This is a genomic window from Telluria sp. ZB4P36, assembly GCF_059685865.1.
This window is the reverse complement of record NZ_JCASIE010000003.1, coordinates 112,264-169,934: the sequence shown is the minus strand read 5'-3', so window position 1 is coordinate 169,934 and position 57,671 is coordinate 112,264. Positions and strand designations below refer to the sequence as shown.

Below are 57,671 nucleotides of genomic sequence, written 5' to 3'. Positions count from 1 at the left end.
CCATGCCAGCCGCGAAGAACGGCTCGAATTGATGCGGCGCCACCGCGGCGCGCTGCTGGCGATCGGCTTCGCCTCGGGCCTGGCCGGCGCGCTGCCGGGTATCGCCTGGATGGGCGGGGCGCTGCTGTCGATCGTGCTGTTCCCGGTCCTGGCCATGCTGTCGCTCTGGCTGTACATCATGATCTTCCTGTTCGCCGGGCTGTGGTTCCAGTATTTCTGCCTGGGGGCGCTGGAAGAACTGCGCGGCGGCGCATGACCGGACGGGTGCCCGGCACCCGGCATGCCGATTTATTTCACAGCACTGTCCACCCAGGGCGCCCGCGGATCGTTTATGAACAGGACACTCGCCACCACGTCGCGGGCCGCATTCCGGCCGTTGTAGGACTGCATGCCGTCCTGCTAACTCAGCCGTTGTTTTTTTGCGAAAATACTTCGCGCGCATCAAAATTGTTAAACCGTGTCTCGCGCGTGTCGTATTGATGTGGTGGAATGATACCTGTGGAGGTGCAATCCTGAGTGAGTTTGCACCGCGCATTTTTGCAGACTGACGAGGACCCAATCACTCGAACAAACCAGCAGCAAGGATGGCGGGCAGGTTGGCGGGGATTGAGCGCATATTGATTCAAACCGGTTGAGCCATCATGGAAAGTATTCGCCGCATCAAGCGGCCAAGTAAGGTAATGCAAGCAGTTGGCAAATGGCTCGGGCGCTTCGCCCAGCCCATGGCCGGCGGCGCCCCTGTGCTCGCGTCCGCGGGCGGCAACGACGTTCCCCTGTATGAAGCCTATCCGCACCTGGCGGCGGGTGGCGGCGGTGCACCGTCGGGCACTCCCGTGCCGCCGCCCGGAGTGCCGGACGGCGCTCCGGAGCGTGCGCCCGAACCGGCGCCGCGCAAGCGCCGCTTCAAGCCGTATTTCTACCTCACCCTCCTGATCCTGCTGGTGCTGCTGGGCGGCTGGGGCGCGCTCGAGGTCCGCAGCTCGCGCCTGCAAGCAAAGATCTTCGCCGACATGGCCGACGATCTCAGCTTCCGCATGGAGAAGGGCCCGAGCCCCGCGATCCGCTTCCCGGCCGCGAGCCCCTACGACACCCGCCTCGGCTATGCCAACCTGCCCGACTACCTGCAGAAGCTGCAGACGCGCGGCTACCAGATCGACGCCCAGGCCCGCATCTCGCCCGCGATGGTGGAGATGGCCGACCGTGGCCTGTATGCCACCTACCACGAGAAGACCAAGGTCGGCCTCGAGATCCTCGACTGCCGCGCGCAGCCGCTGTTCGCGTCGCGCTTCCCCGAGCGCTTCTATCACAAGTTCGACGACGCGCCGCCGCTGCTGGTGCAAAGCCTGCTGTTCATCGAGAACCGCGAGTTGCTCGACCCGGCCTACCCGCACCGCAACCCGGCGGTCGAATGGGACCGCTTCTCGAAGGCGGTGTTCGACAAGACCCTGAGCAGCGTCGGCCTGGGCGGCGAAGGCCGCGTCGCCGGCGGCAGCACGCTGGCGACCCAGATCGAGAAGTACCGCCATTCGGCAGAAGGGCGCACCGGTTCGCTGCAGGACAAGATGATCCAGATGGCGTCGGCCACGCTGCGCGCCTACCAGGACGGCGAAGACACCACGAAGGCGCGGCGCCAGATCGTGCTCGACTACCTGAACACCGTGCCGCTGTCGGCCAAGCCGGGCTACGGCGAGGTCAACGGCATCGGCGACGGCATGTGGGTCTGGTACGGACGCGATTTCAACAAGCTCAGCGGCATGCTGCGCGGCCCGATGAACGACACCGAAGCCGTCACCGCCTACAAGGAAGCGCTGTCCCTGATGATCGCGCAGCGCCGCCCGGCCTACTACCTGGGCGCCGGCGAGCAAGACCTCGAAACGCTGACCAACAGCCACCTGCGCGTGCTGGCCCAGGCCGGCGTGATCTCGCCGCAGCTGCGCGACGCCGCCTTGCGGGTCAAGCTGCATCCGGCCCAGAGCTCGGGCGTGGCCGCGCCGGGCGCCGATGCCTTCGTGTCGCGCAAGGCCGCCAACGCGGTGCGCAACCACCTCGGCTACCTGGTGGGCGATTCGCGCCTGTACAACCTCGACCGCCTCGACCTGTCGGTGGTGTCGACCCTCGACGCCGGGGTGCAGCAGGCCGTCACCGACGCGCTGCGCAAGCTGACCGACGCCGAGCACGCGAAAGAGGCCGGCCTGACCGGCAAGGGCCTGCTCGGCAACGGCGACCCGTCCCAGGTGGTGTACAGCTTCACCCTGATGGAACGCGGCGAGCACGTGAACTACCTGCGGGTCCAGACCGACAACTACGACCAGCCGCTCGACATCAACGAAGGCGCGAAGCTCGACCTCGGCTCGACCGCCAAGCTGCGCACCCTGGTGACCTACCTCGATATCGTCGACCAGCTGCACAAGCGCTTCGCGCCGATGGACGAAATCGGCCTGATGGGCGTGGAAGTCGATGCGAAAGACCGCATGTCGCAATGGGCGCTCGAGTATTTCCGCACGCTGCCGAAGGGCGCCGACCGCGGCCTCAAGCCGATGCTGGCGGCCGCGATGGAGCGCAAGTACTCGGCCAACCCGGGCGAAGCCTTCTTCACCGGCGGCGGCCTGCACACCTTCGGCAACTTCAGCAAGCTGGACAACAGCAAGATCATGACGGTCACCGAGGCGCTGCGCCAGTCGACCAACCTGGTGTTCGTGCGCATGATGCGCGACGTGGTGCGCTACTACATGTTCCAGCTGCCGGGCTCCTCGGCCCAGCTGCTGGCCGATGCCGACGACCCGCGCCGCGCCATGTACCTGGCCCGCTTCGCCGACAACGAGGGCAAGGTCTTCATGGCCAAGTTCTGGAACAAGTACAAGGGCAAGACCCCGGCCGAGATCGAGGCGCTGCTGTTCTCGGGCGTGCGTCCCTTCGCTTCCAAGCTGGCCGCGGCGCACCGTACCGTGTTCCCGAACGCCACCCCGGCGCAGTTCGGCGAATTCATCACCAAGGCGCTGCCGGCGTCCAACGACATGGACCCGGAGCGCATCCCGAAGATGTACGAGATGTACGACCCGCGCAATATGTCGCTGGCCGACCGCGGCTACGTGGCCTCGGTGCACCCGCTCGAGCTGTGGCTGGTGAGCTACCTGCGCAGCCATCCGAAGGCCGGCTGGACCGAGGTGACCAATGCCAGCGTCAAGGAGCGCCAGGAAGTGTATTCGTGGCTGTTCAAGACCCACCGCAAGCATGCGCAGGACAACCGCATCGCCGGCCTGCTCGAAGTGGAAGCCTTCCTCAAGATCCACGCCCAGTGGAAGAAGATGGGCTACCCCTTCGACTCGCTGGTGCCGTCCTATGCGACCACGCTGGGCGCCTCGGCCGACCGGCCGGCCGCGCTGGCCGAGCTGATGGGCATCATCGTCAACGGCGGCGTGCGCAAGCCGGTCGAGCGCATCGATTCGCTGCACTTCGCCAAGGACACTCCCTACGAAACCCTGGTCAAGCGCAGCAAGGGCGGCGGCAAGGAGCAGGTCCTCGCACCGGAAGTGGCACGTGCGGTCGCGGATGCGATCCAGGGCGTGGTCACCGACGGCACCGCCAAGCGCGTCAAGACCGCCTTCATGCAGTCCGACGGCAGCGTGATCGCCGTGGGCGGCAAGACCGGTACCGGCGACCAGCGCTTCGAAGTGTATGCGCGCGGCGGCCGCGTGATCGAGTCGCGCTTCGTGAACCGCTCGGCTACTTTTGTGTTCAACATCGGCGAGCGCTACTTCGGCAGCATGACCGCCTACGTGCATGGCCCGCAATCCGGCAACTACGACTTCACCAGCGCGCTGCCGGTGCAGCTGCTGACCAACCTGGCGCCGAGCCTGATGCCGATGATCGAACCGCCCGCGGACAGCGTGGCCGCTCAGCGCCAGTGCGTCCGTTGACGGAGCGAACCGGCGCCGTCAAACGCGCAATGACGCGGGTGCGCCAGTTCAGCTTCGTGTCCCTGCGCGACCTGCTGGTAGCAAGCGGGCCGACGCTGCTGGCGGCCATCGCAGTGGCGGTACTGGCCTATCTCTGGGTCGACCCGGCGCCGCCGCGCCAGCTCAGCATGGCCACCGGCCAGTTCAACAGCGCCTACGAGGAATTCGGCCGCCAGTACGCCGCACGGCTGGCGCGCGACGAGATCAAGCTCACGCTGCAGCCTTCGCTCGGCTCCCATGACAACCTGCAGCGCCTCATCGACGGCAAGGTCGACATCGCCTTCGTGCAGAGCGGCTCGACCGCGGAAGGGCAGGCCGAGCAGGCTGGCCTGGTGTCGCTGGGCAGCCTGTTCACCGAGCCGGTCTGGCTGTTCCTGCGCGAGAAGGCCGGGGTGACCCACCTTACCGACCTCAAGGCCAAGCGCATCAACCTCGGCCCGGAAGGCACCGGCGTGCCGCGCCTGTTCCGCCAGGTGCTGGACGCGAACGGCATCGAACCGGATGAGCTGAAGATCGGCGCGCTCGAGAACACGCCGGCCACGATGGAATTGCTGGCCGGCCGCATCGACGGCCTGGTGTTCAGCTCCGCGCCCGAAGCACCGCTGATCCAGATGCTGCTGCAGACCCCCGGCATCAAGCTGTTCAACTTCAGCCAGGCCGACGCCTACACGCGCCGCCTGCCTTTCCTGACCCACGTGGTGCTGCCGCGCGGGATCGTCGACCTCGGGCGCGACATCCCGGCCCAGGACTACCACCTGATCGCGCCGACCGCGACCCTGGTGGCGCGCGAGGACCTGCATCCGGCCCTGGTGGGCCTGCTGGTGAAATCGGCGGGGGAGATCCATGGCAAGGCGGGCTGGTTCCAGCAGCAGGGCCAGTTCCCGTCGCCGAAATACACCGAGATCCCGGTGGCGCGTGAAGCGGCGCGCTACTACCGCGACGGTCCGCCCTTCATGCAGCGCTACATGCGCTTCTGGCTGGCCAATTTGTTCGAGCGGCTGTGGGTGGTGGCGGTGGCGCTGGCGGCGCTCCTGATCCCGCTGTCGAAGATCGTCCCGCCGATCTACGTGTGGCGGGTGCGCTCGCGCGTCTACCGCTGGTACGGAGAACTGCGCAAAGTGGAGCAGGCGCTTGAAGCCATCGAACCGGAAGGGCGAGAAGCGGCGCGCGACGGTTTGCTGAAGCGCCTCGACGACATCGAGGAGCGCGTCAACCACATCTCGATCCCGCTGGCGTATGCGGAAGAGTTGTACCGCCTGCGCAGCCACATCAACTTCGTGCGCGAACGGGTACGCGGGACCATCGACCTGCATGGCGTCGCCGTGCCCTTGGCGAAATAGCAAGACCGGGGCGAATTCGGATTACACTGGCGGTCTTTGTTCCGCATTTCCGAAAGAAGCCATGATCCGTCGTCCGTTTTCCGCCCTTGCATTGGGCGTGATGCTGGCTTGCAGCGCAGGCGTGCAGACCGCAGCAGCCCAAGCCGATGCTCCTGTCCAGAAGCGCAGCCCGCGCGAGTCCTACACCAAGTACGAATACCGCATCCCGATGCGCGACGGCGTGAAGCTGTTCACCACGGTGTACGTGCCGAAGGACAGCGCGAAGCCTTATCCCTTCCTGGTACAGCGCACCCCCTACAGCGCCGGCGTGTATGCGCAGGGCGAGCAGCGCTACGGCGTGGACTGGATGCCCGAATCGCTCGGCCCTTCGCGCGAGCTGGAGGACGCCGGCTACATCTTCGTGACCCAGGACGTGCGCGGCCGCTACATGTCCGAAGGCGTGTGGCAGGAGATGACGCCGCACCAGAAAACCAAGCGCGCGAAGGGGGAGGGCCAGGAAAGCGAAGACATGCACGACACCGTCGAATGGCTGCTCAAGCACGTCCCGAACAACAACGGCCGGGTCGGCATCTGGGGCATCAGCTATCCGGGCTTCTACACGGCCGCGAGCATCATCGATTCGCACCCGGCAATCAAGGCCGCTTCGCCGCAGGCCCCGATCGCCGACCTCTACATGGGTGACGACTCCTACCACGGCGGCGCCTTCATGCTGTCGGCGAACTTCGACTTCTACTCGGCCTTCCTGCCGCAGAAGAACCCGACCGCCGGCAACAAGGAGCGTTCCCGTTTCGAATACGGCGAAGCCGACGCCTACGATTTCTTCCTGAAGCGCCTGACGCTGCCGAACATCCTTGCGAGCATGAGCGACGAGCAGCGCGAACTGCTGGTGCCGACCATCGAGCACGATACCTACGACGAGTTCTGGCGCTCGCGCGCCATCACGCCGCACATGAAGAACGTCAAGGCGGCGGTGCTGACGGTGGGCGGCTGGTTCGATGCCGAAGACCCGGCCGGGCCCTTCGCGATTCATAAGGCGGTCGGCAAGTACAACCCGGCCACGCCGAACGCGCTGGTGATGGGACCCTGGGTACACGGCGGCTGGGCGCGCGGCGACGGCGCACGCCTGGGCCACGTGAGCTTCGATGCGAAAACCAGCGAGTACTTCCGCCGCGAGATCCAGTTCCCCTTCTTCGAGCAGCACCTGAAGGGCGTGAAGCCGGCGCGCGCACTGCCAGCGGTGACGGCCTTCGAGACCGGCACCAATGTCTGGCGCAGCTATGCGGCCTGGCCGCCGGCCCCGGCAAAGGCGCGCACGCTGTACTTCGGCCCGAACGGCACGCTGGCCTGGCAACAGCCGGCCAGTGGCGGCAACAGCGGCGCCGGCTACGACGAGTACGTGGCCGACCCGCGCAAGCCGGTGCCCTTCATCGGCTATCCGGCCACCGGGGTGCCGCGCGAGTACATGGTGTCGGACCAGCGCTTCGCCGCGACCCGCCCCGACGTGCTGGTCTACCAGAGCGAGGTGCTGGAAGAAGACGTGACGATCGCCGGGAAGGTAGAGTCGAGGCTGTTCGTGTCGACCACCGGCACCGACGCCGACTGGGTGGTCAAGCTGATCGACGTCTATCCGGCCGAGTACCCGACGCCGCCCGCCGAGCGCAAGGGCAACGATACCGGCCCGCCGGCGCTGAAGCTGGGCGGCTACCAGCAGCTGGTGCGCGGCAATCCGCTGCGCGGCAAGTTCCGCAACAGCTACGAAAAGCCGGAAGCTTTCACGCCGGGCAAGCAGGAAGCGCTCAGCTTCGACATCGGCGACGTCAACCACACCTTCCGCCGCGGCCACCGCATCATGGTGCAGGTGCAGAGCTCCTGGTTCCCGCTGATCGACCTGAACCCGCAGACCTTCACGCATATTCCGAAGGCCAGGCCGGAAGATTTTAAAAAGGCGACCCAGCGCGTGTACCGCGTGCCTGGTGCGGCATCGGGCCTGCAGCTGATGGTGATGCCGGCCCACTGATGTGATTGGCATGGCCGGCATCGCCGGCCATGCAAGTTCACGCCCCGATCCAGGGCAGTCCCGCCTTGCACCAGCCCCCGACCGTCTTGCGATGCCCCTCCGCATCGCGGTCGCCCTCGAAACCTTCCAGGATGTCGTAGGACTCGGCAAAGCCCCGCTCGGTCGCCACGCGCGCGCTGTGGCGCGAGCGCACGCCGGAGCGGCACAGGAACAGCAGCACCTCGTCCTTGCGCGCCACTTGCTGAAGCTGCGCACCGAATGCGGGATTCGGCGCACCACCCGGGTAGGTGGCCCACTCCACCGCGACGTGCTGGGCGTCGGGAATCGCCACCCGGCCGACCCAGTCGCGCTCGGCGTTGGTGCGCACGTCGACCAGCTTCACACGGGGATCGCTGCGCAGCAGCGCGAAGGCTTCGTCGGGCGTGACCGCGCCGGCATAGGGCTGGCCGGCGGCGCGCTGGCGGGCTTGGGCAAGGATGGTCTCAAGGCTAGTCATGGTTGATCCGTTCTGAACAAAAAAGTCAATGCACCAACTTGGTTCGGTGTATCCTGCGCTGCGATGGTGCACGCGCCCAAGCTTGCACCAATGTAGTGCGCCCCTGCACCGGTGTGCGGGAGGCTGATGGACAGATTCTAGGACGGATACCAACGAATTCCAACGAAGCATTGTGCATTTGTTCATAACGCGGGCTTGGCACGGTTCATGCTTTGACATAAAGCAAGTTGCCGCGTTGCGAGTGTTCCATCGCGGCACCCCCTTTTCAATCAGGAGATACGAATGGCAAAGACGGTTGCAGACGTAATTCAACTCATCAAAGACAACGAAGTGAAATTCGTTGACCTGCGTTTCGCGGACACCCGCGGCAAAGAGCAGCACGTGACCGTCCCCGTGTCGCACTTCGACGAAGACAAGTTCGAATCGGGCCACGCCTTCGACGGTTCGTCGATCGCCGGCTGGAAGGGTATCGAAGCATCGGACATGCTGCTGCTGCCGGACCCGAACACCGCCAACATCGACCCGTTCATGGAAGAGACCACGCTGTTCATGCAGTGCGACGTGATCGAACCGTCGGACGGCAAGGGCTATGACCGTGACCCGCGCTCGATCGCCAAGCGCGCCGAAGCCTACCTGAAGTCGACCGGCATCGGCGACACCGCCTACTTCGGCCCGGAGCCGGAATTCTTCATCTTTGATTCGGTCCGCTGGAGGATCGACATGTCGGGCTGCTTCGTCAAGATCGACTCGGATGAAGCTTCCTGGTCGACCGACAAGGAAATCGAAGGCGGCAACAGCGGCCACCGTCCGACCGTCAAGGGCGGCTACTTCCCGGTCCCGCCGGTCGACAGCTTCCAGGACATGCGCTCGGAAATGTCGCTGATCCTCGAATCGATGGGCATCCCGGTCGAAGTGCACCACCACGAAGTGGCTGGCGCCGGCCAGAACGAACTCGGCACCAAGTTCTCGACCCTGGTCGAGCGCGCCGACTGGACCCAGAACCTGAAGTACGTGATCTGGAACGTGGCCCACAGCTACGGCAAGACCGCGACCTTCATGCCGAAGCCGATCAACGGCGACAACGGCTCGGGCATGCACGTGCACCAGTCGATCTGGAAGGACGGCAAGAACCTGTTCGCAGGCGACGGCTATGCCGGCCTGTCGGAAACCGCGCTGTTCTACATCGGCGGCATCATCAAGCATGCCCGCGCGCTGAACGCGATCACCAACCCGGGCACCAACTCGTACAAGCGCCTGGTGCCTGGCTATGAAGCCCCGGTCAAGCTGGCCTACTCGGCCAAGAACCGCTCGGCCTCGATCCGCATCCCGCACGTGGCGAACCCGAAAGGCCGCCGCATCGAGACCCGCTTCCCGGACCCGCTGGCCAACGTCTACCTGTGCTTCGCCGCACTGATGATGGCAGGCCTGGACGGCATCCAGAACAAGATCCACCCGGGCGAAGCCGCGACCAAGGACCTGTACCACCTGCCGCCGGAAGAAGACAAGCTGATCCCGACCGTGTGCTCCTCGCTGGAAGAAGCGCTGGAAGCCCTGAACAATGACCGCGAGTTCCTGACCCGCGGCGGCGTGTTCAGCGACAGCATGATCGACGCCTACATCGACCTGAAGATGACGGAAGTGCAGCGCATGCGCATGACCCCGCACCCGGCCGAATTCGACATGTACTACTCGTCGTAATCAAGAGGTCAACGAATCCGTTGCGCTCATGCATCACAGGGCGTAAGGCTTCGTAACAAAGGCGGGGAAAGCGAGGGCTTTCCCCGCCTTTTTTCATGCTTGCTGTACACTCGGGCCGTTCTACAATAGCTGCACTTTAATTGTGCAAATCGATTCTGATGGGAACGACAATCAGCTTCTTCCGACGCTTCGCAATCGTGCTGGCCGCCGGCCTGGCGCTCCACACCGGGGCCCACGCCCAGGCCGCCGTCTACAAATGCGTGGACGAGCAGGGCCGGGTCGAATTCACCGACACCGCGCGCCGTGGCTGCAAGGCCCTCGACCTGCCGGGCTATGCGCCGCCTCCGCCGCCGCGCGCCTCGGCGCCGATTCCGGCCGTCCGTCCGATGAGTCAGGGGCCTGCGGCTGCCGTCACCCCGGCCAGCTTCCCGCGCGTCGACACTGCCCAGCAGCGCGCGCGTGACGACGACCGCCGCGAGATCCTCAACGACGAACTGCGCACCGAGCAGAAGAAGCTGCTTGAGCTGCGCCGCGACTTCAACAAGGGCGAGCCCGAGCGCCAGGGCAACGAGCGCAATTACGCCAAGTACCAGGAGCGCGTGGCCTCGATGCGCGACGAGATCGGCCGCACCGAGCGCAACATCGAGGCGCTGCAGCGCGAGATCGGCAACATCCGATGAGCGAGCCGGCCGGTCCCTCGCATTTCGCAGGCCTCGACCTGCTGGCCTCGAGCGTGCTGCTGCTCGGGCCCGCGGGCGAGGTGCGCTACGCCAACCCGGCCGCCGAGAACCTGCTCGAGCTCTCGCTCAAGTCGCTGCAGCGCGCGCCGTTGCCCGAACTGTTCGCCAACGGCGCCGAGCTGGCGGCGCTGTGCGCCCAGGCGCTGGCCCACCAGTACGCCGACCTGCGCCAGGACCTGGTCCTGCAACGCAGCGGGCGCGAGCCGCTGCACGTCAACAGCATCGTCAGCGCACTCGGCGAAAGCGAGCTCCTGATCGAGCTGCGCGAGAACGTCCAGCAGCTCAAGCTCGACCGCGAGGAACGCATCCTCGACCAGAGCCAGGCCAACAAGGAACTGATCCGCAACCTGGCGCACGAGATCAAGAACCCGCTGGGCGGCATCCGCGGCGCCGCCCAGCTCCTCGAGCTCGAACTCCCTCCCCATCACCTGACCGACCTGTCGGAATACACCCAGGTGATCATCAAGGAGGCCGACCGTCTCCAGACCCTGGTCGACCGCCTGCTGGCGCCGCACCGCAAGCCGCATATCGTCGGTGACGTCAACATCCACGAAGTGTGCGAACGCGTGCGCAGCCTGATCCTGGCCGAGTTCCCGTCCGGCCTCGGCATCCGGCGCGACTACGACGCCTCGATTCCCGAGTTCAGGGGCGACATGGAGCAGCTGATCCAGGTGGTCCTGAACATCGCCCACAATGCCGCCCAGGCCCTGAAACAGCGGATCGCGGCGGGCGATGCCGAGATCGTGCTGCGCACCCGGGTGGCGCGCCAGGTCACCCTGGCCAAGGTCCGTTATGGGCTGGCATTAGATTTGCATATCATCGACAATGGACCGGGCATCGCACCCGAGATCCGCGACCGCATCTTCTATCCGCTCGTCTCCGGGCGCGAAGGCGGCAGCGGCCTCGGACTGACGCTGGCGCAGACCTTCGTGCAGCAGCACCTGGGTGTGATCGAGTGCGAAAGCCGGCCTGGACTGACGGATTTCCGGATCCTGCTGCCTTTGCCATAAGCCGGGGAGTGCAGGTTTCGCCGTGGGTCCCCATTGAATCGTAGAGCGCGAACGACGGGAAGCACGAACACATGAAACCAATCTGGATTGTCGACGACGACGCATCGATCCGCTGGGTACTGGAAAAGGCGCTGGCGCGCGAAAGCCTGGAGACCCGCAGCTTCGCCAACGCGCAGGATGCGCTGGCCGCCTTCGAGACGGACACACCGCAGGTGCTGGTGTCGGACATCCGCATGCCGGGCGAATCCGGCATCGAGCTGCTGGGCGCGGTCAAGGCGCGCCATCCCGGCCTGCCGGTCATCATCATCACCGCATTCTCCGACCTCGATTCGGCGGTCGCCTCGTTCCAGGGCGGCGCCTTCGATTATCTGGCCAAGCCCTTCGACATCGACAAGGCCGTGGCGCTGATCCGGCGCGCCCTCGAAGAAAGCCTGCGCGAAGCCAGCGTCGAGGCGGCGCCCGCCGAGACGCCCGAGATCCTCGGCCATGCGCCGGCGATGCAGGAAGTGTTCCGCGCCATCGGCCGCCTGTCGCAGTCGAACGTGACGGTCCTGATCACGGGCGAATCGGGCAGCGGCAAGGAGCTGGTGGCGCGCGCCCTGCACAAGCACAGCCCGCGCGCCCAGCAACCATTTATCGCGCTGAACACGGCGGCGATCCCGAAGGACCTGCTGGAATCGGAACTGTTCGGCCACGAACGCGGCGCCTTCACCGGCGCCCAGGCCATGCGGCGCGGCCGCTTCGAGCAGGCCGAGAACGGCACCCTGTTCCTCGACGAGATCGGCGACATGCCCTTCGACCTGCAGACCCGGCTTCTGCGGGTGCTGTCGGACGGCCACTTCTACCGCGTCGGCGGGCACCAGCCGGTGAAGGCCAATGTGCGCGTGATCGCCGCCACCCACCAGAACCTGGAACAGCGCGTGCGCGATGGCCTGTTCCGCGAAGACTTGTATCACCGCCTCAACGTGATCCGCCTGCGCCTGCCTTCCCTGCGTGAACGCAGCGAGGACATTCCGATCCTGGCGCGCCACTTCCTGGTGCAGAGCGCACGCCAATTGGGCGTCGAACCGAAGCGCCTGAGCGAGCCGGCGATGCGTTTCCTGTCCAGCCTCGAGCTGCCCGGCAACGTGCGCCAGCTGGAAAACCTGTGCAACTGGATCACCGTGATGGCGCCCGGCCAGACGGTCGAGGTCAAGGACCTGCCGCGCGACCTGACGCAGGGCGAGCCGGCGCCGTCGACGCTGCAGGACCCGGGCCTGGCCGGCATACCGCAGGCAGCGCAGCCGGCGGCCCCCGGCGTGTCGCCCGTGGCGCCACCGGCCACGCCCGAAGGCTGGATCGCGCTGCTCGAACTGCAGGCCGCGGGCATGCTCAGCGCCGGCCAGACCGACGTGATGGACACGCTCGGCCGCCAGTTCGAGTCGGCCCTGATCAAGACCGCCCTGAAGCACACCCACGGGCGCAAGAACGATGCCGCGATGCGGCTCGGGATCGGCCGCAACACCATCACGCGCAAGATCGTCGAGCTTGGGATAGATGGCGCACGTGACGAGTGATTCCGATGGTGTAAGCTGGCGCATCATGTGCCGATTCTTCGCTTACACCATCCATGCTGATTAACTGCGTCGCCTACCAGGAAGGCAAGAAGCTGTCCGACATTCCCGTCGAGGACATCAGTGAATACCTGAAACTGCCCGATACCTTCGTCTGGGTCGCCCTGCGCGACCCGGACCAGGCCGAGATCGCCACCATGCAGGAAGAATTCGCCCTGCACGAACTGGCGGTGGAAGACGCCGTGCGCGGCCACCAGCGTCCCAAGATGGAGGAGTACGGCGACTGCGTGTTCGTCACGCTCCAGATCCTCGAATACGCCGGCGACGAGCTGGTTTCCGGCGAACTGGCCGTGTTCGCCGGACCCAACTACGTGCTGTCGGTGCGGCGCGACGCCAACCAGGGCTTCCTGGGCGTGCGCGCCCGCGCCGAACGCGAGCCGCACCAGCTGAAGAAGGGCTCGGGATTCGTGCTGTATGCGCTGGCGGACGCGGTGGTGGACCGCTACTTCCCGGTAGTCGACAGGCTCGAGGCCGAGCTCGAATCGATCGAGGACCACATCTTCGGCAAGGTGGGCGAGCAGCGCGCCAACATCGAGCGCCTGTATGCGCTCAAGCGCAAGTCCCAGACCATGCGCCATGCCGTGATCCCGCTGCTGGACGCGGTCGGCCGCCTGTATGGCGGACGGGTGCCGCCGGTAGTGTCCGAAACCCAGGATTACTTCCGCGACGTCCACGACCACCTGCTGCGCATCAGCGGGCGTCTCGATGCCGTGCGCGACACCATCAACACCGCCATCCAGGTGTCGCTGTCGATGGTGGCGATCGAAGAGAACGACATCAGCAAGAAGCTGGCCTCGTACGCGGCGATCTTTGCCGTGTTCACGGCCTTTGCGGGCGTCTGGGGCATGAACTTCGAGTTCATGCCCGAGCTGAAGTGGAAGTACGGCTATCCGGCGGCCTTGTGCACCATGGCCAGCGTGTGCGGCTACATGTACTGGCGCTTCAAAAAAGCAGGCTGGATTTAAACGCTCTTGGGTTTGTCGGCCGTGGCCGCAGCGCCGCCGCAGGCCAGGACCACCAGCAGAATCGCCAGCCACTGCATCCCCGTCAGGCGCTCGCCCAGCACCACCCAGCCGGCCAGCGCCGCGAAGGCCGGCCCTGCGCTGACCAGGATGCCGAACACGCGCTGCGGCAGGCGCGCCAGCGCCGCCATTTCCAGCGTATAGGGCAGGGCGCTCGACAGCACCGCGACCGCCAGGCCGCCGGCCAGCACCGTCGGCAGCAGCAGGTCCGCGCCCGCGTGAACCACGCCGACCGGCACCGTGAACAACGCCGCCGCCAGCATGCCCCAGGCCACCGCCTGGCCGCCGTTCAGGGTCGAGACACGCTTGCCGAACACGATGTACATCGCCCAGCAGAAGGCCGCGCCGAGCGCGTAGGCCACGCCGCCCGGATCGAGCGGCGCGACGCCATCATGCACCGGCGCCAGCAGCCACAGGCCGAAGGCGGCCAGCAGCACCCAGGCAAAGTCGCGCGCGCGGCGCGAGGACAGCACCACCACCGCGAGCGGGCCGACCACTTCGATGGCCACCGCGATGCCGATCGGGATGCGCGCGAAGGCGCCGTAGATCAGGAGGTTCATGCAGCCCAGCATCAGGCCGTATACGAGCAGGTTGACGGCGTCGCGCCGCGCCGGCAGGTGGCGCCAGGGACGCACGACGGCGAGCATGATGACGGCGGCCAGGCCGACCCGTACCGCGGTCACGCCCTGGCTGCCGACCAGGGGAAACAGGTGCTTGGCCCAGGCGGCGCCGGCGTTCACCGACACCATCGAGGCCAGGATCGCCAGGCCGGGCCCGAGAGCCCCGCGTTGGCTCACGCGGCAGCCATCGCCAGCGCCACGGCTTCCGCCACGCGGATGCCGTCCACCGCCGCCGACATGATGCCGCCGGCGTAGCCCGCGCCTTCGCCGGCCGGGAACAGGCCGCGCGTGTTCAGGCTCTGCAGGTCGCCATCGTTGCGCTTGATGCGGATCGGCGACGAAGTGCGGGTCTCGACCCCGGTCAGCACCGCGTCATCCTTGTAGTAACCCTTGATCTGCTTGTCGAAGGCCACGAAAGCTTCGCGCATGGCGGTGATCGCGTACTCGGGCAGCGCAGGGGCGAGGTCGGTCAGGTGCACCGCCGGCTTGAACGAGGGGATCACCGAACCGAATTCCTTCGACGGCCTGCCTTTCACGAAGTCGCCCATCAGCTGGCCCGGCGCGTCGTAATTGCTGCCGCCGAGGACGAAGGCGCGCGATTCCAGCTCGCGCTGGAAGGCGATGCCGGCCAGCGGGTGGCCCGGATAATCCTCGGGCGTGATGCCGACCACGATGGCGCTGTTGGCGTTGCGCTCGTTGCGCGAATACTGGCTCATGCCGTTGGTGACGACCCGGCCTTCCTCGCTCGACGCCGCCACCACCGTGCCGCCCGGGCACATGCAGAAGCTGTACACCGAGCGGCCGTTGGAGGCGTGGTGGACGATCTTGTAGTCGGCCGCGCCGAGCAGCTTGTTGCCGGCGTTCGGGCCGAAGCGGCAGACGTCGATCAGCGACTGCGGGTGCTCGACCCGGAAGCCGATCGAGAAAGGCTTGGCCTCGACGTAGACGCCGCGCTCGTACAGCAGCTCGAAGGTGTCGCGGGCGCTGTGGCCGATCGCCATCACCAGGTGGCGGGTGGCGATCTCCTCGCCGCTGGACAGGCGGATGCCCTGGACCTCGCGCACGCCGTTCTCTTCGCTCACGTAGATGTCGTCGAGCCGGGTTTCAAACCGGATCTCGCCGCCCAGGGCAATGATCTCGGCGCGGATCTGCTCGACCATCTTCACCAGCCTGAAGGTGCCGATGTGCGGCTTGCTGACGTACAGGATTTCTTCCGGCGCGCCGGCCTTGACGAATTCGGTCAGGACCTTGCGGCCGTAGTGCTTCGGATCCTTGATCTGGCTGTACAGCTTGCCGTCCGAGAAGGTGCCGGCGCCGCCTTCGCCGAACTGCACGTTCGACTCGGTATTCAGCTTGCGCTTGCGCCAGAAGCCGAAGGTGTCGACGGTCCGTTCGCGCACGATCTTGCCGCGCTCGAGCACCAGCGGGTTCAGGCCCATCTGGGCCAGGATCAGGGCCACGAACATGCCGCAGGGACCCATGCCGACCACCACCGGGCGCGGGGTTCCCGGCGCCGGTTTGGCGGCGACGAACTTGTAGCCGGTGTCGGGCGAGGGAAAGACGGCGGGGTCTTTTGCCAGGCGCGCCAGCACGGCCGCTTCGTCACGCACGTCGGCGTCGATCGAATAGATCAGCACGATGGCGGACTTCTTGCGCGCGTCGTAGCTGCGCTTGAAGACGGTGAAATCGAGCAGGTCGCCGCTGTCGATGCCGAGGCGGGCCAGGATGGCGTCGCGCAGTGCGGGTTCCGGGTGGTCGAGGGGAAGTTTGAGTTCGCTGATTCGGAGCATGGTGTCGTGACGGGCAGGTTGCTGGTGATGCAACAGAGAATGAGGGGCCGGGGCCAAGCCGCTATTTTACCCAAGAGCCCATGCCACAGGGCAGAAATGATGCATCCAGCAAAACCTTATGGTGCGCTGCAATATTTCCGATCAGTACTGTCAGAATAAGCATATTTGTACCAATGTGCTTACATTTAGTTCGGAAATTTCGCTGCGGCGCACGATGGCCAAGAAAGAAAACTCAATGAAATCAATGCGTTGTTAAATTCTGTATTGATGCATTGGAATATTTAACATGTAAATATATGCATGTTTCTATCGTGAAAGTTCGTTGCCTAAGGCATAAGAACATGCGGCATGCCTGAATGGAGCAAGCAGGTTTGCTGCAAAACAGCGATTTGTAATAACAACCAGAGCACCAAGGTCTTCGCCAACCTGGGCCGCTACTACATTCCGGTGATGTCGAACACCAACGTCGGTCTGTCGGGCGTCGAAACCGACTACACCGACTACTTCGTCTACGATCGATCCGAACATCAAGCCGATGGATGGGGGAAGCGTTGGCATGGGCGTGATGTCAAGATCAGGGTAGACGGGTCTGCGCACCATATCGGTGCGTCATGGTTTTCATTCTTTCCTGCACCTTGACGGGGCGTGGCACAGAAAAAGAAATGTTCTTAAATTGGGCAGGTATAAGAATATTCAGTTTCTGAAAAGGCAGGCGTCGCGCTTTGAGTAATAGAAATATTGCTGCACAGCATATTTGCTGCGCCGCATATCCATAAAATTCGGCCAGAAATCACTGCTTCACAGAAAAGTCCGTAAAGATGCGGATTTCCACGTATTTGTTCAGATCCGGGCACTTTGGGCGCAGAAAGTATGCTGCGCTGCAGAAAAAAGGTGTTTTTATGCCATACGCCTAATAGTATTTTGGAAAGTGTTGTAAGTGTGCACATTTCCAACAGTTATTATTGACGACGCAACTTTGCCTATGATTCTATGTGTGGGTTGAGCTGGCACAACCAGTGAAACGAGGAATGAACATTCCTCATTTTGCCAGCCGGGAGAGAGAAAGTCGGATCCCCGGGGGCAGTCAGTGCCGGACATCAAAGCAAGAATGACCAGCACGTCGGGGCTCTTCGGTTGCATTGCTCTGATTTTAATAAATTTGCTTCGCTAGAATTGAATGGGAGATTTATGTTGCATACGGTAAAACAAACGTCGAGGACGGCCCTGCTGCGTCGGTCGGCAATTTCGGTGGCGGTCGGCATGTGCTTCATGGGCGCAGCATTGGCTGCCGAGACCGGCGGCCTGCGTATCGCCATTACCGCCCAGGGCAAGCCGGTTGCCGGCGCGACGGTGCGCATCAGCTCGCCGAGCAGCCTGATCACCAAGACCGCTGTGACCGAAGCAGACGGCACCGTCCGTGTCGCCGGTCTGGACCCTGCAACCGACTACAAGATCGAAGTCGTCGCTCCGGGCTACTCGAACTTCGTCGCCAGCGACGTGGCCGTGGTCTCGAACACCAATCCGACCGTCAGCTACTCGCTGGGCGGCGACAGCGGCGCGCAGCAAGTGGTCGTGACCGGTTCGCGCCTGGTGCGCGTCGACACCACCTCGGCAACCGTCGGCACCGTGCTGAACCTGGGCGTCGTGGAATCGCTCCCGACCGGCCGTAACTACCAGAGCTACCTGCAGCTGGTCCCGGGCGTCAAGCCTTCGGCCGGCGGCAACCCGTCGTCGAAGTCGGGCGTGAACTACTCGGACATCGGCGGCACGACCGGCACCTCGTCGGACAATGTCTACATCCTGGACGGCGTCGATGTCACCGATTCGAACACCGGTACCTTCGGTTCGAACATCAACTCCGAGATCATCCAGGAACAGCAGATCCTGACCGGCGGCATCCCGGCGGAATACGCGGGCGGTTCGGGCCTGGTCTCGAAGGTCATCACCAAGTCGGGCAGCAACGAATTCCACGGCTCGGTCAACTACTACTTCCAGAACGACAATCTGGTTGCCGACAACAAGCACAATACCGCTTCCGGCTTCTCGACCTACGATGCGGCCGTCACCCTGGGTGGCCCCGTCATCAAGGACAAGCTGTGGTTCTTCGGTTCCTACCAGAAGAAATTCCGTGAGACCGACGTCGTCAACGCCGGCACCGGCGCCTTCATGCGTTCCGTCGAACGTGACGACCGCCTGGGCTTCATGAAGCTGACCTGGCAGGCAACCGAGAACGACCGCCTGGTGGCCTCGTTCTTCAACGACCCGACCAAAACCACCGGCACCACGCTCGCGACCACGCTGAACAACCGTGACCAGACCCGCAAGGCGGGCGGCGACAACTACAATATCCAGTACTCGCGCGACATGGAAAACCTGCGCGTGACCGCGTACGCTTTCCGCCACATCGGCGAAGTGTCGGATTTCGCAGCCAACCAGACGGCCCGTAACAACGTCGCCTTCCGCAACAACCCGGGCGCAACGCTGGAACAGCGTAACCTGGGTGGCTTCGGCACCGACACCATCACGGAACGCAACCGTGACGAAGTTGGCATCAATGCCGAGTACTTCTGGGAAACCGCGAATTCCGGTACCCACACCATCAAGTCCGGCTTCCTGGTCTCGAAGAACGAGTACTTCGAAGATGCACGCTACACCGGTACCGAGCGGGCAATCTACACCTCGATCGCCGCCGCCAATTCCGGCGTCAGCTTCGCGGACTTCATCGGCTCCGGCTGGACCGGCTCGCGCGCCATGGCCGCCGCCGACGTGCCGCGTGTGATCACCGCCATCAACGGTGCCTCCGCTGCCGACAAGGCCTACTACACCGGCCTGCTGGACACCAACCGCGACGGCGTGATCTCCGATGCCGAAGTGCGCGCCGTGCGCTTCAACAGCACCGCCGGCAACCCGGGCGGCCAGGTCAACCAGTACCGCATCGTCGAGACCCAGACCGCACCGTACACCGTGGAAGCGACCGGCAAGGCCTTCTTCCTTCAGGACACCTGGACCAAGGGCCAGCTGACCATCGGCGCCGGCGTGCGTGCCGAAGAGTGGGTGCACAAGGATTCGAAGGGCAACGACTCGGCCAAGTTCGACTGGAAGCTGGCGCCGCGCCTGAACGTGGTGTACGACCCGGTCGGCGACGGCCGCAGCAAGATCTGGGGCTTCCTGGGCCGTTACTACGACCCGATCCGCACCAACATGTCCGACTTCGCCGGTAACCTGACCGGTCCGGTGCAGGAAGAGCAAGTCCGCCTGGGCGAGCGCTGGCTGACCTTCCGTACCCGCGGTGGCGAAAAGACCCCGGATGCGATCTTCTCGCCGTCGACCAAGACGCCGTTCACCGACGAGTTCATGCTCGGCTATGCGACCAACCTGGGCCGCGACTACACTGCGTCGATCGCCTACACCAAGCGCCGTACCCGCGACATCCTGGAAGACTACGACCTGCACCTGTATTCGGATCCGACCAATACGCCGGACATGGAAGGCTATGCGGCGCCGAACTCGGCCTTCTACCTGCCGTACTCGTACTTCGGCTTCAATGGTGCGCCGAACGCCAACTACGTGCTGGGCACGCTGGCCGGCGGCAAGCGCGACTACCAGGGCGTGGAAGTCAGCCTGACCAAGGCCAAGCGCGACAATTGGATGGGTTCGGTGTCGTACACCTGGAACCAGGCCAAGGGCAATACCAACTCGGATAGTAATGCCGACTTCCAGGGCGACTGGATCGCGCTGGATCCGCGCGCACCGAACGCGTACGGTCCGCAGCCTGGCGACATCAAGCACCAGTTCAAGGGCTATGGCACCTACTACTTCAACAACGGTCTGGAGCTGAGCGGCGTGTTCAACTGGAACAGCGGCATGCGCTACACCCGCGCGCAGCTGATCTCCGGTCGTTACCTGCCTGAGATGGACGCCGCCTACGTGGTCGGCAACACCCTGGACACCTGGATCAAGCCGGGATCCATCGGTGCCGAGGTGGGTCCGTCGTACTACACCTTCGACCTCCGCCTGAAGTACACCTACAAGCTGGCAGGCAGCCAGAAGGTCGAGTTCTTCCTCGACATGTTCAACGTCCTGGACAAGCAGTCGGGCATGTCGGCAATGGCTCTGACCGCCGGCAACGGCGTGTACAAGTTCGGCGAATCGAACACCTTCGTCGAGCCACGCCGCCTCTACGTCGGCGCACGCTACTCGTTCTAATCCAGCGAGCTTCAGTGTATGAAACCGGCCCCGCAAGGGGCCGGTTTTTTTACGCCCGCCAGGTTTACATGCCGTTCCAGAGCCCGCCCAGCATGGCCAGCGCCGCCAGCGCCGCGGTCTCGGTGCGCAGCACCCGCGGACCGACCGACAGGGCCAGCGCGCCGGCGGCCAGCGCCGCCTCTTCTTCTTCCGCCGTGAAGCCGCCTTCCGGTCCCACCATCAGGGTCAGCGCCTGCGGTCCGGCGGCGCGCGCCCATTGCGCCAGCGAGGTGTCTGCGCGTGGACTCAGCAGGATGCGCGGCGCGGGGGAGGGCGCCGCCACCCAGCGCCCGAACTCCGCCACCGGCGCCAGGCTGGCCAGCCGGTTGCGCCCGCACTGCTCGGACGCCGCCACGATCACGCCTTCCCAGTGCAGGTGGCGCTTCTCCGCGCGCTCGCCCGACAGGCGCACCACGCTGCGGCGCGCCGCCAGCGGTTCGATGCGGGCCACGCCCAGTTCCACCGCCTTCTCGATGATCCAGTCCATCTTCGATCCTTCCGGCAAGCCCTGGGCCAGGGTGAGGGCATACGGCAGTTCGGCCTCGCGCGCTTCGTGGGCGCCGACCGTGGCGCTGGCGCGCCGCTTGCCGATGTCGGCCAGGGTGGCGTCGTACTGGCCGCCACGGCCGTCGAACAGGGTCAGGGCGTCGCCCGCTTGCATGCGCACCACGTGCAGGTGGTGGGCGACGGACTCGGGCAAATCGACGGTGGCGCCGACAATCAAGGGCTCGGGACAATAAAAACGGGGCATGCGGCGCTTTTCCGGAGTGAACAAAGCTGCATTTTAATTCGGCAGCAGTCTGTCTGCTAAAATAACGGGTTACGGCCAGCTGCACCGCCACCGCTTCCCAATCCAGACCTCCGTACGCTCATGAAATCTACGCAAACCACCACCCTGATGGCCAACGCGATCCGCGCGCTGGCGATGGACGCCGTCCAGAAAGCCAACTCCGGCCACCCGGGCATGCCGATGGGCATGGCCGAGATCGGCGTCGCGCTGTGGGACAAGCACTACCGCCACAATCCGGCCAATCCGGGCTGGTTCAACCGCGACCGCTTCCTGCTGTCGAACGGCCACGGCTCGATGCTGCACTACGCGATGCTGCACCTGGCCGGCTACGACCTGACGATGGACGACCTGCGCGACTTCCGCCAGCTGCACTCGAAGACCGCGGGCCACCCGGAAGTGGGCATCACCCCGGGCGTGGAAACCACCACCGGCCCGCTGGGCCAGGGCATCGCCAACTCGGTCGGCATGGCGCTGGCCGAGTGGCTGCTGGGCTATGAATTCAACCGCCCGGGCTACGACGTGGTCGACCACTATACCTATGCCTTCCTGGGCGACGGCTGCCTGATGGAAGGCATCTCGCACGAAGTGGCCTCGCTGGCCGGCACCCTGCGCCTGAACAAGCTGATCTGGCTGTACGACGACAACGGCATCTCGATCGACGGCCGCGTCGAAGGCTGGTTCACCGACGACACCCGCAAGCGTTTCGAAGCCTACGGCTGGAATGTGATCGGCCAGATCGACGGCCACAGCGTGACCGCCGTGTCCGACGCCATCGAACAGGCGAAAGGCTCGGACCGTCCGACCCTGATCATGTGCAAGACCATCATCGGCAAGGGCGCGCCGAACCTGGAAGGCGGCGACAAGGTCCACGGCGCCCCGCTGGGCGACAAGGAAATCGCGGCCGTGCGCCAGCACCTGCTGTGGGATCCGATCCCCTTCGACATCCCGGGCGAGATCTATGAAGCCTGGGACGCCAAGGCACGCGGTGCGCAGATGGAATCCGAGTGGAACGCCAAGTTCGCCGAATACCGCGCCGCCCACCCGGAACTGGCCGCCGAATTCGAGCGCCGCATGAAGGGCGAGCTGCCGGGTAGCTTCCAGCAAGTGCTGGACGCCGCCATCGCCGCCTGCGTCGACAAGAAGGAAACCATCGCCACCCGCAAGGCTTCGCAGAACGCGATCCAGGCCCTGGCCCCGATCCTGCCGGAATTCCTGGGCGGCTCGGCCGACCTGACCGGCTCGAACCTGACCAACTGGAAGGAATCGGTGGCGGTGCGCTCGGGCATCCCGGGCAACCACATCAACTACGGCGTGCGCGAGTTCGGCATGGCCGCGATCCAGAACGGCGTCGCCCTGCACGGCGGCTTCATCCCCTTCGGCGCGACCTTCCTGACCTTCTCGGACTACAGCCGCAATGCCCTGCGCATGGCCGCCCTGATGAAGATCCGCTCCCTGTTCGTGTTCACCCACGATTCGATCGGCCTGGGCGAAGACGGCCCGACCCACCAGTCGATCGAGCACGTGTCCTCGCTGCGCCTGATCCCGAACCTGGACAACTGGCGTCCGTGCGACACCGTCGAATCGCAGGTGGCCTGGGGCGCCGCCGTGCAGCGCAAGGACGGCCCGTCGACCCTGATCTTCTCGCGCCAGAACCTGCCGTTCATGGAGCGTGACGCCGCCACCATCGCCAACGTGGCCAAGGGCGGCTACGTGCTGCGCGACGCCGCCGATGCCAAAGTCATCCTGATCGCCACCGGTTCGGAAGTCGAACTGGCGATGAAGGCCGCCGACGCGCTGGCAGGCGAGGGCATTGCCGCCCGCGTGGTCTCGATGCCGTCGACCGACGTGTTCGAGCGCCAGGAACAAAGCTACAAGCAACAGGTCCTCCCGCGCGGAATTCCGCGTGTCGCCATCGAAGCCGGCGTGACCGACTTCTGGTACAAGTACGTGGGCCTGGAAGGCGCGGTGGTCGGCATCGACACCTTCGGCGAATCGGCGCCGGCGCCGGTGCTGTTCAAGCACTTCGGCTTCACCGTCGAGAACGTCGTGGCCAAGGCCAAGGGCGTCATCGCGGCGTAAAGCGTTTTAGCGGGCTGCCCCAGGGCGGCCCGCTGTGTATCTGGGGTACGAAAAAGTTTTTTCTATAATCAGGAGCTAAGCAATGACGATCAAAGTTGCAATCAACGGTTATGGCCGCATCGGCCGCAACATCCTGCGTGCTTTCTACGAAGGCGGCAAGAAGCAAGACATCCAGATCGTGGCGATCAACGACCTGGGCAATGCCGAATCGAACGCCCACCTGACCCGCTATGACACCGCGCACGGCAAGTTCCCGGGCACCGTCACGGTCGAAGGCGACAACATGATCGTCAACGGCGACAAGATCCGCGTGTTCGCGCAGCGTAACCCGGCCGAGATCCCATGGGGCGAACTGGGCGTGGACGTGGTGCTGGAGTGCACCGGCTTCTTCACCACCAAAGAGAAGGCCTCGGCCCACCTGAAGGGCGGCGCCAAGAAGGTGATCATCTCGGCACCGGGCGGCAAGGACGTCGACGCCACCATCGTATTCGGCGTCAACCAGGACGTGCTGAAGTCGACCGATACCGTGATTTCGAACGCATCCTGCACCACCAACTGCCTGGCCCCGCTGGTCAAGCCGCTGCACGACGCCATCGGCCTGGAAACCGGCCTGATGACCACCGTGCACGCCTACACCAACGACCAGGTGCTGACCGACGTGATGCACGAAGACCTGCGCCGCGCCCGTTCGGCCACCCAGTCGATGATCCCGACCAAGACCGGCGCCGCCGCCGCGGTCGGACTGGTGCTGCCGGAACTGAACGGCAAGCTGGACGGCTTCGCGATCCGCGTGCCGACCATCAACGTGTCGATCGTCGACCTGTCCTTCATCGCCAAGCGCGACACCACCGTCGACGAAGTCAACCAGCTGATGAAATCGGCGTCGGAAGGCGCCCTCAAAGGCATCCTGACCTACAACACCGATCCGCTGGTCTCGGTCGACTTCAACCACAACCCGGCCTCGTCGAACTTCGACGCGACCCTGACCAAGGTGTCGGGCCGCCTGGTGAAAGTATCGTCCTGGTACGACAACGAGTGGGGCTTCTCGAACCGCATGCTGGACACCACCGTTGCGCTGATGAACGCAAAATAAGCGGCAAGGCTGTACATACAGAAGTTTGCAAAACGCCCCGGGAGGGGCGTTTTTCATATGTAGATATGCGCTTAACACAGAAGAATATTCGGCGTTGAGGAAAAACAACAGGTATCAGGTTTTTTAACCTTTCCTTAAGAAGAGCGTTTTCTTACTAACAAGTTCCTGCGAGACTTAATCCCTGTATGCATGAAATGCATATCTCATACTCGAGAAAACATAATAGAAATGTTTGGGACGGAAAACGTGAATAAACCTCTTTTGAAACACAGTGTCGTCGCAGTTGCCCTGGCAGTTGGCGCCGCACCGTTCGCCCTGGCGCAGAACTCCGCATCGGAAGCGCCGTCTACCGTCTATGTGACGGGTTCGAACCTGAAGCGCACCGACAAGGAAGGCACCCAGCCGATCCAGACCATCACCGCCAAGGAAATCCGCGAGTCCGGCGCCTCCACGGTCACCGAGCTGATCCGCCTGGTGCCGGCGATGGGTACCGACAACAACCTCGACACGAATGACGGCGGCTTCTCGCGCGGCGTCTCGACCGCCTCGCTGCGCGGCCTGTCGTCGACCTCGACCCTGATCCTGCTGAACGGCCGCCGCATGGCGCCGTCGGCCTACGCCGACCCGAACAACGGCAACTCGACCCTGTACGACCTGAACCAGATCCCGCTGAATGCCCTCGAGCGCGTCGAGATCCTGAAGGATGGCGCATCGGCCGTGTACGGCTCCGACGCGATCGGCGGCGTCATCAACTTCATCACCAAGTCGGCGTTCCGCGGCTCGGAAATCAGCGCCCGCATGAGCACCAACGACGACGGCGAATTCACCCGCAAGGGCGCGACCTTCTTCACCGGCCTGGGCGACGTCGAGACCGACGGCTTCAATGTGTTCTTCACGGCCGACATCTCGGACCGCGACCGCACCCAGCGCGACGAAGTGCGCGACATCAAGTTCGAGGAGTACAAGCGCCTGCAGAACCGCTATGCGACTCCGTTCGGCAGCAACATTTCGGCTTCGCCAATCTTCTACCGCGAAAGCGCCCCGGGTTCGGGTTCGTTCACCGCGACCCAGGCGAATGCCGCCGACCGCCTGCGCATTCCATTGACCAACTGCCCGACCAACCGTCAACTGGTCGGCAGCACCCAGATGGGCTTCGCCGCCAGCAGCGTCTTTATCGGCCGCACCTTCTGTAACTACGACAGCAACCAGAACCTGGAAGGCACCAGCGCCGGCAAGGACGGCAGTTTCCTGACCCGCGGCGTGCTGAAGCTGGGCGAGAACGTGCGCGCCTTCGCTGAAGTGGCGTATGCCCGCACCGAGCGCCAGTACACCTCGTCGCCGATCTCGATCAGCACCACCCCGGTGACCAACTTCACCGCCAGCGGCGTGGCGCCGTCGTACCAGACCATCCTGCCGGTCGGCCACCCGGACAACCCGTTCCCGACCGCGCGCGCCTCGGTCGTGTACCGCTTCGAGAATGCGCCGAGCGGCACCGAGACCATCAACCAGACCGGCCGCTTCCTGACCGGCCTGTCGGGCTCGCACTTCAACTGGGATTGGGAAACCGCCTTCCTGTACAACGAAGCGCGCAAGGAAGACGGCTACAACGGCCGCCTCTACCTGCCGACCCTGCGCAAGCTGAATTCAGGTTCGACGCTCGCCCAGGTCGCCGCCGACCCGACCCTGTTCCGCAGCACCCGCTCGGATGACCGCTCGAAGATCGCCCAGTTCGATGCCAAGGCCAGCACCACCTTCGGTTCGCTGCCGGGCGGTGCGATCGGCATGGCGGTCGGCGCCGAGTTCCGCCGCGAGAACCTGATCATGCGTCCGGATGCGGAACTGGCAGCCGGCAACATCTACGGCCTGGCCAACGTCATCATCGACGGCGAGCGCGACGTCAAGTCGGGCTTCGTGGAATTCCGTACTCCGTTCTTCAAGAACTTCGAGATGGACTTCGCCGGCCGCTGGGACAAGTACGAAGGCATGAAGACCAACTTCGTGCCGAAGGTCGGCGCCAAGTGGACCGCCACCAAGACCCTGGCTTTCCGCGGTACCTATGCGGAAGGCTTCCGCGCTCCGGCACTGTCGCAGGTGACCCCGGGCGGCGCGCAGTTCTTCCTGACGGGCCTGTTCGATCCGAAGCGTTGCGAAGCCGACGAGCGCACCCCGAAACCAGGCGCGACGGAAGTGGACTGCAACAAGTCGGCATCGGGTACGGGCGGCGCCAATCCGGACCTGAAGCCGGAAACCTCGAAGTCCTACTCGTTCGGCATCCTGTTCTCGCCGACCACGAACTGGGACTTCGGCCTGGACTTCTTCAAGATCCGCAAGGAAGGCGAAGTGGCACTGGGTTCGGCCTTCGACGCGCTGCGTAACGAAAACAACAATCCCGGCCTGATCGTGCGCGACACCAACCCGGCCAACCTGCTGCGCGATGCCGCCGGCAACCCGATCCCGGGCACCGGTCCGCTGCTGGCAGTGCGCGAGCCTTGGCTCAACCAGGGCGCGATGGAAACCCGCGGCGTCGACATCGACGTGGCCTTCCGCAAGAACCTCGGTTCGATCGGCAGCTTCAGCGCCAAGCTGACCTCGACCTACACCCATGCCTATTACCTGGCACAGGAAGCGGGCGATCCGGAGCACAACATCGCTGGCTTCAACGCCGGCCTGGTGGACTGGAACCTGTCGAGCGGCCTGAACGTTCCGCGCTGGAAGACCAACATGTCGGCCTCGCTGAGCCGCGGTGCGCATTCCTTCAGCGCCAACCTGAACTACACCGGCCAGGTTTCGCTGCGTCGCAAGTGGGACAAGGACGTCACCTACGCGATGCCGTTCTGCCATTACGCTCCGGTTGTGAACAGCACCACGACGGCGAACTTCCCGAGCGCCAGCGCATCGGTGCCGGGCTACCTGGCGGCCTTCCCGGATTGCGCGGTCAAGGAATGGGTCCGTGTCGGCGTGGGCTACACCTACACCGGCATCAAGAACATGGCGCTGACCTTCAACGTCCAGAACCTGTTCGACGAAGCCGCACCGTACGATCCGCGCTACGGCGCAATCGGCGGCACCGGCTACAACGCCGGCCTGCACAACCCGTACGGCCGTTACTTCACCGTCTCGGCGAAGTACAACTTCTAAGCGCCTCGCGCCTAGTAAAAACCCGGCGTCAAGCCGGGTTTTTTTTCGTCCCGCGCTTCAGGCGTCCGGCCAGGGCGTCAGGATCTCGACCCCGTTCTTGGTGACCGCCACCATGTGCTCCCATTGGGCCGAGAGCGAGCCGTCCGCCGTGACCACGGTCCAGCCGTCGTCGAGCTGGTCGACGTCGGCGCCGCCAAGGTTGATCATCGGTTCCACCGTGAAGGTCATGCCTTCCTTGAGCAGCAGGCCGGTGTTCGGGCGGCCGTAGTGCAGCACCTGCGGCTCTTCGTGGTAGACGCGGCCGATGCCGTGGCCGCAGTACTCGCGCACCACCGAGAAGCCGGCGCCTTCGGCCAGCTTCTGGATCGCGTGGCCGACGTCGCCCAGGCGCGCGCCCGGGCGGACCTGGCGGATGCCGGCCATCATGGCCTGCCAGGTGGTATCCACGAGTTTGCGCGCCACCGGCGCGGGCTCGCCCACGAAATACATGCGGCTGGTGTCGCCATGCCAGCCATCCTTGATCACGGTGACGTCGATGTTGACGATGTCGCCTTCCTTCAGTACTTCCTTCTCGCTCGGGATGCCGTGGCAGACCACGCCGTTGACCGAGGTGCACAGGGTCTTCGGGAAGCCGTGGTAGCCGACGTTGGCCGGCGTCGCCTTCTGGACCTTGCGGATGTAGTCGTTGCAGCGGCGGTCGAGTTCTTCGGTCGAGACGCCGGGCAGCACGTGTTCCCTGATCATCGCCAGCACCTCGGCGGCGAGGCGGCCGGCGACGCGCATTTTCGCGATGTCCTTGTCGTTCTTGAGTTTGATTGCCATTGTGTTGTTCTGCTGTCTGCGTAGTCCGCCATGATACCCGCGCCCAATGAAAAATGCCCGCCAGGCGAACCTGGCGGGCATTGCTGCACTCTCCGATCATGCCCCGCAGGGCATCGTCATCAGAATGCCTGGTTGTAGCGCACGTAGAAGAAGCGGTCGATCGGGTAGTCCGCATCCACGCGCGACGACGAGGCGGCGCTGGTGGTGATCAGGCGCGGCTTCTTGTCGAGCAGGTTGTTGACGCCGACCATGACCTGGCCCTTCCACGCGGTCTTGTAGCCGACGCTGAGGTCGGTGTAAGCCACGCCGCCGAGCTGGTTGTAGTTCTTGCCCCAGCTTGCTTCGCCGCCGATGTTCGAGCACTCGGTGGCGTTGACCTTGTAGCAGCGGTCCTTCACGCCGCCGTGGTAGCGGGTGGTGACGGTGGCGTTCCAGTTGGCCAGGCTCCAGTCCAGCGACAGGTTGGTCTTGGTGCGGTTGTAGAAGTACTCGCCGGCTTCGTCGACCCATTCCGCACCGGCGGTCGCCTGCTCGCGCAGCTTGTCGACGTAGGCGGTGTCGGAACGGAGGGTGAACTGGCCGTACTTGGTACGCGGCAGGCGGTAGGCGATCGACAGGTCGACGCCTTCGGTTTCCTGAGCGCCGATGTTGGCGTTGCCGCGGTTCAGCGAGGTGATCTGGCCGGTGATCGGATCACGCTTGAGCGCGGCGCAGTACGGCGCCAGGCCCTGCACGTAGCAGTATTCCGCCACGTCGGTCGAGGTGATCTCGGTGATGCGGTTGGCGATCTTCACCTTGAACCAGTCCAGGCCCAGGGTGAAGCCCGGTACGAAGGATGGGCTGTACACGAAGCCGGCGGTGCGGGTGACCGCGGTTTCCGGAGTCAGGGCCGCGTTGCCGGCGCCTGCCATGAACGGATACGGGCTCTGGTCGCCGGCGGCGCTGGTGATCGGGCCGGTCTGCGCCAGCTGGCGGAAGCCCGCGCCGGCGCCTGCCGCCGCGCAGCGTGCCGCCACGGCCGGGTCGCTGGTCTGGCCGTACAGCGCGTCGCACGGATCCAGGTAGTCGTCGAAGGTCTGCTGGCCGCCGCCGAAGGTGTCGCCCACCGACGGAGCACGGAAGCCTTCAGCCCAGGTGCCGCGCACCAGCAGATCCTTGGTCGGCTTCCACATGAAGCTGGCCTTGCTGTTGTTGGTCACGCCGAAGTTGCTGTAGTCCGAGTGGCGGGTCGCCAGGTTCAGGCTCAGCAGCTCGGCGAAACGCACGCCCTTCAGCAGCGGCACGTTCACCTCGGCGTAGGCTTCGCGCACGGTGTAGCGGCCGCGGGTCGGATTGCCCGCCAGGTCGCTCGAGTAGCCCGATTGCTCGAACTGGCCCGGCAGGTCGTAGCCGCGCACTTCGCGGTGCTCGAGGCCGACCGCGACGCCGACGCCGCCGGCCGGCAGGCTGAAGATCTCACCCGAGATGTCGGCGGTGGCGCTGTTGATGGTGCTGCCGTAGGTGGCCTGGCCGGTCGACATGACGTAGTCCAGCACTTCCGGGTTCGATGCCGACGGGCCGCCGATGATGTCGAACGGACGGCATTCCGCCAGCGCGATGGGGTTGGCGGCGGTGCCGCACTGGACCACGCCGGAAGCGTTGCGGAACGACGGGCCGAGGGCGCGCTTCAGGTTCAGCAGGTTCAGGTTGCCGGTGCCGTAGGTCGAACCGCGCAGCGCGCTGTGGTTGTAGCCGACGCTCCAGTTCCATGGCAGCGTGCGGAATTCGAAGTCGCCCGACAGGGTGGCGTCGATGTGCAGGGTGCGGTTCTGGTTCTCGGTGATGCGCGGACGCTCGATGGTGCGGCGGTAGAAGATCAGGTCCTGGCCGTTGCCGGCGCCTGCTACCTGGTTGCCGTAGGGGTTGAAGTAGCTGTCCTTGTCGATGTAGACAGGGAAGGCCGGCTGGCTGAAGCTGTTCAGCGGGTAGCCGGCGATCTGGGCCACCGACTTGCGCTGCGAGTACATCGCGGTGGTCTGGAACTGCATGCCGTACGGCAGTTCGACGGTGCCCTTGGTGAACAGGGTGTCGAGCTTGGTCGGCATCGCGAACATCATCTGCGACGCGCTGTTGAAGTTGTCCGCGGCACGGCCGTCGTAGTCGTGGTAGTTGGCCGGGTTGCGCGAGTCGCTGCCGGTGCCGTCGCCCAGCGGGCCGCCGGTGTGGTTCAGGACCTTGTCGAAGGTGCCGTCGAGGTCGGTGATATTGCCCCATGGGCCGACGCCGAAGCCTTCGGTCGGGTATTGCGGGCCGCGCGGGAAGCCGGTGATCGGACGCTTGTTCGCCCACACCACGCCTTGCTCGGTGTGCGACAGGCCGAACATCAGCGACGCCTTTTCGCCGTTGGCGCCGTAGCTCAGCGAGAAGTCCTTGCTCTTGCCGTCGCCTTCCTTGTTGGCGCCCAGGTAGACGCTCAGGTTGCCGCCGTCCATGCGTTTCTTCAGGATGATGTTGACCACGCCTGCGATCGCGTCCGAGCCGTAGATCGACGAGGCGCCGTCCTTCAGCACTTCGATACGGTCGATCATCGAGGCCGGCACGGTCGACATGTCGGTGTAACCGTCGACCGACTGGGTCCAGCGCTTGCCGTCCACCAGCACCAGCAGGCGGTTCGAGCCGAGGTTGCGCAGGTTGATGAACTGGCCGCCGTTTTCACGGTTCGAGGTCAGCGAGCCGCCCTTGCTGAAGTCCGGCGAACCGACCGAGGACAGCTGGTTCAGCACGTCGCCGACGGTGATCAGGCCGGTCTTCTGAATCTGTTCCTGGGTCATGACCTGGATCGGCTGGGCCGTTTCCAGGTCCACCTGGCGGATACGCGAGCCGGTCACTTCGACGCGCTGCAGCGGCTGCGCCGCTTCCTGGGCAACCGCGGCGTGCATGCCGAGGGTCATGCCGCCCAGGCAGATCGCGCGGATCGACCGGGACAAGATTGTTTCCATCATGTTGCAAACTCCTTGGGTGAAAACGCGGCCATGCTGTCGTGCAGCAAAGCCACAGGGAAGGGTCCTTGGACCAACCTGAAAATAGTCAAGGTTTTAACTGAACTTACTTTCAAGTCAGCAATCAAAGCACCTGCCGTCCCGGAGTGTCAATGGAATCAACCTTACAGAATGACTAAGTGTTGCATAAATGTGTATTTACTTAACAATTACAATTTCACCATTGACCGCTGAAAATGTTAATCAGAAATGAAAAAAGCCCGGCCGGCTTGCGCCGGTCGGGCTTGTGACGCAATTAAATTGCGTCGAATCGATTAACCGTAGTTAGTCGCTAGAATCAGAAGTTCTGGTTGTAGCGGACGTAGAAGAAACGGTCGATCGGCAGTTCCGGGTTCACCGAGCTCGACGAGTTCGGGCCACCGTAGCCGCTGTTCGAGTTGTAGTTGATGATCGGACCCTTGTTGCCGATGTTGTTCACACCAGCCAGCAGCTTCGCATTCCAAGGCAGGGCGTAGCCGACCGACAGGTCGGTGTACCACATTTCCTTGAACTTGTTGTAGCCGGTGCCCCAGGTTGCCAGGCCGGTCGGGTTCGAGCACTCGACTGCCGGGGAGGCGGTCCAGCAACGGTTCTTCTGGCTGCTGTAGAAGCGGTTGGCCAGGGTCACGTTCCAGTTGCCCAGGCTCCAGTCGAAGGCAACGTTCGCTTTCCACTTGAAGATGTCGTACTCGCCGGAAAACTCAGTGAAGTTGCCAGTGTTGCTCGACTTGCTGCGCCAGGAGTCGACGTAGGTGCTTTCCGAACGGAAGCCGAACACGCCGTACTTGGTACGCGGCAGGCGGTAAGCCAGGCTCAGGTCGTAGCCTTCGGTTTCCATCGCGCCCAGGTTGGCGTTGCCGCGCGACAGGTTGACGATCTGGCCGGTGATCGGATCACGCTTGATCGCGTCGCAGAAGCTGGTCACGCCGTTGACGTAGCACTCGTTGACGACGAAAGTCGCGCTGATCGCGGTGATACGGTTGTTGACGCGGATGTTGAACCAGTCGAGGCCGACGGTCAGGCCCGGCACGTAGGACGGGCTGTAGACCAGGCCGGCGGTGCGGGTGACCGCGGTTTCAGGCTGCAGTGCCGAGTTGCCGGCGCCGGTCTGGAACGGGGTCGGGGTCTGGGCGCCACCGGCGGTGACCGGGGTGCCTGCCTGGTTGACCTGGCGGAAGTTGACCGGCACGCCGGCGGCGGTGCAGCGCGCCTTGGTGGCTGGGGTCGAAGCCGCATTGCCGAACTGGCTGTCGCAGGCGTCCAGGTAGCTGTCGTAGGACTGCGAACCGCCACCGAAGGTGTCGTTCAGGGTCGGAGCGCGGAAGCCCTCGGCCCAGGTGCCGCGTGCCAGCAGGTCCTTGATCGGCTTCCACATGAAGCTGGCCTTGCTGTTGGTGGTCGAACCGAAGTTCGAGTAGTCCGAATAGCGCGACGCCAGGTTCAGGTTCAGCAGCTCGGCGAACGGCACGTTCTTGAGCAGCGGAATCTGGGCTTCGAGGTAGGCTTCACGCACGGTGAAACGGCCGTAGGTCGAGTTGCCGGCCAGGCCGGTCGAGTAGCCCGACTGCTCGAACTGGCCCGGACGGTCGTAGCCGCGCACGGTGCGGTATTCGAGGCCACCGGCGATGCCGAGCGCGCCGGCCGGCAGGGTGAGGACTTCACCGCCAAGGTCGACGTTGGCGTTGCTGATGGTCGAGCCGTAGGTGGCCTGGCCGACTGCCATGACGTAGTTCAGGGCTGCCGGGGTCGAGGCCGACGGGCCGCCCAGGATGTCGAACGGCACGCATTCCGCCAGCGGGATCGGGCTGGCCGCGGTGCCGCACTGGACCGCGCCCGAGGCGTTGCGGAACGATGGGCCGAGGGCCTTCTTCAGGTTCAGCAGGTTCAGGTCGCCGTAACCGGTGTTCGAGCCCTCGACCTTGTTGTAGTTGTAGCTGGCCGACCAGTTCCACGGCAGGCCGCGCAATTCGAAGTCGCCTTCCAGGGCGGCGTCGAGGTGCAGGGTGCGGTTGGTGTTGTCGGTCCGGCGCGGCACTTCGATGGTGCGGCGGGCGAAGAACAGGTCGATGCCCTTGCCGGCGCCGGCCACCTGGTTACCGAACGGGTTGAAGTAGTTGTCCTTGTCGATGTAGACCGGGAACTTGGTCTGGGTCGTCGAGCTCAGCGGATAGCCGGCGATCTGGCGGGTCGAGTCACGCACGGCGTACATCGCGGTGCTGGTCAGGCGCAGGTCGAACGGCAGTGCGACTTCGCCCTTGGTGAAGATCGAGGTCAGCTTGTTCGGCGACAGCAGGTGCATCTGCTGGGTCGAGTTGAACACGTCCGGGTCGGCGGCGCCATAGGTGTGGTAGTTGGCCGGATTGCGCGAATCCGCGCTGACGCCCACGCCGTCGTAGGTGCCGGTGTGGTTGATGATGCGGTTGAAGCCGCCTGCCGCAGCGCTGGTGTTCGAGCCGCCCGATGCGTTCACCGGGGTGATGCGGCCCCAAGGCGAAGTGCCCAGGCCGGCGTTGTGGTGGTAAGGGCCGAAGGTGAAGGCGGTCTTGTTGCGGTCCTTGGCCCAGACTTCGCCCTGGGTGGTGTGGGTCAGGCCGAACAGCAGGCTGGCTTTTTCGTCGCCGGCGCCGTAGCTGACCGAGAAGTCCTTGTTCTTGCCGTCGCCCTGTTCGTTGGCGCCCTGGTACACGCTGGCGGTGCCGCCCTGCATGCTCTTCTTCAGGATGATGTTGACCACGCCGGCGATCGCGTCCGAGCCGTAGATCGAGGAAGCGCCGTCCTTCAGCACTTCGATGCGCTCGATCAGTGCCGACGGGACGGTCGACATGTCGGTGAAGCCGGCCACCGATGCGGTCCAGCGCTTGCCGTTGACCAGCACCAGCAGGCGCTGCGAACCCAGGTTGCGCATGTTGATGTACTGGCCGCCCTGTTCGCGATTCGAGGTCAGGACCGAGCCGCGGCTGAATGCAGGCGTACCAACCGAGGACAGCTGGTTGACGATGTCGCCGACGGTCACCAGACCGCTCTTCTGGATCTGTTCCTGGTTCACAACCTGGACAGGCTGCGCGGTTTCCAGGTCAACCGCGCGAATGCGCGAGCCGGTGATCTCGACGCGTTGCGGGGCCTCTTGAGCCTGCGCCACGGAAATCATCGACTGCAGGGCGATAGCGACGGCCATCGCGATCTTGGTTGGTTGTTGCATGTGTTCTCCATCTAGCGCCCGAAGGGGCGTTTCTACGTTTTTAAAAGGTTGCAACCTGTGCGGCCCGGCACACCACGGGTAGCGGCAATGCTGAAGTGCATACACATCTGTATAAGATCACTTCCTTCTTGACTAGTGTCAATATGTACGTAGGGTAAAACTATCCAAAAAACAACAGTTGATAGATTTAATCTCTGACCCGAAAGTCAATAAAAAAGCGGGGCACAAACCGGGTGCAAAGCGGAGGGAAAATGCTTGGGAGGGGTGCGGATGCACCATCATGGTGCATCCGTGAGGGAGGTGGGCTAATGACCGAAACAGGCATCCCAGAGGCGCCGGACCTGGGCCGGATGCTGACCCAGCACTTGGGGATCGACGCGCGCCTTTTCCTGGCCCTGCAGGCGCACCTGGTGCTGCAGGCGGCGCATCGCGCGGTAGGCGTCGGCCACCGCCGCGGCCAGGGCGGCCTCGATCAGGCCGAGTTCGCCAGACAGCTTCAGCAGCGCGATATTGCCGGCATTTGCCGTCAATTGCGGATAATTCGCCGCGTGGCGCAGCACCAGGTACTGGACGATGAACTCGATGTCGATCATCCCGCCTTCGTCCTGCTTGAGGTCGAACAGCGCGGTCGGGTTGACGTTGGCGTCGCGCATGCGCTTGCGCATGGCGCGGACTTCGTCCCTCAGCTGCTGCTCTTGTGCGCTCCGGTCCTTGCGCAGCACGGCGTCGCGGATCAGCTCGAAGCGCGCGCCGATGGCGGCGTCGCCGGCGCAGAAACGGGCCCGGGTCAGGGCCTGGTGTTCCCAGATCCAGGCCGAGCTGTCCTGGTAGCGCTCGAAGGCGGCCACCGAGGACACCAGCATGCCGCTGGCGCCGTCCGGGCGCAGCGCGGTGTCGATGTCGAACAGGATCCCGGCCGCCGTGTGGGCGGTGTTCCAGGTGATGAAGCGCTGCGCCAGCTTGGCATAGTTGGACGGCGCCATCTCGTCCTCGTCGTCGAACAGGAAGATCACGTCGAGGTCGGACACATAGCCGAGCTCCTTGCCGCCCAGCTTGCCATAGGCAATGACGGCGAAGCGCGGCTCCTCGCGGTGGCGGCTGGCGACCGCGCGCCAGGCGTGGCGGACGGTGGCGCCGACGATGGTGTCGGCCAGCAGCGACAGGTGGTCGGCCAGGCGTTCGACCGAGAGCTCGCCGGCCAGGTCCAGGGCCAGCAGCCGGAACAGCTGGGCATGGTGGGCTTCGCGCAGGATGTCGAGCTGGCGCTCGGTGTCGCCGGCCGCCGCGAGCAGCTGCCCGTCCAGCTCCGCCGCCAGCTGGCTCATGTCGCCGGCGCCCTCGTTGCGGTCGTCCAGCAGTTCGTCGAGCAGGATCGGGTGCTGGGTCAGGAAGGTGGCGGCCCAGCCGCTGGCATTGATCATCCGGATCACCCGCTCGAGGGTGTGCGGGTACTCGGTCAGCAGCGACAGGTAGGCCGAACGGCGCGCAATCGCCTCGAAGAAGTCGAGCAGGCGGCCGAGCGTGGCGGCATGGCTGCCGACGCCGGCCTCGCGCACCACGGTGGCGATCTGGCCGAGGGCGGCGTCGCCCAGCGCCAGCAGCCTGACGCGGCTGGCCTCGGGCAGGCTGGACAGGCGCGGTCCCTGCAGGGTGGCGACCAGGCGCGCGGCCGCGCCCGCCGCGTCGTCGTAGCCGAGCTCCGCCAGGCGGGCGGCGATCGCCTCGCGGTTTTCCGGGTCGTCGGCCAGGGTGGAGGCCTCGGGGTCGGCGGCTTCCGCCGCTTCTGCTTTGCTCGCGAAGATGGCGTCGAACTGGGCCGCCACAAAGGCGCGCTGTTCTTCGAGGCGGGCCAGCAGGGTGGGGACGTCCGCCAGGCCCATCATGTGCGCAACCGTCAGGCGGTCGTCCTCGCTGGCCGGCAGGGTATGGGTCTGGGCGTCGTCCAGGTATTGCAGGCGGTGTTCGAGGTTGCGCAGGAAAGTGTAGGCGTCGAGCAGGCGCGCCACCGTGTCCTGGGACAGCAGTTCGCGTTCGGCCAGCAGGCGCAGGGTGGTCCGGGTCGAGCGTTCGCGCAGCGCCGGGTCGCGTCCGCCGCGGATCAGCTGGAACACCTGGGCCAGGAACTCGATCTCGCGGATCCCGCCGCGCCCCAGCTTGACGTTGTGGCTGCGTTCGGGATGCAGGCGTTCCTGGCGCTTGACCTCGGCGCGGATCTGGGCGTGCATGTTGCGGATCGCGTCGATCACGCCGAAGTCGAGGTAGCGCCGGAACACGAAGGGGCGCACGATCGCGTCCAGCGCCGCGACGTCCTCCGGGTCGCCGGTGACCGCGCGCGCCTTGACCCAGGCATAACGCTCCCATTCCCGGCCCTGCACAATGAGGTATTCCTCGACCATCGCCAGGCTGGCCGCGAGCGGCCCGGAATTCCCGTTGGGACGCAGCGCCATGTCGACGCGGAAAGTAAAACCGTCCTCGATGACTTCCGACAGGGCGGCGTTCAGGCGCCGGCCGAGGCGCACGAAGAACTCGTGGTTGGACAGCTGGCGCTGGCCGGGGCCGGCGGCGGTATCGCCGTCCTCGGGGTAGACGAAGATCAGGTCGATGTCGGACGAGACGTTCAGTTCGCCGCCGCCGCCCTTGCCCATGGAGAGCACGATCAGTTGCTGCGGCCGGCCCGATTCTTCGCCGGTCGGCATGCCGTGGGCGGCCACCATTTCCGCCGCGAGGGCGGCGGCATGGGTCTGGATGGCGAAGTCGGCGAAACGGGTCATGGCCGTGACCACCTCGTCCAGGCCGGCCAGGCCTTCCAGGTCGCGCCGGACGATAGCGCAGACGAGCAGGTTGCGCAGGCGCCGCATGGCGCGCGGCAGGGGCAGGCCAGCGTCCAGTTCGCGCGCCAGAAAGGCGCCCAGATCGAGGCTGGACAGCGATAATCGGCATACCTCGTCGAGCAGGGCGGCACGGGCGGCATCGGCGCCGAGCCAGCGCTGCAGGAAACGGGAATGGTCGGCCGGCGAACCGGAAGCGGAAGCAGCTGCAATCATGATCTTGATCCGGTGTGTGTTTTGCCGTCCGGCAGGCGTTGGTGCGGTAGAATTGCCCGCCGCGCACCCTAGGGTCAGCACGATGGTAAGGTAGACGCCGCGACTGTTGCAAGCGATCTGTTATTAGAGAATCAAATTTACGGCGAGCCTTTTTGAGTACCTTGATGGACAACCAGGACCCGCAGGCGGCGGCAGCGCACCTGCCGTTGGCCGTTCGCTGGCATCGCCTGCGGGCGTGCTATCGCTATGCCAACCTGGCCTCGCACCATTTCCTCGGCTTCGCCATCAAGCTGGTGCTGTTGCTGTATTTCGCGCTGGCCCTGCTGTTCCTGGCCCTGCGCTACGCCATCCTGCCCAACATCGACCTGTATAAAGGCGACATCGAGGCGGCCGCCGGGCGCGCGCTCGGCAACCGGGTCACGATCACGCGCCTGGAGGCGGGCTGGCAGGGCATCCATCCGGTATTGACGCTGGGCGACGTCCGCCTGATCGACCGCGGCGGGCGCCAGGTGCTGGCCTTGCCCTCGGTCTCGGCGGCCCTGTCCTGGTGGAGCCTGGCCACGCTGGAGCCGCGCCTGCATGCGCTCGAAGTGCGCGGTCCGCAGCTGGACGTGCGGCGCGGCCGCGACGGCGTGCTGACGGTGGCCGGGGTGCGCCTCGATCCGAATAAGAAGGATGACGGGCGCGGCGCCGACTGGCTGCTGCGCCAGCGCGAGATCGTGATCCGCGGCGGCCGGGTCGACTGGACCGACGAGCTGCGCGGCAGGCCGACCCTGGTCCTCACCGACGTCACCATGGCGCTGCTGAACCGCTTCGGCGGCGGGCACCGCTTCGCGCTGCGCGCCACCCCGCCGCGTGCGCTCGCCCGCCCGCTCGACGTGCGCGCGCGCTTCCGCCACCGTTTCGGCGCCCGTCCCTCGGACTTCAGCCGCTGGAAGGGCGAGCTGTACGCCGACCTGCGCGATGCCGACCTGGTGGCCTGGAAGCAGCACGTCGACTTGCCCTTCCAGATGGCCAGCGGACGCGGTTCGGTGCGCGCCTGGCTCAACGTCGACCAGGCCCGGGTGGCCGGCTTCACCGCCGACCTGGCCCTGGCCGACGTCAATGCGCGCCTCGGCGCCAGCCTGGCGCCGCTCGAGCTGGCGCTGGTCAGGGGACGCCTGGCCGCGGCCGAGGAAATGCTGCCGGGGAAGGACGAAGGCAAGCCGACCTTCGGCGCCCACGGCCACACCATCAGCCTGACCGATTTCTCGGTGACCACCCGCGACGGCCGCGCGCTGCCGCCGGCCACGCTCGAACAGCGCTGGCGCCCGGCGCGCGGGGGCAAGCCCGAACAGGGCGAGCTGAGCGCACGCCAGCTCGACCTCGGCGCGCTGGCGGCGCTGGCCGGCTACCTGCCGCTGCCGCCGCAGCAGCGCCAGATGCTGCTCGATTACGCCCCGCGCGGCCGCCTGCTCGACGTCGCGGCCGAATGGGAAGGGCGCTATCCGGCGCTGCGCGGGTTCCGGCTGCGCGGCGACGTGGCGGGCCTGGCCATCCATCCCCAGCCGGCCCGCCCGGCCCAGGCGGCCAGCAACGGCCAGCCGGCACTCCCGGCCCGTCCGGCCACGCCCGGCTTCCAGAACCTGAGCGGCAGCATCGACGCCAACCAGAACGGCGGCAGCGTGACGGTCGACTCGAGCGCGCTGGTGCTGCACATGCCGGCCTGGTTCGCCGAGCCCGCGCTGCCGCTCGACCGCCTCGACCTGAAGGCACGCTGGAAGCTCGATCCGGGCAAGCACTTGCTGGTCGAGGTCGAGCGCCTGGCCTTCGCGCAAGGCGCCCTCAAGGGCGCGCTGTCGGGACGCCATACCCTGCCGCTGCTGCCCGGAGGGGGCAGGGCGGGCCCGGGCACGGCCGACTTCAGCGGCACGCTGGACGGCCTCGCGATCGCTTCGGTGGGACGCTTCCTGCCGCTGGCCACGCCCGAGCACCTGGCCCACTGGCTGAGAGACGCGCTGCAGGGCGGCACCCTGCGCGATGCGCGCCTGCGCCTGCGCGGCGACCTGGCCGGCTTCCCCTTCCGCGCCACCACTATGCTCGAGCGCGCGCGCGGCGAATTCCATGTCGCCGGGCGCCTCGAGAAGGCCCGCCTCGAATACGCGCCGGGCCACCGGCACCCCGACGGCACGCCGCAGTGGCCGCTTGCCGAGAACATCGACGGCCGCATCGAGTTCGACCGCGCGCGCATGGAAATCCGCGCCGCCAGCCTGCGCACCATGGGGGTGGCGCTGTCGAACGTGAAGGCGGTGATTCCCGACCTGGGTGCGCGCGAGCAGATGATGCTCGAGATCGACGGCAACGCGGCCGCGCCGCTGCAGGAATTCCTGCGCTACGTGGCGGCCAGCCCGGTGCCGGGCTGGATCGGCCACTTCCTCGACGACACCCGGGGCGGCGGCAATGCGCGCCTGGGGCTGAAGCTGCGCATGCCGCTGGCCCACCTGGGCGACACCAAGGTCCAGGGCGGCCTGCAACTGCTGGGCAATGACATCAGCCTGTTCCCGGAACTGCCGGTGCTGCAGGCCGCCGAGGGGCGGGTCGATTTCTGGGAGCGCGGCGTGGCCCTGAACGGCATCGGCGCCAGCTTCCTCGGCGGGCCGCTGGCCCTGTCCGGCGGCACCCAGCGCGACGGCAGCATCGCGATCCGCCTGAACGGCAGCCTGTCGGCCGAGGGCATGCGCCGCACCGCGCCGGCCCCGGCGCTGGGACGCCTGGCGCAGCGCCTGTCGGGCAGCACGCCGTATACCGGCAGCGTGCTCGTGCGCGAGGGCCGGCGCAGCGTGACGCTCGAATCGAACCTGGCGGGCCTGGGCCTGGAACTGCCGGCGCCGCTCAACAAGCCGGAAGCGGACAGCCTGCCGCTGCGCTTCGTGCTGGCCGGCGAGCCGGCCGTGGGCGGCGTGGCGCGCGACGAGATCCGGGTGGCGCTGGGCGAGAACGTGGCGGCGCGCTACCTGCGCGAGAAGAACGGACGCGCGCCCTGGACCGTGCTGCGTGGCGGGATCGGCGTCAACGTCCCGGCGCCGGAGCCGGACGGCGGCATGATGATCCACGTGGACATGAAGTCCCTGAATGCGGACGGCTGGATCGCGGCCGGCAAGGCGATCGCGGGCGAGGGCGGCGACGCTGCTGCGGCTGCCGCCGGGGGCGGGGACTTCACGCAATACGTGCTGCCGACCGTGATCGCGGGCCGCGTGGGCGAACTGACCATCGGCGAACGGCGCATGGCCGACGTGGTGATGGGGGCGACCCACCTGCGCGACACCTGGCAGGCCAACCTGCAATCGCGCCATGCCAGCGGCTACGTGACCTGGGCCGAATCCGGCAGTGGGGGCGGGCTGGGCAAGGTCACGGCGCGCCTGGCCTCATTGGTGATCCCGGAGTCGGGCGAGGCCGAGGTCAAGCACCTGCTGGAATCGAACCGCGGCGCCGGCGCCACCATCCCCTCGCTCGACATCGTGGCCGAACAGTTCCAGCTGGCCGACAAGCGCCTCGGCCGCCTCGAACTGCAGGCCAGCAACGTGCAGGCCCTGGCCGGGCGCGAATGGCGTATCAACCGGCTCAGCATCGACAACCCGGACGGCCAGCTGAAGGCCAACGGACGCTGGCTGACCAAGGACGGACGCAGCAACACCAGCCTGAACTTCATCCTCGACATCATTGATGCCGGCAAGCTGCTCGACCGCCTCGGCTTCCCCGAGACCCTGCGCCGCGGCAAGGGCAAGATGTCGGGCGACATCTCGTGGAGCGGACTGCCGTATGACCTGGACATCCCGACCTTGTCGGGCCAGATCGAGATGAACGTGGAATCGGGCCAGTTCCTGAAGCAGGACCCGGGTGCGGCCAAGCTGCTCGGCGTGCTGAGCCTGCAGGCGCTGCCGCGCCTGCTCAAGCTCGACTTCCACGACGTGTTCTCGGAAGGCCTGGCCTTCGACGGCATCAGCGCCAATGCCCTGATCCAGCGCGGCGTGCTGCGCACCGACAACCTCAAGATGCATGGCGTGGCCGCCACCATCCTGATGGACGGCAGCGCCGACATCGCCCACGAGACGACCAACCTGCGGGTGGTCGTGATCCCGGAATTCAACCTCGGCACCGGACCGCTGGTGTACGGCCTGGCCGTCAACCCGATCGTCGGCATCGGCAGCTACCTCGCGCAGCTGTTCCTGCGCGCGCCAGTGATGAAGGCGCTCACTTACCAGATGCGCATTTCCGGGCCGTGGAAATCCCCGACCATCACCAAGATCGACAATCCGCCGCCGCCGGCGCCCGCCGCCGCGCGGCCCAATGCAAAGAAGGAGTGACATCGACATGACGACAGTAGCCGCAGTGCAGATGGTGTCCACCCCGCGGGTGGAAGACAACCTGGCGACCGTGCGCCGGCTGGTGGCGCAGGCGGCGCGCCAAGGCGCGCAGCTGGTGGCGCTGCCGGAATACTGGCCGATCATGGGCATGAGCGATACCGACAAGGTGGCCCAGGCCGAACCGGAAGGAGCCGGCCCGATCCAGGACTGCATGGCGCAACTGGCGCGCGAGCACGGCATCTGGCTGGTGGGCGGCACGCTGCCGCTGGTGTCCCGGGAAGACGGCAAGGTCATGAACACCACCCTGGTGTACGACCCGCAGGGCAAGCCGGTCGGCCGCTACGACAAGATCCACCTGTTCGGCTTCAACAAGGGCAGCGAATCCTACGACGAGGCGCGCACCATCGTGCCGGGCGAAGCCGTGGGCAGCTTCGAGGCGCCGTTCGGACGCGTCGGCCTGTCGGTGTGCTACGACCTGCGCTTCCCGGAACTGTTCCGCGCCATGGGCGAATGCGCGCTGATCATCGTGCCGGCCGCCTTCACCCACACCACCGGCCTGGCGCACTGGGAAGTGCTGTTGCGCGCGCGCGCGATCGAGAACCAGTGCTACGTGCTGGCCTCGGCCCAGGGCGGCCTGCACGCGAACGGCCGCCGCACCTTCGGGCACAGCATGCTGGTCGATCCCTGGGGTGAAGTGAAGGCGGTGCTGCGCGAAGGCGAGGGCGTCATCAGCGGCGTGCTCGACGAGGCCTTCCTGGCGAGCGTGCGCGAGAGCCTGCCGGCGTTGAAGCATCGCAAGCTGTAGGGCTGGGTCATCGGGGGCAGTAGTCGGCCAGCGTCGAATTATTTGCCAAGAACCGGTGGTTTCATGACTCCGCGCAATTTCTCTCGGGATCGTGCTCAATGTCGACGCTGACCCTCATTATGTTTGCTGCGGCTCCTGTCCGATACGAAGCGGCCGCTTATGGCACAATGCCTTCTCCAATCGAACGACCGAACGCAAAATGAAACCATTCGAACCGAACCTTTCTTCCCTGGCTGTCGCACGCGACGTGTTGCTGACGCCATTCGGCCTCGACGAGGGCAAGCTGCTGAATGCGCTGGGCTCGATGTTCACGCACAAGGTCGACTACGCCGACCTGTATTTCCAGTTCACCAAGAGCGAGGGCTGGAGCCTGGAAGAAGGCATTGTCAAGACCGGCAGCTTCTCGATCGACCAGGGCGTCGGCGTGCGCGCCGTGTCGGGCGAGCGCACGGCTTTTTCGTATTCCGACGACATTTCCGAAGCGGCGCTGCTGGATGCGGCGGCCGCTACCCGCACCATCGCCCGCGCCGGCAGCGGCAAGGTGAAGATCGCCAGCGCGGCGCGCCCGACCGGCGGCCGCTCGCTCTACCTGCCGCACGATCCACTCGCTTCGCTCGACGCGACCGCCAAAGTGAAACTGCTGGAGCGCGTGGAGAAGATGGCGCGCGCCAAGGATCCGCGCGTGGTCCAGGTGATGGCCGGGCTGGCCGGCGAATACGACGTAGTGCTGGTGGTGCGCAGCGACGGCGTGCTGGCGGCCGACATCCGCCCGCTGGTGCGCGTGTCCGTCACCGTCATCGCCGAGCAGAACGGCCGCCGCGAAGTCGGCTCCTCCGGCGGCGGCGGACGCTATGACTACGGCTACTTCAGCGACGAGCTGCTCGACAAGTATGCGAGCGAAGCGGTGAAGTCGGCCTGCGTCAACCTGGAAGCGCGTCCGGCGCCGGCCGGCCCGATGACCATCGTGCTCGGCCCGGGCTGGCCCGGCGTGCTGCTGCACGAGGCGGTGGGCCATGGCCTGGAAGGCGACTTCAACCGCAAGGGCTCCTCGGCCTACGCCGGCCGCATCGGCGAACGCGTCGCGGCCAAGGGCGTCACCGTGGTCGACGACGGCACCCTGCAAGACCGCCGCGGCTCGCTCAACATGGACGACGAGGGCAACCCGACCCAGTGCACCACCCTGATCGAGGACGGCATCCTGAAGGGCTATATCCAGGACACCATGAACGCGCGCCTGATGAAGATGCCGGTCACCGGCAATGCGCGCCGCGAGTCCTTCGCCCACCTGCCGATGCCGCGCATGACGAACACCTATATGCTGGCGGGCGACAAGGATCCGGAAGAAATCCTGGCGTCGGTGAAGAACGGCCTGTACGCGGTCAATTTCGGCGGCGGCCAGGTCGACATCACCAACGGCAAGTTCGTGTTCTCGGCCAGCGAAGCCTACATGATCGAGAACGGCAAGATCAGCTATCCGGTGAAGGGCGCGACCCTGATCGGTAACGGCCCGGAAGTGATGAACAATATCTCGATGATCGGCAACGACATGCGTCTGGATTCGGGCGTGGGCGTGTGCGGCAAGGAAGGCCAGAGCGTGCCGGTCGGCGTGGGCCAGCCGACCCTGCGCATCGACGGCGTGACCGTCGGCGGTACCGCCTGACGCGGCATTCGCCTGTCGAGGAGAGCCGGCCCGTGAGGCCGGCTTTTTTTCGTCGCGGCGTTCAGAACGTGTAGCGCGCCCCGAGGGTGAAGAAGCGGCCCATCGCGCCGCTGAAGTCGAGCGGGTTGTACGACACCGCGCCGTAGGTCAGCGGATCCAGCGGCGGCAGCTTGTCGAACACGTTCTGGATCGAGCCGAACACTTCCCAGCGCGGCTCCGGCTTCCAGCGGAACACCAGGTCGACGGTGGTGAACGAGGCCAGTTCGCAGTCGGTCGGGGCATCGTTGCCGTTGGCAAAATGGGTCGCGCAGCCGTCCGGGTCGTCCTTGAACAGGGTGTTGTCGATCCGGCCCCGGTAGTTCAGGTTGGCCGACACCCGGAAATTGCTGCGTTCCCAGGTGGCGCGCAGGTTGGCGCGGTTGTCCGGCGTACCGACGCAATTGGTCACGTCGCAGTTGCCGTGGGTGCCGGCGAAGTCGCGTGATGTGCCGTCCTGCTCGGTGCGCAGCCACTTGACCAGGTGGGTCCACTTGGCGTCGAACACCAGGTTGCCGAGGTTGTTCGGCAGCGGCAGGCTGTGGCGCGCGTCGAGGTCGAGGCCGCGTACCTTGGTCTGGGCCGAGTTGACGTAGCTGGCCAGCACCGCCGTGATGGCGCCGGGGTCGCCCGGAATGCCTGCCTGGGCCGTGCTGGGGTCGCGCGATACGCGCCCGGCGAGGATGGCGGCATCGATCTGTTCCTGGTTGATCTCGTTCTTGCGCTTGATCTCCCAGAAGTCGAGCGAGAGGCTGGTGCGCGGCAGCGGGTCCCAGATCACGCCCATGTTCCAGCTCTTCGAACGCTCGGGGGAGAGGGCCGGGTTGGGCGAGGTGATCAGCGCGATGCTGGCCGGGTTGCAGGCCGCCGCCACGCCCAGGGCGCAGCGCAGCGGGTCCTCGGCGGTGGAGAAGGCGGCCAGGCCGCCGACCCCGTTCTCTGCCGGGCTCGGTGCGCGGAAGCCGCGTGCCCAGGTCGCGCGCAGGGCGAAGCTGCGCAGCGGCGTCCATTTCACGCCGACCTTGGGCGTCCAGGCGTCGCCGACATCGGTGAAGTGGTCGTAGCGCATGGCGCCGGTCAGCTCGACGCCGGGCCACACCGGCGCCAGCACTTCGCCGTACAGGGCGCTCACGTTGCGCTGGCCGTCATAGGCGGAATAGCCGAGGCCGATGATATTGCCCCGTTCGGTGCCGGAGGTCGGTTCCAGCTCGGCCGACTCGTGGCGGAACTCGGCGCCGACCGCCACGCCGAGCGCACCGCCCGGCAGCTTGCCGAATTCGCGCGAGGCCTTGACGTCGACCTGGGCCACTTCGGTGTGGGCGTCGTTGGCGATCCGCGGCGACAGCGCGGCATACACGGCCGGCGAATTCAGGCCGGCGTTCTCGCCGATGCGCCACAGGGTGCCGACCGGCAGCGCGCGGTAGCCGGGGTTGTTGAGGATGGCGGCCGCGACGTTCGCCGGGGTGGGATTGAGCAGGGCGAAGGTGGCGTCGCGCTGCAGGTAGCCGGTGCGCTGGTTGGTGACCTTGTTGCGCGAGTAGAGCAGCGAGCTGTCCCAGTCCCAGCCGGCGGTGCTGCCGCGCGCGCCGACCAGCGCACGGACGAAGTTCGAATCGATGTTCGAGACGCGCGGGCCGACATCGGCCGCCAGGTAGCGCAGGCGCGCCTCGCGCCCGAAATACGGGTTGTCGGGGTGGGTCGGCCCGAAGGCGGCCCCGGCGCCGCTCACCGGGCCGCCCGGATAACCCTGGTTGGCGCTGATGGTGGATGGCGTGGTGCCCGACTGGCTCTCGCTGTGGTAGAGGTTGAGTTCGGTATAGGCTTCGATGTCCTGGTTGAGCTTGAAGGTGCCGCGCCCGAACACGGTCACGTATTCCTGGTCGGGCTGTACCTGGCTGTACAGGTGGGGGGCGTCGATCAGGCAGCCGCCGCCCGGGTCGCCCTGGGGATGGTTGGTGAAGTTGCTGCAGGCCGCGGCCGGGAAGAAGCGGGTGAAGCCGACGCCGGCCGGATTGCCGCGATTGTAGTAGTTGAGCGTGTCGGGGTTGCGCACGTTGCCGTTGATGGCGCTGCCGGACGCGTTGTTGCCGGTGATGGCGCCGGTGCCGCCCAGCGCTTCCTGGGCCGAGAAGCCCCAGGGCCGCAGGTCGCCCTTGCCGACCCAGTCGCGGTTGCCGCGTTCGCGGTTCCAGATTTCGTCGGTGCTCTTGTATTCGAAGTTGAGCAGCACGTTGTAGCGGTCGGTGTCGAGGTCGCCCTTGCCCCAGGTGGCGGCGAGGTTGGCGTGCTGGCCGTCGCCCGCGGTGGCGGTGCCGGCCATGGCGCGCACGGTGGTGCCCTGGAAGTCGCGCCGCAGGATGATGTTGACCACACCGGCGATCGCGTCGGAACCATAGATGGCCGAGGCGCCGTCCTTCAGGATCTCGACCCGCTCGACGGCATCGGTGGGGATGACGTTGAGGTCGGAGAAGACCTTCTGGCCGTCGTCGGCCAGGCCATAGGGCGCCATGCGGCGGCCGTTCAGCAGCACCAGGGTCGAGGCGGTGCCGAGGCCGCGCAGCGAGATGCCGGAGGCGCCCGAGGCGAAGCCGCCGCCGAAGGTGGTCGGCACCGAACCCGAGTTGTCGACGGCCAGCGTCTGCAGCAGTTCGGCGACCGTGGTCTTGCCCGAGCGCTCGATGTCGGCCCGGTTCACGGTCTGCACCGACGAGGCGGTTTCGGCCTGGGCGCGACGGATGTTCGAACCGGTGATTTCGACGCGGGCGACGGGCTTGGGCGCGGCCTCCTGCGCCAGCAGTTCGGGGGGCGCCGCCAACAGCGCCAGGCCAACGGCGCCGCCGCCGGCGAAGATGCGGCGCAGGGCGCGCGCGAGCAGGGTTTCAGTCATGTCCGGACTCCAGTGGTTGGGGTTCTTCCCGCAGCCTCCGCGCTTGATTGCAATCAAGTGACCAAAAGTTTTTTCTTGTGAGAACACAAGAAGGGCGCGGAATCGTCGGGGGCTTGAAGCGACTTTCGCAGCGCTGGATGAACGGCGACTGATACCGCTCAAGGTGCGCCAAAAGGCAGGGAACAGTTGTGGGGTTCCCGCAACCGCTTGCCAGATCTGGTCGCGGCATTCCGCGTGTCGTGCTGCGCGACTCCCCGAAAATGCCTTGCCAACCGTTACATAATGGCGTTATAGTCAGGCGAACAAGGTCACCAGACCATCACGGACTTCTCATGCGCCAGCACGTTTTCTTTACCTGCTATTTTTACTTTAGCCATTCCAGCCCCTTGGCGGTGGAGTAGCGGCAGGTTCACGCGACATCAGAACAGTCCGACGCAAATCCAGACAAACCGCCAGCGATGGCGGTTTTTTTATTTTCAGCCCCAGCCAACACGATACGGAGTACAGCATGCCTCGCACCGACGATTTACGCATCCGCGAAATGAAGGAACTGACGCCGCCCGCGCACCTGATCCGCGAGTTCCCGGTCACCCCGGCCGCCGAGCAGACCGCCGCCGGCGCGCGCGTGGCACTGCACCGCATCCTGCACGGCCAGGACGACCGCGTGATGGTGGTGGTCGGCCCGTGCTCGATCCACGACCCCAAGGCGGCCCTCGAGTATGCGCGCCGCCTGGCCCCGCTGCGCCAGCGCTTCGCCGGCGAACTCGAGATCGTCATGCGCGTGTACTTCGAGAAGCCGCGCACCACGGTCGGCTGGAAGGGCATGATCAACGATCCCTACATGGACAACAGCTTCCGCATCAATGACGGCCTGCGCATGGCGCGCGAGCTGCTGCGCGACATCAACGAACTGGGCCTGCCGGCCGGGACCGAATTCCTGGACGTGATCAGCCCGCAGTACATCGCCGACCTGATCAGCTGGGGCGCGATCGGGGCCCGGACCACCGAATCGCAGGTGCACCGCGAGCTGGCCTCGGGCCTGTCCTGTCCGGTCGGCTTCAAGAACGGCACCGACGGCAACATCAAGATCGCGGCCGATGCGATCAAGGCGGCCTCGCAGCCGCACCACTTCCTGTCCGTGACCAAGGGCGGACACTCGGCGATCGTGTCGACCGCCGGCAACGAGGACTGCCACATCATCCTGCGCGGCGGCAAGGCCCCGAACTATGACAAGGCCAGCGTGGAAGAGGCCTGCCGCCAGCTGGCGGCCAACGGCCTGGCCAGCCGCCTGATGATCGATGCCTCGCATGCCAACAGCAGCAAGAACCCGCAGAACCAGGTGCCGGTGTGCGCCGACATCGCCGGCCAGATCGCCGCCGGCGACGACCGCATCGTCGGCGTGATGATCGAGTCGCACCTGGTGGGCGGCCGCCAGGACCTGGTGCCGGGCCGCGAGCTGACCTATGGCCAGTCGGTGACGGACGGCTGCATCGACTGGGACACCAGCATCGGGGTGCTGGAGGGCTTGGCGGAGGCGGTGAAGCAGAGGAGGGTGCGGCCGGAATGACGTGCTGATGCTCGAGGTGCAATCAAGCGTCGCACGCAGCCCGCGGGAACAATGAAAACGGCGCACCGAAGTGCGCCGTTTTCATTCAAGCCGCCGTATCAGAACTTGACGGTCATGTTCAGGAAGATATGACGGCCGAGGGCGTCATAGACCTGCGGGTAGGTATTGCCGTTGCCGAAGGTGGCAGCGGTAATGCCGCTCAGCGGCGGATCACGGTCAAGCGCGTTGTTGACACCGGCGCGCAGGGTCAGGTTCTTGTTGAACGCATACTGGCCGACCAGGTCGACGTAGTCGCGCGCACCCAGGCGGGCATCGACCGGCTGGAACGCGGTCTTCAGCAGCGGATTGTCGCTGGTGGCATCCAGCTTGACCGCGTTGATGTGACGCCAGGTCACGCCCAGCTCCAGGCCGCTCCATGGGGTGCCCCAGACGGCGCGGATCTTGTGGCGCCACTTCGGCAGCGGAGTGCCGCAGGTGGAACCGTGCAGGCCGGCGCAATCGTACTCGCCCGAACCAGGGAAGTCTTCCGACTTGAACTCGTCCAGGTAGGTGCCGATGAACGACAGGTCGAGGTTGCCCCAGCCTGCCAGCTTCATGCCATAGTTCGCGCCCAGGTCGATGCCGCGGGTCGAGCGCATACCGAGGTTCTGGTTGGTGGCAACGACTTGCGCGGTCGGCAGGGCCCACAGGCTGCCCAGGCGGTCACGGGTGATCAGCGAGCAGAACTTCGGATCGCCGGTGGTGAGGCACTGGCTCAGGGTCGTCGACGCAGGCAGGCCGTCGATCACGCCGTCCACCTTCATGTCGAAGGCGTCGATCGTCACGCTCAGGTTGCGCATCGGGGTCAGCACCAGGCCAAGGGTGTACGAATCCGATTCCTCCGGCGCCAGCGCGGTGTTGCCGCCGGTGATCTGGTTGTACTGGCCCGCCGGGCTGTCTTCGATCTTGCCGTACTGGGCGGCAGTCACACCGGTGCGCTGGCACTCTGCCAGGCTGGCGGTCGGCTTGGCGCCGGCGCACGGGTCAGCTGCCATGCTGTACAGGCTCAGGCCTTGCGGGGTGAACAGTTCGACCACGTTGGCTGCGCGGACTGCGCGCTGGTAGCTGAAGCGCACCTTGGCAGCCTGTACCGGCGTCCATTCGGCGCCCACACCGAAGGAGTTGGTCTTCTGGCCGGTCGAGTAGTCCGAGCGGCGGGCCGACGCGGTCAGGGTCAGGGCTTCCGCGAACGGGAGCTTTTCCAACACCGGAATACGTGCTTCGGCATAATAGTCGCGCACGCTGAACTGGCCGGCCACGCCCAGGGTCGGGCCGCCTTGGCCGGCCAGGTCGCCGGTCTCGAAGGCGGTGTCGGTGGCCAGGTCGAGCTTCTCGGTACGATGTTCCCAGCCCAGCGCCAGGCCGATGCCCTTGCTGCTGGTCGGCAGCTTGATGCCGTATTCGCCCAGGTCGGTCGACAGGTTCAGGCCCTGTACGGACTGCGAGGTGCTGCCTTTCTGGAAGCCCGGGGTCTGCAGGTACTTGAGCGCTTCCGGCGTGATGCCGCCCAGGCGCCAGATGTTATACGGGACGCAGTTCGGGTCGGTGCCGTCGAGGGTGCTGCGGCACACCGGCTGGCCGTTCGGGCCGGTGACGACGTCGAGTGCGCGACCGGAGCGCTGGATCGAGAAGTCGTTGAAGTAGGTTTCCGAGTACAGCACCTTGCCCATCTGGGCAAAGGCATCGTAGGACCAGTTGCCGATGTCGCCCTTGACGCCGATGACGCCGCGGTACGAAGTGTGGCGCTGGTCATCCTGGCGGCCGCCGCCTTCCACGTTGCGGCGGAAGATCAGTGCGTCGGCGGTGGTGCCCGGACCGGTCAGGCCGAGGTCGCGGCGCCATGCCGGGGTCAGCAATGGGTTCTCGAAGCGAATGGCATTCGCGCCCGAGGCATCGAAGCCGAACAGACCGGACGGTGCAATTTGCGCCACCGTGCTGTCGTCGTGGAAGCTGGCCTCGGCGTACAGGCGGGCCTGGTCGTTGATGTCGTAGCGGCTGAAGCTGCTGAAGGTGTAGCGCTCCGACGGACGGCGGAAGTAGTTCAGCGGACCGAAGTTGTACTGGTCGGTCGCGGCCACGTACGGGCGGGTGTTGCCGGCCGCGTCGGCGACGGTGCGCTGGCCGGCCGCAGTAAAGAAGCGGCCAGGGAAGCTGGTGCCCGAGCCGCCGCAGTTGAAGTATTGCGCCGCGCTGAAGTTGCCCAGCGAGCAAGCCGAGAAGTCACGCTCCGATTGCAGCAGCGCGTCTTCCTTCTTGTAGCCGAAGAAGACGACGGCATTGCCGCGGCCTTCGGCGAAATTGCCGCCCATCAGCAGGTTGGCGTCCTTGATCTTGCCGTCGGCGGTCTTGTCGTCCGGCAGCGGGAATTTGCGACGGTTGACAGCATCGGCCGCCATGTCGTTTTTCTGCTGGTGATTGTAGAACGCGTAGTTGGTCTCCAGCTGCACACCCTGGAAGCTGTCGTTCATGATGAAGTTGACGACGCCTGCGACCGCATCCGAGCCGTAGATGGCCGATGCGCCGCCGGTCAGCACTTCGACGCGCTTGATCAGGGCCGCGGGAATCTGGTTCAGGTCGGCTGCGGTATTGCGCGGCGAGCCGGCCGGCAGGCGGCGGCCGTTGACCAGCACCAGGGTGCGGTCGGCGCCGAAGTTGCGCAGGTTGACGGTCGCGGTGCCGGACGAGCCGTTCGAGATCGAGCCGCCCTGGTCGGCGAACACCTGGGGCAGGTTGTTCAGCAGGTTTTCGACCGAACGCGTGCCTTCCAGCTTGATGTCCTTGGCGCCGACCACGGTCACCGGGCTGACGCTTTCCAGGTTGGCGGTCGCGATGCGCGAACCGGTCACTTCCACACGCTGCAGTTGCTGGCCTTCGGCCGCCGTCGTTTGCTGCGCGTCCTGCGCATAGGCAGTGGCGGCGAACGCCATGCCCCCTGCGAACATCAATCGAACTGAACGAGAGATTACTGTTTCAACCATCATGTTGAGCTTCCCGGGGTTAGCTCCGCGGCTCTTGTTCTGAGGCCGGCCACGGAGAGGTGTCGATATCATTGCCGTCAAGGTAAAGAAACGGCATCTTTTACTACAAAGCAATAAAAACATTCGCATACATACGTTGTCAATTGAATCGTATGTACAAGTCTAAAATACAACTATTTGCAAAAATGTCTTTACAAGCGGACGCGTTGTAGTTATGGCTTGGAAATAAAATGGAATGGGCCGGGACCGGCATGGCAGGCTGCCAAGGCGGCAGAATATGCGCTATCGTTACGCCCTTCGGCCCGCCCGACCGGCACCGCCCACCTGAGGAGTTCCATGCTTAGCTTTATCGTCCGCCGGCTCTGGCAGATGCTGCCGACCATGCTCGGGGTGGTGCTGCTGGTGTTCGTGCTGTTCAACTGGGTCGGCGGCGACCCGGCCTACCTGCTGGCCGGGAAGATGGCCGATACCGCCGCCATCGAGAACATCCGGCGCCAGCTCGGCACCGACCAGCCCTATCCGGTGCAGCTGTGGATCTTCATCCAGCAGATCCTGACTTTCGATTTCGGCAATGCCTGGAGCACGGGCGAGCCGGTGTCGCACATCATCGCCAGCCGCCTCGGGCCCTCGCTGACGGTGCTGGTGCCGCTCACCATCCTGGAAACCGTGCTGGGCATCGCGCTGGCGCTGGCGATCGCCTTCGTGCGCGGCTCGCTGACCGACCGCGCCGTGATGGTCGCCTGCACGGTCGGCATGTCGATCTCGATCCTGGTCTACATCATCGTGTTCCAGTACGTGTTCGCCTACAAGCTCGGCTTGTTCCCGGTGCAGGGCTGGGGCGACAGCCTGGGCGAGAACCTGCTGCGCTATGCGCTGCTGCCGATCATCATCGGCCTGGCGGTGTCGATCGCGCCGACCTTGCGCCTGTACCGCAGCTTCGTGCTGGACGAAGTGGGGCAGGACTATGTGCGCACCGCGCGCGCCAAGGGCTTGAGCGAACGGCGCGTGGTCTGGGTGCACGTGCTGCGCAATGCCGCGATCCCGATCATCACCCACGTCATGGCCAACCTGCCGGCGCTGCTGATCGGGGCCTTCCTGCTCGAGCGCTTCTTCGGCATCCCGGGCATCGGGCGCGAAGTCATCCTGGCGGTCGAGCGCAGCGACTTCCCGGTGATCAAGGCGATCACCGTGTATGTCGCCGCCGCGACCATGGTGTTCAACCTGCTGGCCGACCTGCTGTACCAGGCGGTGGACCCAAGGGTGCAGCTGAAATGAGGGCGCCGGCCATGCAATCCCCGGGCCTGTGGGCGCTGGCCTGGCGCCGCCTGCGCGCCGACCGCGTCGCCATGGCCGCGCTGGCGGTGGTGGCGGGCTTCCTGCTGATGCTGCTGCTGTCCTTTGCCGGCCTGGTGGCCGGCGACTGGGAAGACGAGGTGGCGGTCAACTACGCGCCACCGGCCTTCATCGGCGCGGATGCCGGTACCCGCGCGCTCGCCGCGGCCCAGCTGCCGCGCGAGACGCCGCCGAACGCCTTCGACCCGCTGGCCGCCGAACTGGCCATCCTGAAGGCCCAGGTCCGCGCCAGCCATCCGCCGGTGGCGAAGGCGACCACGCTGCCCTTCGGGGCCGACAAGTGGGGCCACGACATCGTCAAGAAGACCATCAAGGGCGGCGAGACCTCGATCGTGGTCGGCCTGGTGGCGGCCTTCGTGGCGGTGGCGCTGGGCACCCTGTTCGGGGCGCTGTCGGGCTTCTACGGCGGGGTCGTGGACGACCTGTTCAACTGGTTCTACAGCATCTTCACGTCGATTCCCTCGATCCTGATGATCCTGACGGTGGCCGCGGTGCTGCAGCAGAAAGGGGTGACGACCATCGTGCTGATCCTCGGCCTGACCGGCTGGACCGGGCCCTACCGCCTGATGCGCGCCGAGTACATCAAGCACAAGGCGCGCGAGTACGTGATGGCGGCCGACGCCATCGGCGCGTCGAGCTGGCGCCGGATGTTCGGCCACATCCTGCCCAACGTCTCGCACGTGGCCCTGGTGCAGATGTCGATCCTGGTGGTCGGCTTCATCAAGGCCGAGGTGATCCTGTCCTTCCTGGGCTTCGGCGTGCCGGTCGGCGTGGTGTCCTGGGGCAGCATGCTGAACGAGGCGCAGAATGAACTCATCCTGGGCAAATGGTGGCAGCTGGCCGCCGCCGCCAGCGCGATGGCCCTGCTGGTGACGGCCTTTTCCCTGTTCGCGGACGCCCTGCGCGACGCCCTCGACCCGAAGCTCAAATGACGGACACCAGCCACAACCTGCTCGAGGTGCGCGACCTGCGCATCGCCTTCCGCGTCGACAAGAAGAACAGCGTCGAGGCGGTCAAGGGCGTCTCCTTCGACGTGCCGAGGAACAGCACGGTGGCCCTGGTGGGCGAGTCCGGCAGCGGCAAGTCGGTCAGTTCGCTGGCCGTGATGGGCCTGCTGCCGTCCGACACCACCATCGTCCATCGGGGTTCCAGCGCGCGCTTCGAAGGCCGCGAGCTGCTCGGCCTGCCCCTTGCGGAGCGGCGCAAGCTGTGCGGCAAGGACATCGCCATGATCTTCCAGGAGCCGATGTCCTCGCTCAATCCGGTGTTCACGGTCGGCTACCAGGTGGGCGAGGTGCTGCGCCGGCACATGGGCATGGGCGCGAAGCAGGCGCGGGCGCGCACCCTCGAACTGCTGGCCGAGGTCGGGATTCCCGACCCTGCGGTAAAAATCGACGCCTACCCGAGCCAGATGTCGGGCGGCCAGCAGCAGCGCGTGATGATCGCGATGGCGATCGCCTGCGAGCCGAAGCTCTTGATCGCGGACGAGCCGACCACCGCGCTCGACGTGACCATCCAGAAGCAGATCATGGAACTGATCGCGCGCCTGCAGAAAAAGCACCAGATGGCGGTGCTGTTCATCACCCACGACCTCGGGCTGGTGGGCGAGATCGCCGACCGCGTGATCGTGATGCGCCACGGCGAGGTGCGCGAAGAAGGCGAGGCCGCGCAGGTGTTCGGCGCACCCGCTGACGCTTACACGCGCGCCCTGCTGCATTGCCGTCCGAAGCTGGACGAGCGGCCGCTGCGCCTGCCCGTCATCGACGACTACCTGAGCGGAAAATTCACCCCGGAACAGCGGCTGCCGCAGCGCACGCGCGGCAGCGCGCCCGGCGACGAACCGGTGCTGGAGGTGCGCAACCTGGCCAAGAGTTTCTGGCTGCGCGACGGACTGTTCGGGAAGCGCGAGTTCAAGGCCGTCAAGGACGTGTCCTTCACGCTGGCGCGCGGCAAGACCCTGGGCGTGGTGGGCGAATCCGGTTCGGGCAAGACCACGGTCGGCCTGACCCTGCTGCGCCTGCACCGCGCCACCGGCGGCAGCGCGCTGTTCGAGGGCCGCGACCTCTTCACCATGTCCGACCGCGACTACCAGGCCTACAAGCGGCGCATCCAGATCATCTTCCAGAACCCCTATGCCTCGCTGAATCCGCGCTTCACGGTCGGCCAGATCCTGCTCGAGCCGATGCGCATCCACCGCATCGGCGCCAACGATGCCGAGCGGGTGGAGATGGCGCAGCAGCTGCTCGGGCGCGTCGGCCTGCCGGAGCAGGCCTTCCACCGCTTTCCGCACGAGTTTTCCGGGGGGCAGCGCCAGCGCATCGCGATCGCGCGCTGCCTGACCATGAAGCCGGAGATCCTGGTGTGCGACGAATCGGTGTCGGCGCTCGACGTGTCGGTGCAGGCCCAGGTGCTGAACCTGCTGCAGGACCTGCAGGACGAATACGGCATGAGCTACATCTTCATCTCGCACGACCTGTCGGTAGTGAAATATATCGCCGACCAGGTGATGGTGATGCACCATGGCAGCGTGGTCGAGATGGCGGATTCGGATGCGTTATACCGCAATCCGCAACACGACTACACGCGCAGCCTGCTGGCGGCGATTCCACGGGGTGCGTGAACCGTAAAACAACACCTGGCGGCAGCGATGCCGCTGAAAGTCAGCTACACTACAGCGATGCCCCAGCTCGTCGACCTGCTCCAGACTTATGGTGTGCTGATCGTGTTCGGCATCGTCCTTGTCGAACAGTTCGGCCTGCCCATTCCCGCCTTCCCGATCCTGATCGTGGCCGGCGCGCTGTCGGTCGACGGCACGCTCAGCTGGGAACTCTGCCTGGCGTCAGCGGTGGGCGCCTGCCTCATCTGCGACATGTTCTGGTTCCGCGCCGGGCGCTTCTACGGCAAGCGTATCCTGCGGCTGCTCTGCAAGATCTCTCTGTCGCCCGATTCCTGCGTCAACCAGACCGAGGACCGTTTCCGCCGCTTCGGCGCCAAGTCGCTGCTGGTGTCGAAATTCGTCCCCGGCTTCAATACCATCGCCGCGCCCCTGTCGGGCGCCATCGGCACCCGGCCGCGCCAGTTCATCGCCTATTCGGGCACCGGCGCGGCGCTATGGAGCGGCACCGGCATCCTGCTCGGCATCCTGTTCCATGACGGCGTCGAAGAGCTTCTCGGCTGGCTCGAGACCATGGGCGGCACCGCGCTGTCGGTGCTGGCCACGCTGCTGGTCCTGTTCATCGCCGTCAAGTACGTCGAGCGGCGCCGCCACCGCGCCCGCAGCGCGGTGCCGCGCATCGAGATCGCCGAACTGATGGCCCTGATCGACGGCGGCCACGACCCGGTCATCATCGATGCGCGCAGCCTGACGGCACAGGAGCTTGAAGCGGCGATTCCCGGCGCGGTGGTATTCCAGTCCTGCGTGCCTGACAAGTTGATGGCCTCCATCGACAAGGACCGCCACATCGTCATCTACTGCAGCTGCCCGAACGACGTCACCGCCGCCGAGGTGGCCAAGCAGTTCCTCGCCAACGGCTTCCACCGCGCGCGGCCCCTGCGCGGCGGGCTGGACGCCTGGAATGCCCAGCGCGGGGCCGATCCGGAACTGGCGCCGGCAGCATGCTGAGGTAGTTCGACTACTTCTCATGCCCTTGGCCTATGCAGCAGTCATAGTAGCTGGAGCGACACCTTGTACCTAAACTACAAAATGTACTTGTAAGAGTACTACAAAGTTTAGTAAGCTTGGTCATCGCTCCTTTATTAGCTGCAATGACCGCCTCTCCCTCCAGCCTCGTACCCGATCCGTCCACCCATGCTGGCGTTCGCCTGCTCGCCGACATCGGCGGCACCAATGCCCGCTTCGCGCTGGAAGCCGGGCCGGGCCGCTTCGAGGCCATCGAGGTGCTGTCCTGCCAGGAACATGCGAGCCTGGCCGACGCCGTGCGCGCCTACCTGGCGCTGCCGCAGGTAGCCGGCCTCGGCACGGGCATCCGCCATGCGGCCATCGCGATGGCCAACCCGGTCACCGGCGACCAGGTGCGCATGACCAACCACCACTGGGCCTTCTCGATCGAGGCGCTGCGCCAGGAGTGCGGCTTCGACACCCTGGTGGTCGTCAACGATTTCACGGCGCTGGCGCGCTCGCTGCCGCATCTGGGCGAGCGCAAGCGCCAGGTCGGCGGCGGCGCTCCCGTGCCCGATGCGCCGCTCGGCCTGCTGGGCGCCGGCACCGGCCTCGGCGTATCGGGCCTGATCCCCTTCGGCCAGGCCTGGACCGC

At 65.7% G+C, this 57,671-nt stretch carries 33 protein-coding genes (2 of these 33 only partly in view); 23 read left to right on the top strand and 10 right to left on the bottom strand.

The window, feature by feature from the left end:
• The 4 genes from AC56LK_RS05985 to AC56LK_RS05970 all read left to right on the top strand — a co-directional run.
• A protein-coding gene (locus AC56LK_RS05985; protein WP_497183657.1) for an EI24 domain-containing protein crosses the window boundary here: on the top strand, positions 1-256 show its 3' end. The gene continues 545 nt to the left of window position 1, outside the view; the window shows 256 of its 801 coding nt (coding positions 546-801); its start codon lies beyond the left edge, outside the window; the stop codon is at positions 254-256.
• 424 nt (positions 257-680) lie between these two features.
• Positions 681-3,917 carry a transglycosylase domain-containing protein gene (locus AC56LK_RS05980; RefSeq protein ID WP_497183656.1) on the top strand — a complete coding sequence of 1,079 codons (3,237 nt, stop codon included), beginning with the start codon at positions 681-683 and terminating at the stop codon, positions 3,915-3,917.
• Between the two features lie 29 nt (positions 3,918-3,946).
• Positions 3,947-5,296, top strand: a complete 1,350-nt coding sequence (locus tag AC56LK_RS05975; RefSeq protein WP_497183946.1) for a TAXI family TRAP transporter solute-binding subunit — start codon at positions 3,947-3,949, stop codon at positions 5,294-5,296.
• Between the two features lie 61 nt (positions 5,297-5,357).
• Entirely contained in the window at positions 5,358-7,313 is a 1,956-nt protein-coding gene (locus tag AC56LK_RS05970) for a CocE/NonD family hydrolase (RefSeq protein ID WP_497183655.1), read from the top strand.
• A 37-nt stretch (positions 7,314-7,350) separates the two neighbouring features.
• Here the strand turns inward: AC56LK_RS05970 and AC56LK_RS05965 are convergent, their stop codons facing one another.
• Positions 7,351-7,809, bottom strand: a complete 459-nt coding sequence (locus tag AC56LK_RS05965) for a rhodanese-like domain-containing protein (RefSeq protein ID WP_497183654.1) — start codon at positions 7,807-7,809, stop codon at positions 7,351-7,353.
• A gap of 282 nt (positions 7,810-8,091) precedes the next feature.
• Between AC56LK_RS05965 and glnA the strand changes: the two genes are divergently transcribed.
• From glnA to corA, 5 genes are all read left to right on the top strand, one after another.
• On the top strand, positions 8,092-9,507 hold the full coding sequence (glnA, locus tag AC56LK_RS05960; RefSeq protein WP_497183653.1) for a type I glutamate--ammonia ligase: 1,416 nt from the start codon (positions 8,092-8,094) through the stop codon (positions 9,505-9,507).
• A gap of 158 nt (positions 9,508-9,665) precedes the next feature.
• On the top strand, positions 9,666-10,187 hold the full coding sequence (locus tag AC56LK_RS05955; protein WP_497183652.1) for a DUF4124 domain-containing protein: 522 nt from the start codon (positions 9,666-9,668) through the stop codon (positions 10,185-10,187).
• Entirely contained in the window at positions 10,184-11,257 is a 1,074-nt protein-coding gene (gene glnL, locus AC56LK_RS05950; RefSeq protein WP_497183651.1) for a nitrogen regulation protein NR(II), read from the top strand. Before AC56LK_RS05955 ends, glnL begins: the two co-directional genes overlap by 4 nt.
• A 71-nt stretch (positions 11,258-11,328) precedes the next feature.
• The gene (gene ntrC, locus AC56LK_RS05945) at positions 11,329-12,813 is read left to right on the top strand and encodes a nitrogen regulation protein NR(I) (protein ID WP_497183650.1); all 1,485 of its coding nucleotides are present in this window, start codon (positions 11,329-11,331) and stop codon (positions 12,811-12,813) included.
• A gap of 53 nt (positions 12,814-12,866) precedes the next feature.
• Positions 12,867-13,835 (top strand): magnesium/cobalt transporter CorA, encoded by a 969-nt coding sequence (gene corA / locus AC56LK_RS05940; RefSeq protein ID WP_497183649.1) that lies wholly within the window; start codon positions 12,867-12,869, stop codon positions 13,833-13,835.
• Here the strand turns inward: corA and AC56LK_RS05935 are convergent.
• Positions 13,832-14,689, bottom strand: a complete 858-nt coding sequence (locus tag AC56LK_RS05935) for an EamA family transporter (protein WP_497183648.1) — start codon at positions 14,687-14,689, stop codon at positions 13,832-13,834. The genes corA and AC56LK_RS05935 overlap by 4 nt on opposite strands.
• Entirely contained in the window at positions 14,686-16,302 is a 1,617-nt protein-coding gene (locus AC56LK_RS05930; protein ID WP_497183647.1) for an NAD(P)/FAD-dependent oxidoreductase, read from the bottom strand. Before AC56LK_RS05930 ends, AC56LK_RS05935 begins: the two co-directional genes overlap by 4 nt.
• A gap of 348 nt (positions 16,303-16,650) precedes the next feature.
• Here AC56LK_RS05930 and AC56LK_RS05925 point away from each other — a divergent pair, with 348 nt between their 5' ends.
• Positions 16,651-16,941, top strand: a complete 291-nt coding sequence (locus AC56LK_RS05925; RefSeq protein WP_497183646.1) for a hypothetical protein — start codon at positions 16,651-16,653, stop codon at positions 16,939-16,941.
• 630 nt (positions 16,942-17,571) lie between these two features.
• Positions 17,572-20,508 carry an outer membrane beta-barrel protein gene (locus AC56LK_RS05920; protein ID WP_497183645.1) on the top strand — a complete coding sequence of 979 codons (2,937 nt, stop codon included), beginning with the start codon at positions 17,572-17,574 and terminating at the stop codon, positions 20,506-20,508.
• Between the two features lie 64 nt (positions 20,509-20,572).
• On the opposite strand, the gene AC56LK_RS05915 is transcribed toward AC56LK_RS05920, so the two are convergent.
• Positions 20,573-21,298: a 16S rRNA (uracil(1498)-N(3))-methyltransferase gene (locus AC56LK_RS05915; protein ID WP_497183644.1), complete on the bottom strand. Its 726-nt coding sequence runs from the start codon at positions 21,296-21,298 to the stop codon at positions 20,573-20,575.
• 120 nt (positions 21,299-21,418) lie between these two features.
• Between AC56LK_RS05915 and tkt the strand changes: the two genes are divergently transcribed.
• The 3 genes from tkt to AC56LK_RS05900 all read left to right on the top strand — a co-directional run bounded on the left by tkt (position 21,419) and on the right by AC56LK_RS05900 (position 27,647).
• Positions 21,419-23,416 (top strand): transketolase, encoded by a 1,998-nt coding sequence (gene tkt / locus AC56LK_RS05910; protein WP_497183643.1) that lies wholly within the window; start codon positions 21,419-21,421, stop codon positions 23,414-23,416.
• An 82-nt stretch (positions 23,417-23,498) separates the two neighbouring features.
• On the top strand, positions 23,499-24,509 hold the full coding sequence (gene gap / locus AC56LK_RS05905) for a type I glyceraldehyde-3-phosphate dehydrogenase (protein WP_497183642.1): 1,011 nt from the start codon (positions 23,499-23,501) through the stop codon (positions 24,507-24,509).
• Between the two features lie 261 nt (positions 24,510-24,770).
• A complete protein-coding gene (locus tag AC56LK_RS05900) occupies positions 24,771-27,647 on the top strand; it encodes a TonB-dependent receptor domain-containing protein (RefSeq protein WP_497183641.1) in 2,877 nt (958 codons plus the stop codon).
• Positions 27,648-27,704: 57 nt separating this feature from the next.
• Here AC56LK_RS05900 and map read toward each other — a convergent pair whose 3' ends face one another.
• The 4 genes from map to glnE all read right to left on the bottom strand — a co-directional run bounded on the left by map (position 27,705) and on the right by glnE (position 37,729).
• Entirely contained in the window at positions 27,705-28,469 is a 765-nt protein-coding gene (map, locus tag AC56LK_RS05895) for a type I methionyl aminopeptidase (RefSeq protein WP_497183640.1), read from the bottom strand.
• A gap of 119 nt (positions 28,470-28,588) precedes the next feature.
• On the bottom strand, positions 28,589-31,450 hold the full coding sequence (locus AC56LK_RS05890) for a TonB-dependent receptor plug domain-containing protein (RefSeq protein ID WP_497183639.1): 2,862 nt from the start codon (positions 31,448-31,450) through the stop codon (positions 28,589-28,591).
• A 334-nt stretch (positions 31,451-31,784) separates the two neighbouring features.
• Positions 31,785-34,685, bottom strand: coding sequence for a TonB-dependent receptor domain-containing protein (locus AC56LK_RS05885; RefSeq protein ID WP_497183638.1), 2,901 nt, complete (start codon positions 34,683-34,685; stop codon positions 31,785-31,787).
• A 305-nt stretch (positions 34,686-34,990) separates the two neighbouring features.
• The gene (glnE, locus tag AC56LK_RS05880; protein WP_497183637.1) at positions 34,991-37,729 is read right to left on the bottom strand and encodes a bifunctional [glutamate--ammonia ligase]-adenylyl-L-tyrosine phosphorylase/[glutamate--ammonia-ligase] adenylyltransferase; all 2,739 of its coding nucleotides are present in this window, start codon (positions 37,727-37,729) and stop codon (positions 34,991-34,993) included.
• 164 nt (positions 37,730-37,893) lie between these two features.
• Here glnE and AC56LK_RS05875 point away from each other — a divergent pair, with 164 nt between their 5' ends.
• From AC56LK_RS05875 to tldD, 3 genes are all read left to right on the top strand, one after another.
• Complete coding sequence (locus tag AC56LK_RS05875) at positions 37,894-42,072, top strand: YhdP family protein (protein ID WP_497183636.1); 4,179 nt, start codon at positions 37,894-37,896, stop codon at positions 42,070-42,072.
• A gap of 7 nt (positions 42,073-42,079) precedes the next feature.
• Positions 42,080-42,877 carry a carbon-nitrogen hydrolase family protein gene (locus AC56LK_RS05870; protein WP_497183635.1) on the top strand — a complete coding sequence of 266 codons (798 nt, stop codon included), beginning with the start codon at positions 42,080-42,082 and terminating at the stop codon, positions 42,875-42,877.
• 199 nt (positions 42,878-43,076) lie between these two features.
• On the top strand, positions 43,077-44,537 hold the full coding sequence (gene tldD, locus AC56LK_RS05865) for a metalloprotease TldD (protein WP_497183634.1): 1,461 nt from the start codon (positions 43,077-43,079) through the stop codon (positions 44,535-44,537).
• Between the two features lie 61 nt (positions 44,538-44,598).
• Here the strand turns inward: tldD and AC56LK_RS05860 are convergent, their stop codons facing one another.
• Complete coding sequence (locus tag AC56LK_RS05860; RefSeq protein ID WP_497183633.1) at positions 44,599-47,460, bottom strand: TonB-dependent receptor; 2,862 nt, start codon at positions 47,458-47,460, stop codon at positions 44,599-44,601.
• A 508-nt stretch (positions 47,461-47,968) separates the two neighbouring features.
• Between AC56LK_RS05860 and aroG the strand changes: the two genes are divergently transcribed.
• The gene (aroG, locus tag AC56LK_RS05855) at positions 47,969-49,027 is read left to right on the top strand and encodes a 3-deoxy-7-phosphoheptulonate synthase AroG (RefSeq protein ID WP_497183632.1); all 1,059 of its coding nucleotides are present in this window, start codon (positions 47,969-47,971) and stop codon (positions 49,025-49,027) included.
• A gap of 98 nt (positions 49,028-49,125) precedes the next feature.
• Here the strand turns inward: aroG and AC56LK_RS05850 are convergent, their stop codons facing one another.
• The gene (locus tag AC56LK_RS05850; protein ID WP_497183631.1) at positions 49,126-51,993 is read right to left on the bottom strand and encodes a TonB-dependent receptor domain-containing protein; all 2,868 of its coding nucleotides are present in this window, start codon (positions 51,991-51,993) and stop codon (positions 49,126-49,128) included.
• Between the two features lie 387 nt (positions 51,994-52,380).
• On the opposite strand from AC56LK_RS05850, the gene AC56LK_RS05845 reads away from it, so the two are divergent.
• The 5 genes from AC56LK_RS05845 to AC56LK_RS05825 all read left to right on the top strand — a co-directional run.
• Positions 52,381-53,319 carry an ABC transporter permease gene (locus AC56LK_RS05845; protein WP_497183630.1) on the top strand — a complete coding sequence of 313 codons (939 nt, stop codon included), beginning with the start codon at positions 52,381-52,383 and terminating at the stop codon, positions 53,317-53,319.
• Positions 53,320-53,330: 11 nt separating this feature from the next.
• The gene (locus AC56LK_RS05840; RefSeq protein ID WP_497183629.1) at positions 53,331-54,329 is read left to right on the top strand and encodes an ABC transporter permease; all 999 of its coding nucleotides are present in this window, start codon (positions 53,331-53,333) and stop codon (positions 54,327-54,329) included.
• A complete protein-coding gene (locus AC56LK_RS05835; protein WP_497183628.1) occupies positions 54,326-56,017 on the top strand; it encodes an ABC transporter ATP-binding protein in 1,692 nt (563 codons plus the stop codon). Before AC56LK_RS05840 ends, AC56LK_RS05835 begins: the two co-directional genes overlap by 4 nt.
• A 27-nt stretch (positions 56,018-56,044) precedes the next feature.
• On the top strand, positions 56,045-57,019 hold the full coding sequence (locus AC56LK_RS05830) for a rhodanese-like domain-containing protein (RefSeq protein ID WP_497183627.1): 975 nt from the start codon (positions 56,045-56,047) through the stop codon (positions 57,017-57,019).
• Positions 57,020-57,162: 143 nt separating this feature from the next.
• Positions 57,163-57,671, top strand: partial view of a glucokinase gene (locus AC56LK_RS05825; RefSeq protein ID WP_497183626.1) — the 5' portion only. Its footprint extends 502 nt past the window's final position; the window shows 509 of its 1,011 coding nt (coding positions 1-509); it begins with the start codon at positions 57,163-57,165; its stop codon lies off the right edge, out of view.

Coding starts and splice junctions, on each gene's coding strand:
- glnE (WP_497183637.1), bottom strand. CDS start 37,729: ATGATTGCAGCTGCTTCCGCTTCCGGTTCGCCGGCCGACCATTCCCGT.
- AC56LK_RS05915 (WP_497183644.1), bottom strand. CDS start 21,298: ATGCCCCGTTTTTATTGTCCCGAGCCCTTGATTGTCGGCGCCACCGTC.
- AC56LK_RS05830 (WP_497183627.1), top strand. CDS start 56,045: ATGCCGCTGAAAGTCAGCTACACTACAGCGATGCCCCAGCTCGTCGAC.
- AC56LK_RS05930 (WP_497183647.1), bottom strand. CDS start 16,302: ATGCTCCGAATCAGCGAACTCAAACTTCCCCTCGACCACCCGGAACCC.
- ntrC (WP_497183650.1), top strand. CDS start 11,329: ATGAAACCAATCTGGATTGTCGACGACGACGCATCGATCCGCTGGGTA.
- AC56LK_RS05925 (WP_497183646.1), top strand. CDS start 16,651: ATGCCTGAATGGAGCAAGCAGGTTTGCTGCAAAACAGCGATTTGTAAT.
- glnL (WP_497183651.1), top strand. CDS start 10,184: ATGAGCGAGCCGGCCGGTCCCTCGCATTTCGCAGGCCTCGACCTGCTG.
- corA (WP_497183649.1), top strand. CDS start 12,867: ATGCTGATTAACTGCGTCGCCTACCAGGAAGGCAAGAAGCTGTCCGAC.
- AC56LK_RS05970 (WP_497183655.1), top strand. CDS start 5,358: ATGATCCGTCGTCCGTTTTCCGCCCTTGCATTGGGCGTGATGCTGGCT.
- AC56LK_RS05890 (WP_497183639.1), bottom strand. CDS start 31,450: ATGATGGAAACAATCTTGTCCCGGTCGATCCGCGCGATCTGCCTGGGC.
- AC56LK_RS05860 (WP_497183633.1), bottom strand. CDS start 47,460: ATGACTGAAACCCTGCTCGCGCGCGCCCTGCGCCGCATCTTCGCCGGC.
- aroG (WP_497183632.1), top strand. CDS start 47,969: ATGCCTCGCACCGACGATTTACGCATCCGCGAAATGAAGGAACTGACG.
- AC56LK_RS05920 (WP_497183645.1), top strand. CDS start 17,572: ATGGGCGCAGCATTGGCTGCCGAGACCGGCGGCCTGCGTATCGCCATT.
- AC56LK_RS05840 (WP_497183629.1), top strand. CDS start 53,331: ATGCAATCCCCGGGCCTGTGGGCGCTGGCCTGGCGCCGCCTGCGCGCC.
- gap (WP_497183642.1), top strand. CDS start 23,499: ATGACGATCAAAGTTGCAATCAACGGTTATGGCCGCATCGGCCGCAAC.
- AC56LK_RS05885 (WP_497183638.1), bottom strand. CDS start 34,685: ATGCAACAACCAACCAAGATCGCGATGGCCGTCGCTATCGCCCTGCAG.
- tkt (WP_497183643.1), top strand. CDS start 21,419: ATGAAATCTACGCAAACCACCACCCTGATGGCCAACGCGATCCGCGCG.
- AC56LK_RS05975 (WP_497183946.1), top strand. CDS start 3,947: ATGACGCGGGTGCGCCAGTTCAGCTTCGTGTCCCTGCGCGACCTGCTG.
- AC56LK_RS05980 (WP_497183656.1), top strand. CDS start 681: ATGCAAGCAGTTGGCAAATGGCTCGGGCGCTTCGCCCAGCCCATGGCC.
- tldD (WP_497183634.1), top strand. CDS start 43,077: ATGAAACCATTCGAACCGAACCTTTCTTCCCTGGCTGTCGCACGCGAC.
- AC56LK_RS05870 (WP_497183635.1), top strand. CDS start 42,080: ATGACGACAGTAGCCGCAGTGCAGATGGTGTCCACCCCGCGGGTGGAA.
- AC56LK_RS05955 (WP_497183652.1), top strand. CDS start 9,666: ATGGGAACGACAATCAGCTTCTTCCGACGCTTCGCAATCGTGCTGGCC.
- AC56LK_RS05850 (WP_497183631.1), bottom strand. CDS start 51,993: ATGGCGTTCGCCGCCACTGCCTATGCGCAGGACGCGCAGCAAACGACG.
- AC56LK_RS05965 (WP_497183654.1), bottom strand. CDS start 7,809: ATGACTAGCCTTGAGACCATCCTTGCCCAAGCCCGCCAGCGCGCCGCC.
- glnA (WP_497183653.1), top strand. CDS start 8,092: ATGGCAAAGACGGTTGCAGACGTAATTCAACTCATCAAAGACAACGAA.
- map (WP_497183640.1), bottom strand. CDS start 28,469: ATGGCAATCAAACTCAAGAACGACAAGGACATCGCGAAAATGCGCGTC.
- AC56LK_RS05835 (WP_497183628.1), top strand. CDS start 54,326: ATGACGGACACCAGCCACAACCTGCTCGAGGTGCGCGACCTGCGCATC.
- AC56LK_RS05845 (WP_497183630.1), top strand. CDS start 52,381: ATGCTTAGCTTTATCGTCCGCCGGCTCTGGCAGATGCTGCCGACCATG.
- AC56LK_RS05875 (WP_497183636.1), top strand. CDS start 37,894: ATGGACAACCAGGACCCGCAGGCGGCGGCAGCGCACCTGCCGTTGGCC.